The 48,737-nt window shown below is 70.5% G+C and carries 39 protein-coding genes and 2 pseudogenes; 19 read left to right on the forward strand and 22 right to left on the reverse strand.

Going from position 1 to position 48,737, the window contains the following annotated elements; all coding sequences use genetic code 11:
• The 3 genes from ABZ453_RS44340 to ABZ453_RS44350 form a co-directional block, all read left to right on the forward strand.
• Nucleotides 1–126 (forward strand): acetyl-CoA carboxylase biotin carboxyl carrier protein subunit (locus tag ABZ453_RS44340; RefSeq protein WP_359024758.1); only part of this gene is annotated, 126 nt, incomplete at its 5' end.
• A gap of 7 nt (nucleotides 127–133) precedes the next feature.
• On the forward strand, nucleotides 134–1,159 hold the full coding sequence (locus tag ABZ453_RS44345; RefSeq protein ID WP_359024687.1) for a DMT family transporter: 1,026 nt from the start codon (nucleotides 134–136) through the stop codon (nucleotides 1,157–1,159).
• Nucleotides 1,129–1,713 carry an NAD(P)H-dependent oxidoreductase gene (locus tag ABZ453_RS44350; RefSeq protein WP_359024689.1) on the forward strand — a complete coding sequence of 195 codons (585 nt, stop codon included), beginning with the start codon at nucleotides 1,129–1,131 and terminating at the stop codon, nucleotides 1,711–1,713. The genes ABZ453_RS44345 and ABZ453_RS44350 overlap by 31 nt, the downstream gene beginning before the upstream one ends.
• A 20-nt stretch (nucleotides 1,714–1,733) precedes the next feature.
• Here ABZ453_RS44350 and ABZ453_RS44355 read toward each other — a convergent pair.
• Nucleotides 1,734–2,303 (reverse strand): annotated as a pseudogene (locus ABZ453_RS44355) (zinc ribbon domain-containing protein); the annotation flags it as partial.
• 8 nt (nucleotides 2,304–2,311) lie between these two features.
• Between ABZ453_RS44355 and ABZ453_RS44360 the strand changes: the two are divergent.
• Nucleotides 2,312–3,256: an alpha/beta hydrolase gene (locus ABZ453_RS44360; RefSeq protein ID WP_359024691.1), complete on the forward strand. Its 945-nt coding sequence runs from the start codon at nucleotides 2,312–2,314 to the stop codon at nucleotides 3,254–3,256.
• Nucleotides 3,253–4,515, forward strand: a complete 1,263-nt coding sequence (locus tag ABZ453_RS44365; RefSeq protein WP_359024693.1) for an MFS transporter — start codon at nucleotides 3,253–3,255, stop codon at nucleotides 4,513–4,515. Before ABZ453_RS44360 ends, ABZ453_RS44365 begins: the two co-directional genes overlap by 4 nt.
• A 57-nt stretch (nucleotides 4,516–4,572) precedes the next feature.
• Here ABZ453_RS44365 and ABZ453_RS44370 read toward each other — a convergent pair whose 3' ends face one another.
• Entirely contained in the window at nucleotides 4,573–5,040 is a 468-nt protein-coding gene (locus ABZ453_RS44370) for a nuclear transport factor 2 family protein (RefSeq protein ID WP_359024695.1), read from the reverse strand.
• A 140-nt stretch (nucleotides 5,041–5,180) separates the two neighbouring features.
• Between ABZ453_RS44370 and ABZ453_RS44375 the strand changes: the two genes are divergently transcribed.
• Complete coding sequence (locus tag ABZ453_RS44375) at nucleotides 5,181–5,630, forward strand: Clp protease N-terminal domain-containing protein (RefSeq protein WP_359024697.1); 450 nt, start codon at nucleotides 5,181–5,183, stop codon at nucleotides 5,628–5,630.
• Nucleotides 5,631–5,839: 209 nt separating this feature from the next.
• Here the strand turns inward: ABZ453_RS44375 and ABZ453_RS44380 are convergent, their stop codons facing one another.
• The 4 genes from ABZ453_RS44380 to ABZ453_RS44395 form a co-directional block, all read right to left on the reverse strand.
• Nucleotides 5,840–6,646, reverse strand: coding sequence for a tetratricopeptide repeat protein (locus ABZ453_RS44380; RefSeq protein ID WP_359024699.1), 807 nt, complete (start codon nucleotides 6,644–6,646; stop codon nucleotides 5,840–5,842).
• Nucleotides 6,592–8,799, reverse strand: coding sequence for a BTAD domain-containing putative transcriptional regulator (locus ABZ453_RS44385; RefSeq protein ID WP_359024701.1), 2,208 nt, complete (start codon nucleotides 8,797–8,799; stop codon nucleotides 6,592–6,594). Before ABZ453_RS44385 ends, ABZ453_RS44380 begins: the two co-directional genes overlap by 55 nt.
• 61 nt (nucleotides 8,800–8,860) lie before the next feature.
• Complete coding sequence (locus ABZ453_RS44390; RefSeq protein WP_359024703.1) at nucleotides 8,861–9,697, reverse strand: alpha/beta hydrolase; 837 nt, start codon at nucleotides 9,695–9,697, stop codon at nucleotides 8,861–8,863.
• Nucleotides 9,698–10,216 (reverse strand): hypothetical protein, encoded by a 519-nt coding sequence (locus ABZ453_RS44395; RefSeq protein WP_359024705.1) that lies wholly within the window; start codon nucleotides 10,214–10,216, stop codon nucleotides 9,698–9,700.
• A 40-nt stretch (nucleotides 10,217–10,256) separates the two neighbouring features.
• On the opposite strand from ABZ453_RS44395, the gene ABZ453_RS44400 reads away from it, so the two are divergent.
• Nucleotides 10,257–10,400, forward strand: a complete 144-nt coding sequence (locus tag ABZ453_RS44400; protein WP_359024707.1) for a hypothetical protein — start codon at nucleotides 10,257–10,259, stop codon at nucleotides 10,398–10,400.
• 509 nt (nucleotides 10,401–10,909) lie between these two features.
• Here the strand turns inward: ABZ453_RS44400 and ABZ453_RS44405 are convergent.
• The 4 genes from ABZ453_RS44405 to ABZ453_RS44420 all read right to left on the reverse strand — a co-directional run bounded on the left by ABZ453_RS44405 (nucleotide 10,910) and on the right by ABZ453_RS44420 (nucleotide 14,532).
• On the reverse strand, nucleotides 10,910–12,208 hold the full coding sequence (locus tag ABZ453_RS44405; protein ID WP_359024709.1) for a glycosyltransferase: 1,299 nt from the start codon (nucleotides 12,206–12,208) through the stop codon (nucleotides 10,910–10,912).
• Nucleotides 12,209–12,505: 297 nt separating this feature from the next.
• Nucleotides 12,506–12,877: a hypothetical protein gene (locus ABZ453_RS44410; protein WP_359024711.1), complete on the reverse strand. Its 372-nt coding sequence runs from the start codon at nucleotides 12,875–12,877 to the stop codon at nucleotides 12,506–12,508.
• A gap of 105 nt (nucleotides 12,878–12,982) precedes the next feature.
• Nucleotides 12,983–13,390, reverse strand: a complete 408-nt coding sequence (locus ABZ453_RS44415) for a hypothetical protein (protein ID WP_359024713.1) — start codon at nucleotides 13,388–13,390, stop codon at nucleotides 12,983–12,985.
• Nucleotides 13,391–14,118: 728 nt separating this feature from the next.
• Nucleotides 14,119–14,532 (reverse strand): peptidase inhibitor family I36 protein, encoded by a 414-nt coding sequence (locus ABZ453_RS44420; RefSeq protein WP_359024715.1) that lies wholly within the window; start codon nucleotides 14,530–14,532, stop codon nucleotides 14,119–14,121.
• Between the two features lie 414 nt (nucleotides 14,533–14,946).
• On the opposite strand from ABZ453_RS44420, the gene ABZ453_RS44425 reads away from it, so the two are divergent.
• Nucleotides 14,947–15,759, forward strand: coding sequence for a maleylpyruvate isomerase family mycothiol-dependent enzyme (locus tag ABZ453_RS44425; RefSeq protein WP_359024717.1), 813 nt, complete (start codon nucleotides 14,947–14,949; stop codon nucleotides 15,757–15,759).
• A gap of 402 nt (nucleotides 15,760–16,161) precedes the next feature.
• Here ABZ453_RS44425 and ABZ453_RS44430 read toward each other — a convergent pair whose 3' ends face one another.
• The 6 genes from ABZ453_RS44430 to ABZ453_RS44455 form a co-directional block, all read right to left on the reverse strand.
• Nucleotides 16,162–18,090, reverse strand: a complete 1,929-nt coding sequence (locus tag ABZ453_RS44430) for a glycosyltransferase family 39 protein (RefSeq protein ID WP_359024719.1) — start codon at nucleotides 18,088–18,090, stop codon at nucleotides 16,162–16,164.
• 71 nt (nucleotides 18,091–18,161) lie between these two features.
• Nucleotides 18,162–19,247, reverse strand: a complete 1,086-nt coding sequence (locus tag ABZ453_RS44435; RefSeq protein WP_359024721.1) for an NlpC/P60 family protein — start codon at nucleotides 19,245–19,247, stop codon at nucleotides 18,162–18,164.
• A gap of 45 nt (nucleotides 19,248–19,292) precedes the next feature.
• Complete coding sequence (locus tag ABZ453_RS44440) at nucleotides 19,293–19,775, reverse strand: poly-gamma-glutamate biosynthesis protein PgsC/CapC (protein WP_133047809.1); 483 nt, start codon at nucleotides 19,773–19,775, stop codon at nucleotides 19,293–19,295.
• Complete coding sequence (gene pgsB / locus ABZ453_RS44445; RefSeq protein WP_359024723.1) at nucleotides 19,772–21,271, reverse strand: poly-gamma-glutamate synthase PgsB; 1,500 nt, start codon at nucleotides 21,269–21,271, stop codon at nucleotides 19,772–19,774. The genes ABZ453_RS44440 and pgsB overlap by 4 nt, the downstream gene beginning before the upstream one ends.
• A gap of 15 nt (nucleotides 21,272–21,286) precedes the next feature.
• A complete protein-coding gene (locus tag ABZ453_RS44450) occupies nucleotides 21,287–23,503 on the reverse strand; it encodes a HAMP domain-containing protein (protein ID WP_359024725.1) in 2,217 nt (738 codons plus the stop codon).
• A gap of 314 nt (nucleotides 23,504–23,817) precedes the next feature.
• A complete protein-coding gene (locus ABZ453_RS44455) occupies nucleotides 23,818–25,062 on the reverse strand; it encodes a hydrolase (RefSeq protein ID WP_359024727.1) in 1,245 nt (414 codons plus the stop codon).
• Nucleotides 25,063–25,364: 302 nt separating this feature from the next.
• On the opposite strand from ABZ453_RS44455, the pseudogene ABZ453_RS44460 reads away from it, so the two are divergent.
• Together ABZ453_RS44460 and ABZ453_RS44465 are read left to right on the forward strand one after the other, a co-directional pair.
• Nucleotides 25,365–25,517: pseudogene (locus tag ABZ453_RS44460) on the forward strand (winged helix-turn-helix transcriptional regulator); the annotation flags it as partial.
• A gap of 263 nt (nucleotides 25,518–25,780) precedes the next feature.
• Nucleotides 25,781–26,548, forward strand: a complete 768-nt coding sequence (locus ABZ453_RS44465) for a Stf0 family sulfotransferase (protein ID WP_359024729.1) — start codon at nucleotides 25,781–25,783, stop codon at nucleotides 26,546–26,548.
• Here the strand turns inward: ABZ453_RS44465 and ABZ453_RS44470 are convergent.
• The 6 genes from ABZ453_RS44470 to ABZ453_RS44495 all read right to left on the reverse strand — a co-directional run bounded on the left by ABZ453_RS44470 (nucleotide 26,513) and on the right by ABZ453_RS44495 (nucleotide 33,477).
• Nucleotides 26,513–27,160 carry a DUF5825 family protein gene (locus tag ABZ453_RS44470; protein WP_359024731.1) on the reverse strand — a complete coding sequence of 216 codons (648 nt, stop codon included), beginning with the start codon at nucleotides 27,158–27,160 and terminating at the stop codon, nucleotides 26,513–26,515. The two genes, ABZ453_RS44465 and ABZ453_RS44470, sit on opposite strands and share 36 nt — an antisense overlap.
• Entirely contained in the window at nucleotides 27,157–29,109 is a 1,953-nt protein-coding gene (locus ABZ453_RS44475) for a RiPP maturation radical SAM C-methyltransferase (protein ID WP_359024734.1), read from the reverse strand. The genes ABZ453_RS44470 and ABZ453_RS44475 overlap by 4 nt, the downstream gene beginning before the upstream one ends.
• Before the next feature lie 17 nt (nucleotides 29,110–29,126).
• Nucleotides 29,127–29,909 carry a hypothetical protein gene (locus ABZ453_RS44480; RefSeq protein ID WP_359024736.1) on the reverse strand — a complete coding sequence of 261 codons (783 nt, stop codon included), beginning with the start codon at nucleotides 29,907–29,909 and terminating at the stop codon, nucleotides 29,127–29,129.
• On the reverse strand, nucleotides 29,906–30,922 hold the full coding sequence (locus ABZ453_RS44485; RefSeq protein ID WP_359024738.1) for a DUF692 family multinuclear iron-containing protein: 1,017 nt from the start codon (nucleotides 30,920–30,922) through the stop codon (nucleotides 29,906–29,908). The genes ABZ453_RS44480 and ABZ453_RS44485 overlap by 4 nt, the downstream gene beginning before the upstream one ends.
• A 331-nt stretch (nucleotides 30,923–31,253) precedes the next feature.
• Entirely contained in the window at nucleotides 31,254–33,263 is a 2,010-nt protein-coding gene (locus ABZ453_RS44490) for a radical SAM protein (RefSeq protein ID WP_359024740.1), read from the reverse strand.
• A gap of 61 nt (nucleotides 33,264–33,324) precedes the next feature.
• Nucleotides 33,325–33,477 (reverse strand): hypothetical protein, encoded by a 153-nt coding sequence (locus ABZ453_RS44495; protein ID WP_165955061.1) that lies wholly within the window; start codon nucleotides 33,475–33,477, stop codon nucleotides 33,325–33,327.
• 225 nt (nucleotides 33,478–33,702) lie between these two features.
• Between ABZ453_RS44495 and ABZ453_RS44500 the strand changes: the two genes are divergently transcribed.
• The 9 genes from ABZ453_RS44500 to ABZ453_RS44540 all read left to right on the forward strand — a co-directional run bounded on the left by ABZ453_RS44500 (nucleotide 33,703) and on the right by ABZ453_RS44540 (nucleotide 48,688).
• A complete protein-coding gene (locus tag ABZ453_RS44500; protein WP_359024742.1) occupies nucleotides 33,703–36,798 on the forward strand; it encodes a lantibiotic dehydratase in 3,096 nt (1,031 codons plus the stop codon).
• Nucleotides 36,799–37,780: 982 nt separating this feature from the next.
• A complete protein-coding gene (locus ABZ453_RS44505) occupies nucleotides 37,781–39,283 on the forward strand; it encodes an acyl-CoA carboxylase subunit beta (RefSeq protein ID WP_359024761.1) in 1,503 nt (500 codons plus the stop codon).
• Nucleotides 39,284–39,348: 65 nt separating this feature from the next.
• The gene (locus ABZ453_RS44510; RefSeq protein ID WP_359024744.1) at nucleotides 39,349–41,178 is read left to right on the forward strand and encodes a fatty acyl-AMP ligase; all 1,830 of its coding nucleotides are present in this window, start codon (nucleotides 39,349–39,351) and stop codon (nucleotides 41,176–41,178) included.
• The gene (locus ABZ453_RS44515; RefSeq protein ID WP_359024746.1) at nucleotides 41,175–41,711 is read left to right on the forward strand and encodes a beta-ketoacyl synthase N-terminal-like domain-containing protein; all 537 of its coding nucleotides are present in this window, start codon (nucleotides 41,175–41,177) and stop codon (nucleotides 41,709–41,711) included. The genes ABZ453_RS44510 and ABZ453_RS44515 overlap by 4 nt, the downstream gene beginning before the upstream one ends.
• 29 nt (nucleotides 41,712–41,740) lie before the next feature.
• Nucleotides 41,741–43,942, forward strand: coding sequence for an acyltransferase domain-containing protein (locus ABZ453_RS44520; RefSeq protein ID WP_359024748.1), 2,202 nt, complete (start codon nucleotides 41,741–41,743; stop codon nucleotides 43,940–43,942).
• 62 nt (nucleotides 43,943–44,004) lie between these two features.
• Nucleotides 44,005–45,012: an alpha/beta hydrolase family protein gene (locus ABZ453_RS44525; protein WP_359024750.1), complete on the forward strand. Its 1,008-nt coding sequence runs from the start codon at nucleotides 44,005–44,007 to the stop codon at nucleotides 45,010–45,012.
• A gap of 49 nt (nucleotides 45,013–45,061) precedes the next feature.
• On the forward strand, nucleotides 45,062–46,417 hold the full coding sequence (locus ABZ453_RS44530; protein WP_359024752.1) for a helix-turn-helix domain-containing protein: 1,356 nt from the start codon (nucleotides 45,062–45,064) through the stop codon (nucleotides 46,415–46,417).
• 722 nt (nucleotides 46,418–47,139) lie between these two features.
• Nucleotides 47,140–47,802, forward strand: coding sequence for a Tat pathway signal sequence domain protein (locus ABZ453_RS44535; RefSeq protein ID WP_359024754.1), 663 nt, complete (start codon nucleotides 47,140–47,142; stop codon nucleotides 47,800–47,802).
• 67 nt (nucleotides 47,803–47,869) lie between these two features.
• Complete coding sequence (locus ABZ453_RS44540) at nucleotides 47,870–48,688, forward strand: dienelactone hydrolase family protein (protein ID WP_359024756.1); 819 nt, start codon at nucleotides 47,870–47,872, stop codon at nucleotides 48,686–48,688.
• Nucleotides 48,689–48,737 lie beyond the last annotated feature (49 nt).

Consider the following 48,737-nt stretch of genomic DNA (forward strand, 5'->3'; position numbering starts at 1 on the left):
GTCCTGGAGGCGATGAAGATGGAACAGCCCCTCAACGCCCACCGCTCCGGCACCATCAAGGGCCTGTCCGCGGAGATCGGCGCGTCCATCAGCTCCGGCGCCGCCATCTGCGAGATCAAGGACTGAACAGGCGATGAGTGCCATGGGGCTGTCCGTGCTGCTGTGCCTGGTGTCGGCGTTCTGCTATGCCGTGGGGGCGTTGCTCCAGGAGCGGGTCGCCGGTGCGGCACAGCAGGCGCCCGTGCGCGGAACACTCCACTCCGGGCTGTGGTGGGCCGCGCTCTCCCTGAACAGTGGAGGCGGCCTGCTCCATGTGCTCGCGCTGCGCTGGGGTCCACTCAGCCTCGTACAGCCGCTCGGTGCGCTCACCCTGGTCTTCGCCCTTCCGCTGGAGGCGCTGGGGCACGGTGGCCGGGCGGGGCGTGCGGCGTGGACCGGGGTCGGGCTCGTCACCGCGGGTCTGGCGGTGCTGACCGGTTTGGTCGACGCCGGTCCGCGGGTCCTTCTGTCCGCCGCGGACCAGTCGGTGATGGCCGGGCTGGGCCTCGGCGGCGTGGCGCTGCTGGCTGTTGCCGCGGCCGTGGTGCGACGGGCGGAGGTGCGTGGCGCGGTGCTCGCGGCGGCTGCCGGCGTGGCGTTCGGCGTGTCCTCCGTACACGTCAAAGTGGTCGTGGCCGGCTGGGGGGAGCTCGCAGTCGGCCCCGAGTCGGTAGGGGCGTGCCTCACGGCGGTGCTCGCCGTGGCCGGACTGGCCGCCTCCCAGGCCGCGTACCGGCGTGCCGGGCTCACGGTGCCCCTCGTGACCACGACGCTGGTCAACCCGCTCGTCGCGTCCCTGATCGGGGTGGCCGTCCTCGACGACGGCTTCCATCACGGTGCGGTCGGGCTCGCGCTGGTGGCGACGGCAGCCGCTGCGGCGGCCCTCGGGCTGCTCCTGCTGATGCGCGACCGGGCCGGCAGCGAGGGCACGGCCACGGTGAACGATCGCGTTCCGTCACCGTGGCCGTCGGACCGCCACGCATCCCTGCCCGGGCAGTCCGAAGATCACGTGGATTGCCCGTCGGGCCGCGCAACTGCCCTTGGAAGAACCCGAAATGGACCGATTCCCGATACCAGGGGAGGACAGTCATGCCGGAACAGTCCCTACGTCTCGCAGTGATCACCAGCAGTCCGCCGGAGAGCGGTTCGGGCCCCGTCGTCGCCCGATGGCTGACACGGCAGGCGGAGCAGTTCGGCGCGTTCAGCGTCGACGTGATCGATGCCGTCGAGGCCGATCTGCCGCCGGTGGTCTCCCCGGCCCGCGCCGCCACGGTCCGGCAGCGGCTGGAGGAGGTGGCGACGCGGATCGAGGCGGCCGACGCCTATGTGGTCGTCACGGCCGAGTACAACCACGGCTGCCCTGCCGTCCTGAAGAGCGTCATCGACTGGCACCCCACGCAGTGGCGCGGCAAGCCGGTCTCCTTCGTCTCGTACGGCGGCCGGTCCCGCGGGCTGCGGGCGGTCGAGCAACTGCGGCAGATCTTCGCCGAACTCCACGTCGCGACCCTGCGGGACGGTGTCAGCTTCGCCGACCCGCGCGGTCAGTTCGACGAGGACGGCAACCCACGGGACGCCCCGGGCCTCGACGCGGCGGTGAAGACCATGTTCGGCCAGCTGGTGTGGTGGGCCGCCGCGCTCCGGCAGGCGCGCGGACGACGCCCGTACGCGGCTTGACTTCCTCTCCCGCCCGAAGGGCGGGGGCTTCCAGCGGTCGCCCGCTGGGTTTCCTGCGTCACCGAGGACCGCCCGGTCCGGGAGGACTCCCGTTGAGGTCTTACACCGTCTCCACAGGCAGACGCCGCCGGCCCGGCGGCCCGGACGTTGCATGCCGCGATCACGTCACGGTCATGCACCGTGCCGCACTCACACGTCCCCCCACGGACGTCGAGCGGCAGCTTCACCGCGATCCGACCGTAGGTTCCGCACCGCCTCGAGCTGGGCGCGAAGCGGTCGACCACGACGATGTCGCGCCCGTACCAGGCGCACTCGTACGCCGGCGTGGAGCGGCGCGACGGCTCCCGCTGCGCGCGGGTCAGGCGGGCGCCGTCACGCCGCTCGTGCCGCGGGTCGGCGACCCTCTTCCGGCTGGAGGCGGTCACCGGGGAGGTGATCCCGGCGTCGATGCCCGGCCGTCCGTCGCGCCACGACGAGAGGCTGTGGGGGCACTCGGCCTGCGCGTCGCAGATCCGGCGCTGCTCGCCGTACCAGCCCCGGGTGCGCTCCTGCAACGCCTGGCCGTGCACGACCCGGACACACGCGAAGGACGGAACCGATGACCACGCAGGAGCTGAGGGAGAAGAGGGAGACGACCGTGAGAAGGCAGCAGACTCCGGCCCCGGAGCCGACGTCCGCGGCCAGGACGACGGGTGTCACCGACATCACGCTGGACGCGGGAGGCATCACCCTGTCCGGACTGCACATCGAGCCGACCGGCCCCGCGCCCAGGGCGGTCGTGGTCGCTGTGCACGGCGGGGGAATGACGGCCGGCTACTTCGACGGACAGGCCCATCCCAGCGTGTCGCTGCTGAGGCTCGGGGCAAGCCTCGGCTTCTCGGTGCTGAGCCTTGACCGGCCCGGTTACGGACGTTCGGCCGATGAGATTCCGCACGGGCAGAGCCTCGCCGAGCAGTCGGCCGCCCTGCACGCGGCGCTCGACGACTACGCGCGGCGCTTTCCGGTGGGCGAGGGCTTCCTGCTGGTCGCGCACTCCTTCGGTGGCAAGGTCGCGTTGACGGCCGCAGCCGACGACCGGCGCGGCCGGATCATCGGCCTCGACATCTCGGGCTGCGGGCACCGCTACGCCGTCGACTTCCGGGAGCCGCCCGGCGATCTCGCCCGCGAGTCCTGGAAGTGGCACTGGGGGCCCCTGCGGCTGTATCCACCCAACAGCTTCCGCTACAGCCGTCCTCTCGTGGCGCCCATGCCGCCGGCGGAGCTGCGGGAACTGCGCCAGTGGTCGCAGATCTTCCCCGGCGTCGCGGCCCGGGTCCGGGTGCCCGTCAGGTTCACGTTCGCCGAGTTCGAGAACTGGTGGCGGCACGACACCGACGCCCTGGAGGAGATGGTCGGCCATCTCCGGGCGGCCACGGTCACGGTGCACCGTCAGCCGGACGCGGGGCACAACATCAGCCTCGGCTGGGCGGCACGCTCCTATCATCTGCGCGTCCTGGCCTTCCTGGAGGAACTGCTCGCCCACCGCGAACAGGGCGGCGGATGAACCAGGAGGTGACTCGGCGACGCGCACCGGTTGCCGGCCCCCTGCCTCGGCTCAGAGGGATCGGCCGCTCCCTGTCCGTACGCAACTTCAGGCTGTTCTTCACGGGCCAGCTCGTCTCGGTCATCGGCACCTGGATGATGGTCGTCAATCAGGACTGGCTGGTGCTGTCCCTGACCGACGACTCCGCCACCGTCCTCGGCGTGGTCACCGCCCTCCAGTTCGCGCCCATGCTGTTCCTGTCCCTTTACGGGGGGCGGCTCGCCGACCGTGGCGACAAGCGTCTGATCCTCCTCGTGGCCAACCTCGCCGCGGCCGCGCTGTCGCTGGCCTTGGCGCCCCTGGTGTTCACCGGAGCCGTTCGCGTGTGGCACGTCTGCGCCCTTGCCCTCTGCCTGGGTGTCGTCAGCGCGATCGAGACACCGGCCCGGATGTCCTTCGTGCACGAGATGGTGGGCGGCGACCTCCTGCCCAATGCCTCGGCCCTGAGTGCCGCTTACTTCAATCTGGCGCGCGTCTTCGGGCCGGCACTGGGCGGTCTCGCGATCACCTGGTTCGGTGCGGGACCGGTGTCGCTGCTCAACTCGGCCAGCTATCTGGCCACGGTGACGGCGCTGCTGATGATGCGCCCCGAGGAACTGCTGCGGCGCCCGGGCACGGCCGGCGACGGTCGGTCCGTCGACACGCTGCGGTATGTCGCCTCACGCCCCGACCTGCTGCTGCCCCTGCTCACGGTCGCGGTCGTGGCTGTCTTCGGTCTGAACTTCCAGCTGACCCTGCCGCTGCTCGCCAGGACCGTCTTCCACGCGGACGCCGGGTCGTTCGGGCTGTTCACTTCGGCGATCGCCGCGGGATCGCTCATCGGCGCGCTGATCGGCTCGGGACGTGTGGGACGGCCCTCGGCGACGGTGGTGGCGGGTGCGGCCGTCGCCTTCGGCACGGCCGAGGCACTGACGGGGCTCGCTCCGGGGCCGGGCACCGCGCTGGTCCTGCTGGCGGTCACGGGCCTGACCGCCATCTTCTTCACGCAGGCCGTCAACCACCGCGTCCAACTGGGCTCGGATCCCGGCTACCGCGGCCGCATCCTGGCGCTCTACACCCTTGTGCTCCAGGGATCGACACCCCTCGGCGCGCTCCTGACCGGTTGGCTCGCCGCGCACCACGGTGCTCGCGCGGCCCTGGTCCTCGGCGGACTGATCTCGCTGGCCGCCGGGCTCGGTGCCCTCGGCCCGGGGCTTCGGCGCATCCGGGCGTCCCGGTGATGGGCCGGTCAGCGCGGGGCCGGCCCTTCCTCGTGGAGAACGCCGGCCCCGCTCGGGTCACTCGGCCGCAGCCGGGAGCTGCGGCGCCGTCCCGGACATCCAGATCGGGCGGACGGAGGTGCGGGAGAAGCGCCAGCCGTCGGCCGTGCGGCGCAGGTCGACGTCCCAGACGCCGCCTACGGTGAACAGCGGGTCGAGGCCCTGGCCCAGCTTCTCCAGCGTGGACTCGTGGTGGATGTGGGTCATCAAAGAGTTCCAGGAAGCGGTGGCACTGTCGGGACCGGCCGCGTCGGCCTCGATGAGGATGTCCGTGTTCATGTACTGGATGGCTGCCCAGTCCTCCACGGCCTGCTGCGACTGGCGTACGGCCGCCGCGCCGCGGGCGGCCCCGTGCGGGCTTTCCGCGATCACGTCGTCGGTGAAGAATTCCTTGCCCCAATCACCCTCGAAGCGTCGCTCATTGAGCGTCCGGAAAAACCGGCCGATGAGTACAGTTATTGCGGTGTTGTCCTCTTGGGTTGTCATGCTGTGTAGACTGCCATCACTGGCCGTTGTTCCGTCAAGTCACAATTGTGTGAGGTGACTTCAGGCAAGTCCCGGAAGTCGGCGGGCCAACTCGGACAAATGAAATCGGATCGAGTTCATCCGTAAGAGGGGAATCACTCATGCAGGTCCAGTACACCGACCGCATGGCGGCTGCCGTGCGGTCGGCGAGCGAACTCGCCGCCGCGCAGCGCAGTCCCGAATTATTCACCATTCATCTGCTCACCGTTCTCAGCGCGCAGGAAGATTCCACGTTCTCGGCCCTGCTGATCGCGAACGGAGTGGATCTGGCGGCTTTCCATGAATTCGCCGTCAACCGCAGCCGACAGATGATTCCGCCGGTGTCGCGTGTGTCGGCGGAGGACATCCGCCCGAGTCAGGAACACGCGGGCCTGCTGGAGGGCGCGGCCACGCAGATGGCGGAGATCGGCGACAGCCGGCTCGGCACCGAGCACTTGCTGTTGGCGGCGCTCAAGTACCGTCCGGGCAAAGGAGCCTGGGCCACTTTCGACCTTTCGTACGCACCGGTACGCAAGAGCCTGGACGCGCTGCGCAAGAACACGTCCGTGTGACGTCGTCAGGTGGATCAACGCCACCTGACGTCCCTCGGCCCGGCCGCCTGCCGGCCGCGGTAGTGCGGCCGGGTTCGTGGACCTCGCCGTCGACGACACCCTGGCGGACCTGTTGGCGAAGACCGTGGGGGACCAGGGGGAACAGGGCAGCCAGTTCCGGGGCCCGTCCACTGCGGCTGCGGCGCCTGGGGTCGCGAGGAGTGAGTCACTCATGTCCTGCCCCGGGTAGTCCGGGGCAGGTCCTCGGGGGGCGGGGAGACGACGGCGATCCGTGGCGCGGGCACCGCGTCCCCGAGGGCCAGCAGGCGCGTACGGGTCTCCTCGGCCGCCGTCGGGTCGGTGCGCATCAGGAGCCGCACCGCGCGCTCCCAGACCGTGCGGGCCGCGCCGGGGTCGCCGACGGCAAGGTAGGTGTCGCCGAGGTGACGCAGCGTCCCCGCCTCGCTGAACAGGTCGCCGACCTCCCGGTAGAGCCGTAGCGCGCACTGGTACGCGGCGATGGCCTGCCGGTGCTCGCCGAGGTGGTGGCGGGCGACGCCGAGACTGTCCCAGGCGCCGGCCTCGGCGTACCGGGTACCGGTGGGGAGGCCGACCAGGCCGTCGAGGGCCTCCTCGAAGTAGGCGGCGGCCGTGTGGTGTTCGCCCCGCAGGAGATGGCTCCAGCCCAGCGCGTGCAGGGCACTGGTCTTCGCGGCACGGTCGCCGAGGGCCCGGTAGAGGGCGAGGGCGCGGCCCGCCGCGTCGAGCGCTCCGTCATGATCGCCGAGGCGGTCCAGAAGCCAGCCGTGACTGCGATGGGCGTGGGCGAGGCCGAGCCGGTCGCCGAACTCGGCGAACAGGTCGAGGGAGTGGCGGATGTGGGTCCGGGCGTCGTCGTACCGTTCCAGGCGGGCCGAGGCGCGTGCCAGGCCGCGCTGCAGATGGGCTTCGGCCGTGCGGTGGCCGTCGCGGATGGCCGCGTTCAGGCCGAGACGCTGGAGCGCGGCCCCGTCGTGCCAGTGGCCCTGCCGGTCCATGAACCGCTCCAGCGCCCAGGCCAGGCCCCAGACATGTGCGTGGGCGCCGCGGGCGTCCGCCCGTTCGGCGACGGCGGCAAGTACCCGTGCCTCGGCGGTGTACCAGCGGAGTGCCAGCGCGTCGTCGGCGAAGGAGTCGGGGTTGGCCCCGGGGGCGGCGGCGGGCAGCGGGGGGAGTCTCCAGAAGGGCGAGTAGACACGGCCTGCGGCGTGCGCGGTGTGCAGATAGTGGTCCAGGAGACGGCGTACGGGGCTTCCCGCTCGCCCGCGCTCTCGTCCTTGGCCACGCGCTCGGCTGCGTAGGTACGCAGCAGATCGTGGCAGGCGTACCGGCCGGGTAGGTGCTCGGTGAGCAGGTGGGCACGGGTGAGCTCGGCCAGCAGCGAGCGGACGGCCGCCTGCTCGTCGCCCGTGACGGCCGCCGCGGCCGGCAAGGAGAGATCCGGGCCCGGATGCAGGGACAGCAGCCGCAGCAGGCGTGCCGCGCCGGGGCTGAGCGCACGGTAGGACCAGGAGAGCACCGCCCGTACGTCCCCGGCCGGGTCCGCGTCGGTGAAGGCGTCCAGGCTGCCGCGGGTCGCGCGTAGTTCGTGCGCGACCGCGGCCAGCGGGAAGTGCGGGTGGGTGGCGGCCCGGGTGGCGACGACGGCCAGGGCCAACGGCAGCCCCCCGCACCGGGTGACGATCTCGTCGACGGCCTCCGGGTCGGTCAGGACGCGGTCGGCGCCGAGGCGGCGGGTCAGTGTCTCGCGGGCCTCGGCGGTCGACAGCCGGTCCAGTGCCAGGGGGCGTGCGGCCTCGGCCGTGACCAGACCGAGGAGCCGGTCGCGGCTGGTGACGATCACGAGGCAGCCGGGGCTGCCCGGCAGCAGGGGCCGCACCTGTTCGGCGTCCAGCGCGTTGTCGAGCAGGATCAGCACCCGGCGCCGGGCCAGCAGGCTGCGGTAGAGGCCCGCCTGGACGTCCGCCCCGGCGGGTATGCGCTGCGGCGGCACGCCGAGGGCCTCCAGGAACCCGCGCAGCACCTGCGCCGGATCCGCCGGGACCCCGCCCGGATCGAAGCCGCGCAGATTGATGTACAGCTGCCCGTCGGAGAAGCGGTGGGCGGCGCGGTGCGCCCACCGCACGGCCAGCGTGGTCTTGCCGATCCCGCCCATCCCGCTGATCACGGCGATCCGGGCTCCCGCCGCGTCCTTCGCCGACAGCTGCGCCACGTGTGCGAGTTCGGACCGTCGGCCCGCGAACGCGGCAAGGTCGGCGGGTAGTTGGGCGGGGCGGACGAATGGGGCAGCCGGAGGGGTGGTTTCCGGAGGAGAGGTGACGGTGGCCGGAGGATCGGCAACCACGGTCAGCCGGACCGGCGCGCTGTGAACGCCGTGGTCCGGCTCGGACGGATTCCTGCCGACGTCCTCACGCAGCACCTCCTGTTGCGCTGCCCGCAGTGCGGAGCCGGGCTCGGCGCCCAGTTCGGTGGTGAGTCGGGCTCTTACGCGCTGCCACATCGCGAGCGCCGCCGCCCGTTGTCCGCCGGCCGCGAGCGCGCGCACGAGCAGGGCCTGCAGTGGTTCGTCGAGCGGGTGCTCGGCCGCGGCGCGGTGCAGCACGGCGAGCAACTGCCCGGCCTGGCCCGTGGTCAGTGCCGCGCTCGCGGCCTCCTTCACCACCGCCAGGTGCTCACGCTCCAGGGCGGTGAACGCGGGGTGGGAGCGCGCCTCCACGGGGACACCGGTGGCGACCGGCCCGGTGCGCAGGTTCAGCGCTTCCAGCAGCACCGGTAGGGCAGCCTGCGTGCCCCGGACACCGCGTTGCCGCGCCTGCCGCACCAGCTCCCTGAAGCGCAGCAGGTCGAGTGTCTCGGGCGTTGCGTGCAGCCGGTACCCGCCCGCGTCCCGTACCAGCCACCGGCCCGGCGAGCGGACCGGCAGACCGGGCTCCAGCAGCCGGCGCAGCACACCGATGTGCCGGTAGACCGCGTTGGCGGGCGAGCTGGGCGGCGACTCGCCCCACAGGGCGTCCTGCAACTCGTCCATGGCCACGGGCCCTCCCGCGTGGGCCATCAACTGGGCCAGTAGCAGGCGTTGCTGGGCCGCGCCGAGCGCCACCTCGTCACCGTCGCGCCAGACCCGTACCGGTCCCAAGACCTCAAACCGCATCGTCACCGTCGTCGTCCCCGATGTCCCCGTGATGTGTCCCCGTGCGCGTGCCCGCGTGCGGTCAGGTGGCCGGCAGCCCGTCGAGCCAGCCCATGACCAGCGAGTTGAACTCGGCCGGACGCTCCTGGAACAGCCAGTGCCCGACCCCTTCGAGGACCGCCGACGCGCTGTAGGGGTGCCGACTCAAAGCCTCCTCCCCGTCCCCGTCGATCCCCTTGGCCTTGAGGGATGCGGCCGCCGACAAGGACAGCACCGGGCAGGCGCGCCGCGAGAGGTAACTCTCCACGCCCGGCCGGACGGTGAGCGCGGCGGCCGCCTCGTCGAAGAGGCCGTGGAAGACGTCCCGTACGGTCATCGGGTCCATGCCGAGGATCCGCCGACGGTGCCAGACCCGCAGCGCGTCCGCGTCGGGGCCGTCCGCGGCGGGGTTCTCCAGCCCGCCCAGGACCGCCACCGCGCTGCCGACCGGGTCCGGGACGCTGAAGGCGGCGGCGAGCTGCGGCGCGAACTGCGCCTCGAAGCCGTAGCCGGGCTCGACCGCCACGACGGCCCGCACCAGGGACGGGTACTCGACCGCCAGGACGGAAGCGACCACGGCACCCATCGAGTGTCCTACGACGACCACCGGAGGGGCGTCGATGCCCTGAAGCAGCTCCGCGAGGTCCGCGGCGAAGTCGCGGGGGCGCATTCCGCCCGTCAGTCCTGATGACCGGCCATGACCGCGCAGATCCGGGGCAATCACCCGGTGCCGCGCCGAGAACGCCCCGATCTGCGCCGACCAGTCGTGCGAGTCGCAGGTTCCGCCATGCACCAGCAGCAGTGTCTCGCCACGGCGGCTTTGGGCCGGTCCCTCGTCGGTGTGGAACAGCCGGTTGCCGTTGATCATTGTGTAGGTCACTTAATTCGCTCCCGGTGAAAGGGTGTTGGTGGGTGGCGGGAGCGTAGGCAGAGAGCAGTGGACGAAGTGTGCCTGGCTTGTGACCGCGGCCCTGCCTTCCTCATGCCGGTCGATCTTGAGCTGTACCTCACCCGCCCCGACGGGATCGAATGCGTGGAGCACGGCCCGCGCGCTCTGCCAAACGCACAGAACCTTGGTGGGATCACCGGCCGAATGATGGTCGTCGCCGAGCCGGTCCAGTACGCGGGCCTCGTTGAACAGGTCGCCGGTCTCCCGGAACCGCAGGCGGTTGCGTTGCGGGTCCCGGCCGACGAAGACCGCCAGAGCGGTCGGCAGTTGGGCCGGTGGGACGCAATGCCGGGGCGGTGCGCCCGAGTGAACGGCCTCCGGCTGGGCCGGTGCGCTTTCCGAAGAGCCCTCGGGCCCCGGTTTCCCGGCCGCCAGCAGCCGCGCGGCGTTGAGCTCGGGGCCTGGATCGACATCCACCTCGTCCGCGAGCCGGTCGGCGACCGAACGCACCACGGGCGTCGTACTCACGATCCAGCTCTGTGAAGACCGGATGCGGGGGTGCCTGGGCGGGGCATCCGGCGGCCCGGCCGCGGCGCAGGGCGAGCGCGTCGGCGTACGCCGCGACGGCCTGCCGCACATCGCCGTGCGCCCTGGCCTGCGCCACGAGCCGGCGCAACAGCAGCAGGTCGACTGAGTCGGGCGGAGCCAGCAGCCGGTAGCCGCCACTGCCGCGCAACAGCCAACGGCCCTCGGCCCGCTGCGGCAGCCCCGGCTCCGACAGCCGCCGCAACTGCCCCACATGGCGGTGCGCCATGGTGGTCGCGTGAGCGGGAAGCCGGTCCCCCCACAGGGCGTCGACGATGTCCGGCAACGGCACCGGGGAGCCTGTTCGGGCCGGCAGCAGGGCGAGGAGGGTGCGGCGCAGCGGCGGCCCCAATTCCACCTCGGTCTCCTCCCGCCATACCCGTACCTCCCCCAGAACCGCGAACCGCAGTGGCACCGATGTCATTGCCCCGCCCTCCCTGATCCCCATGCTAGGCAGCGGCTGGACCGCTCTCACGAGGTCAGACATTCCGGACGTGGCACGAGGACGGTGACGGTAGGACAGCAGCCGCCGGGGCGGCTGCGAGGGCGGTGACGGAGGGCCGGGCCACGGGAATCCGCTGCGAGGGCGATGACGGCAGGCCCGGCCGCGGAAAGCGGCTACGAGGCTGTGGCGACCACCTCCGCGATGGCCTCCAGCGCGTCATGGTGTTCGAACCCGGCCCGCAGTGCCTGCGCACGCTCGCGGTACCCGGGCTCGGCAAGCACGCTCAGCACGGCGGCGCGGACCTCCTTCGGCGAGGGATCCCCGGTCCGCAGATCGACCCCGGCCCCGCTCCACTGGACGCGGGCCGCCACCTCGGGCTTGTCCTCTCCGTCGCCGCCCACGACGAGCGGTACCCCCTGCCGCAGGGCCTCGTGCACACCGCCGTACCCGCCGTTGGTGACCAGCACGGACGCGTGCGGAAGGAGCGCGTCGAAGGGGACGTACCCGCCGATGCGCGCGTTCGCCGGTACCGCTCCCGCGGCCTCGATCATCGCCGGGCCGTCCGCGCGCCCCGTCGCGGCCACCACCAGGACGTCCTCGTCGGCCAGGGCATCCAGGGCCGGGCGCACGAGCCTGCCGAGATCACGATTGTCGAACGACCCCTGGGTGACCACGACGACCGGCCGCTTTGTGTCCTCCACTTCCGCCCACCACTCGGGCAGCGGCCGTGGCGTGCGCGGCACGGCGGGCAGGGGACCCACGAACCGGAACGAGGACGGCAGGTCGCCGCGCGGATACTCGAACTCCGGGATGGTCAGCTGCAGATAGTGGTCCGGCGCGGTGACCATGCAGTCGAGGACGAACCCGGGCAACTCGGTGCCGCTCTCTCCGAAGTTCTCCTCGATGTGCCGCTGGGCACCGGAAAGAACCTCCCTGACCTGGTCGTTCATTTCCCGGTGCCGCTTCTTCGCCCCCTCTCCGGCCAGGGGCGGCACCGCGAGCCCGATGGGCGGCGCGTCCTCGCTGAGCAGCGTCGGCATGGTGATACCGAGGCCGATGGTGACCGGCCGGTGGCCGGGCGGAGCGGACAGGCTGAGGGCCGTCGCCCCCAGGAACTGCGGATCGCTGATGACCACGGATGCCGGGAACCGACGGGCCAGCAAGGTCCGCAGCGCGCGGTACTGGGCGGGGGTCGGATCACCGAAGACGTGCTTCAGGTCGTACTCCAACTGCGCCGGGCCCGGCGGGAAGGCGGCACGGTCGGGGAAGTACAGATCAAGCTGCCGGTCGTCGAAGTCCGCGGCCGGCGGCAACGACACATGGAGCACGCTGGCGGCCCGTACCTCATCGGCGAACCGGCTGCCGGTCAGCACGACGACCTCGTGCCCGCGCCGCACCAGGTCCGATGCGACGGTGAGGACGGGTTGGACATGGCCGTGAAACGGCGATGCGGCGGCGACGATCAGTGTCATGGTGGACTCCCTGTGCTCGGTGAACAGTGCCACGGGAGCCTAGGAACCCGTTGTGCAAAAGAAGTGCGGCAATGCCTAAGAAGCGGTTTCCGTACATGTGAGTCTTCGGAACCGTGCAGGTTGCCGTGTTCGCGGCACCTTCGCGGCGTGTCGGCCGGGGTCTGGCTTGGCACGACATCGTGCCTGTTGGGAGGCCCGGTTGCTGGCGGCACGGGCCGCGCAAGGTGCCCTGCCCTGGTCGCAGCCAGGGCAGGGCACCCTACGGCCTGCCAAGCCGACGCAGGCGAGAAGTGCTGGTCACAGCTTGACCGCGGCGGAGCAGTTCCCTATCCCGGTGCGGCAGATACGGACCGACCACGATGTGCGGGCTCCCGTCACGTACTGATCGGTCGAGGTGCAGACCATGTCGCCGTACCAGCGCCAGCTGGTGTCGTCGGTGTCCTTCACCTGATAGCGAGCGCAGTGTCCGTCGGTGAGAGTGTCGTGGGCGTGGAGCGACCAGTCACCGTTGCCGACATAGGTGACCCTGCCCGCCGCGCCGGTGGTGCTCAGGTCGTAGGACGCCGCCTGGGCAGGGACGGCCGAGAAGCCGACGAGGGCCGCGGCGGCCGATACGGCCACGACGGCCAGCCTCTTCGCCACCGAAGCCTGCTTTCTGTAAGTCATCATGCATCCCCCTTCGCTGTTTTCACCGGTTGGATCTCTTGGTGGGTACGATGTCGTGCCGGCGGCAACGGATGAGCGACCCGCACGGTGCGGCAGGTCTTGCCACTGTCAGCTCGACGGCCATGTCACGAAAATGCTGCTGCACGTCGCCGGGTTGGACCGGATACGGATGGCGGTCACCGTGACGGACGCGTCGTTGTGGACCGTACTGTTCGGGTCCAGGCAGAAGGCGGTGCTGGTACTGCCGATGCGCAGCAGGACGGTGTCGTCGTTGCGCGAGTTGTAGACCACGTCGGCCCCTTTACTCCTGGGACCGAGCGTCTGGTTGTAGTCCGGATCCTGGTAGGCGGCCGTGGGACTGCCGGCCGTGTACTGGCTTTCCGTCTGGTAGAAGCAGACCCGCGGATAGACACATCCGTGCAAGGTCGGTTCGGCGGACGCGGGTGGGGCACTCGCCACCAACGTGCCGACGGCAGCGAACGCCGCCCACCCCGCCCATGTCTTCTTCGTGATCATGCTGGCTCCCTCCGTCGCGGTGAATGTCGCTGAGGCACAGACGCGGGACTCCGTATGCCGTGAGGTGCCGTCCGTGCTGCGTGAGGCCCACGCTGAGGCAGTGACCTTGCGAAAACCTTGCCGCGCCGGCCCAAGGCTGGGCCTCCACGTCCCAAGTAGCAGCGAGAACCCCATCTGCTTCTCCGGGAGTTGACCGCGCCGGCGACACGAAGGCTCGCCCTGTGCACTCCGGTTGTGGCCAGGCGTCCAGGCCACATACACCCCCGGTCGCCGACACCGCCCCCATGACGTTCAGACGCTCACCCGGGTGCACCACCAGCTCGACCGCGCTGCATGCCCGACCGGATCGTCGCAGACAAGACCTGCAGCTCCTGCGGCTTCCGCGCCGACCTGGATAAACGGCATCGCGCACGTCATCCCCGACAGGACCGACCAGCGACGACACCGACACAAAGCGGCCGCCGCGGCGGCAGGCCGCCCGGAGCCGGGCGTCCAGCTCATCAGGGGTTGCCCCCGGCGGCGCTCCGTAATGGTTCTGGCCAAGGAGCTGTCAACCGAAACTGTTGGGCGTCACGGAGGAGGGCTTGGCAGACCACGTCAGACAGACGATGCCGGAGGGCGCGCACGGCGTCGGCCTCGTGATCCGCATCGGTGACGGTGGGGCCGCTCCCCTTCGGCCCCACCGGGCGCTCGGCCCGTACCGTGCCCACCCTCTCCGGCGTCCGGACTCAGCAGCTGGCGAGCCACTTGTGGGACAGCACCTTGAGGCCGGGGCCGCCGCTGACGCCAGGGCCCTTCACGCCCTGTCCTATGCAGCCGAGATACCCCGAGTAGCCCGTTCCGGAATAGAGGCCAACCCCCTCGTACGAGGAAGAAGTCCCGTGGTTGTAGACCGACTTGACGTTGCGGTCGTCGGCCCATGAACACTTCACGGTCCCGCTGGTCCAGTCACTGTCGGCGTTGCTCCAACTGCAGCGGTTTCCCGTGTAGTTGATTTGGTCCCAAACGCACAGGCTGCCGGAAGGGCAGTCACTCGCGGCGGCTTCGGCCGGACTCGGTGCCAACAGGCCCAGAGCCGCCACCGTGGCGGCGACGACGGTCGCGCTCAGAGTCCTGCGGGCTGTGCGTGTTGTGACGTTCATTCATGGTCCTTTCCCGTGAGTGATCCTTCCGGCGGAGAACACGTCTCGGGCCGGCCCCTCGGCGGTGCGTGCACGGATGGTGGAATACCGACCTTGTCGCGACCTTGTCGATACCTTGTCCGACCTGTACGCGCTTGCTGTGATGGATCCGCACCCCAGGTGATGAAGTGGACGGAGCAGACGGGTTGGATGACGGACTATCGACTGCCGGGCTCGCTGGAGTTGCGCGTGTCCGGACGCTCCGGAGCCCGGTCCGCCGCAGCGGCGGACCGTGGCTTGCCTTCCTCCCGGAACGGTGATCCCACCACGCCACCACGGCTCCTGCGCCGCGCCGACGTGTACCTGCTCGAGCACTCCCAGGCGTTGATCGGTGTATCTGGACAGATGGGAAGGGTTGGTCCACCCTTCCCATCTATGACTGCCCCTCATCGTGAGGCTGCCCCGCGATTGCGGCTGCCTGAAGCCATTTGTGTCGTAGCCGAGGAGATAGCCGGGTTGCTCCGGTCGTGTAAGGACGCCACGGTGCCCATTCCTGGGGCGGAGTGGACGGTTGGAGAGTCCGCGGCGCATCTGGTCCTGGCCAACAAGTTGATGGCTGATCTTGCCGCAGGGCATGAGCAGGTATACGGCGACGGCACACCAGGGGGACTTGCGGCGGCCAACGCCGCCTCGCTGGTTTCCTACCCCGAGCGAGACACATCCGTCCTCGCTGGACGCGTCGTACAGCATGCGCGGGCCTTCACAGAAGCGGCCGGGCTGCGGTCGGCGGACACCCCCACGGTGACGCCGCTGGGGCCCATGGACTTGGGGACTCTCAGCTCCTACCTCCTGACCCATATGCTTGGGCACGGCTATGACATCGCAGTAGCACTCGGTCGACCACACATGGTCGACCGTGGCAGGGTCGCTTTGGCGATGCCGTTTCTGATCACTGCGATGGACCGTGTCGTCGATGCACGAGCGGCTGCCGGTCACAGTGCCTGTTACGAGCTGAGGTTGCGCGGCCTCTCCCGGCTGACGGTGACGTTCACCAACGGCGCGTTGGCCGTACATGCCGAGCCCCTGCGGCGTCCCGACTGCACGATCCTGATCGACCCGGTCACGTTCTTCTTGCTCGCGTTGGGCAGGCGCAGTGCCATCGGTGCCATCGCTCGTGGCAAGGTCCTGGCCTGGGGGCGCAAGCCCTGGCTCGCGCCAGGGTTCCCCGCATTGTTCACCGCACCATGACGGATATGCGCCGGGGCCGCCGCCGAGTTTCATGCCCCGGAGTCGTGGGGCGCGGCGCGCAGGACGTAGTACTTGCCAGCCTGTCACCCATCCCCGCGCCATACGGCCGACCGCGTCGCAGCGGCGGGACTTCCGTGCCACAACGAAACCAAGTCCCGCATGCTCGCGCACTTACGCCTGTCAGGCACTCAACGTTGGGGTCTGATGCAGGTTCGGGTAACAGGCGCTGTCACGCGGCCTGGAGGGCCAGCGTGGTCATGACGGTTTCGAATTCGTCCTGACTCCTCACCCAGTTGGGCCCGTTTCTGGGGCCGGTCCTGATGGTCTCCGACCCCCCGGGTACGCCCGCCCGGAGCGCGCCGTCGCCGCGCGAGGTGGCGGAGACGATGTGACGGTGTCGGCTCACTTGTGCGGGGTGCAGTCGTAGAGGGCGAAGCTGCCGTCGGTGCGACGGCCATACGCGGCAGGCCTGATGTGGGTGCAGTGGGACTTCACCCAGGCGGTGGCCGGAGTGCTGGGGCGCTGGGTGGTGAGCAGCGCGTAGCGCACCTGGCGGGCGGTGACCAGGCCGCCGAGTTGCTGGGCGGTCGGGAAGGGGGTTTTGCCGGTGAAGCCACCCATGACGAGGATGGGCTCGGACTTCGCGCGCAGGAGGGGCTCGGCGGTGTACGCGGCCTGGGTGGCGAGCAGGAACTTCTCACCGTGGCGGTGCGTGGTGAGGTAGTCGAGCAGGGCCCTGTCGCGGGCGCTGGGCTGGCCCAGTCCCTTCCTCCGCGGGGCGTGGCGGGGATGTTCGAAGTACGACTTGCCGACCGGGCCGGCCATCGGCGATGTGGTGGCGCCCGCGTAGAGAGGGTTGAGGCTGGACAGGGCCCACCCCGCCGGCACGACCAGAGTGGCCGCGATCCCCGCGGCGAGGGCGGCGTTGATCCTCCGTCGGGAGGTGCGTGGCCCTCGGCTCCACAGTCCCACCACGCCGCACAGGGCGAGCATCACGGCGATCGGCAGCAGCCAGGACACGAACCGGGTGGGCCAGTCGATCACCAGCGCCCACGCGGCGGTCAGAGCGATCGCCGCCGGCAGTGCCGTGTGCCATCGGTCGGCCGCCTCGTGCTGCGCGTCGGGGTGGTGCTTCGCCTCGTACTCCGAGCGGAAGAGGGCGAGGCCGCCGCCGGCCAGCGCGGCCAGTGCCGGAGCGATGACGGCGGTGTAGTAGGCGTGGTTGCCGTTCGAGATGCTGAACACCACGGTGTGCATGGCCAGCCAGCCGCCCCACAGCAGAAATCCCGCGCGTTGCGGGTCGGTTCGCGGTCGTCCGGTCCGCCGGACGACGCCCAGGATCGCGGCGAGCACGGCGAGCGGCAGGAACCAGGCGATCTGCGGTCCCACCGTGTGGTTGAAGAGCATGTCCCAGCCGGTGTTGCCGGTGGTCCGGCTGGCGGCAGTGCCCGCGACGGCGCCGAACGCGGTGGGATCGCTGGTGAAGCGGCTCAGCCCGTTGTAGCCGAAGACCAGGGCGAACGGGTTGTTGTCGGACGTGCCGTCGAGGTAGGGGCGGCTGGTCAACGGTGTCACCGAGGCGATCAGCATCCACGAGCAGGAGACCGCCAGCGCGACGGCGGCGCCCACCAGGAGGCGCACGGCCCGGTGCAAGGGCCTGCCGAGAGAGGCGAGTTGGTACACGACGGCGAAGACCGGCAGCACCAGCCACGCCTGCAGCATCTTGGCCTGGAAGGCGAGCCCCACCCAGAGCCCGCAAGTGATCATCGGCAGCAGTCGCTCGGTGCGCAACGCCTTCTGCAGCGCCCCGGCAGCCGCCACCAGGAGCAGCGTGAGCGCGGTGTCCGGGATGGTGGCACGGGTGAGCGCCACGGTGACCGGGGTGAGGGTGAGCACCAGCGCGGCGATCAGCGCGGCGAACGGACCGGCCCAGGCCCGTACGATCCGGTGCAGCAGCCATACGGTGAGCACGCCTTCGACGACCTGCGGCAGCGCGGCCGCCCAGGTGTGCGGGCCGAAGAGCCAGACGGAGACGGCGTCGGGCCAGAAGGCGCCGGGCAGCTTGTCGATGCTGATCGAACCGCTGGCGTCGAGCCCGCCGAAGAAGAACGCGCGCCAGCCGTCGGCCATCGAGCGTATTGCCGCACCGTAGAAGGGGTGGAGCGCGGCGTGTCCGATGCCCCAGGAGTACAGCACCGCGGCGGCGGCCAGCACCGCGGCGAGCGCGGGACGCTCCCAGCGGGGGGTGCCTTCGGGCAGGCCGGAACGGCGGTTCGCCGCACGGCGGCCCCGGTGCGAGCCGGTGGGCTGGACGGCGGGGATGGCGGTCATGGCGGTGGTCCTCGGATCGGCAGGTCAGGTGGAGCGGCGGTGCACCAGCGGTGCAGTCACGGCCGACGGGATCACAGGCGGCGGGCCGCCCGGAAGCCGCGGGCGTAGAAGTCGGTGCCGTCCAGCAGCGCGTGGCCGGACAGGTCGCCCAGGGTTGGGCCGTTGGCGGCGGAGCGGCTGGAGTAGAAGCGGTGCCGGCCCTGGTCGTCGAGGCCCATGTACATGCCTACGTGGTCGATGAAGTCCGGCTTGTCCTTGATGATGGCGAAGAAGACCATATCGCCGGGTTGCAGGACGTCCAGGTCGGTGGCCTGCTTCGTGCCGGTGTGGGGGATCACCGTGTGGCCGGGACCGTAGGCGGCGATGGCGTAGGCGCGGCGCGGCAGACCGGCACCCGCGGTGTTGGTGTTGTGCATGGGGATGCCCATGCGGTACCCCCACACCAGACGCTGGAAGCCGGAGCAGTCGACATCGCCGTAGCGGGCCTGCTCCGGCTGCACGCGCGTGCCGTCCGGGAAGGTCCAGTCGATGCCCAGATAGTCGTAGAAATCCGACTTCTCGTCGTAGTAGGCGAAGTCCAGCGGGTTCTTGACCGTGGAATTGCGTGGGCCGAAGTGTGCGGTGCCCGCGTAGCGCACGCCCTTGGCGTTGCGCTTGTCGGGTGCGCCGGCGCTGCTGTACTGGAAGGCCACCGCGAAGACGTCGGGGCTGTCGTCGCCGAGCGTCTTGGCGAACCAGCTCTTGAACGACGCTGATTTCTCCATGCCCCGCTGCCACGGGTGCGGCAGTACGCGCACCCAGGCGTCCGTGGTCACCGTGGCCTCGGTGGTCCGTGGCTCGCTGAAGGTGCGGGTCGGCCCGGTGAGTACGGCCGTTCGGGCGCCGTCCGTGAAGGTGGCGAGGGTGCTGCCGTCGCTCGCGCGGACCACGGTGCGGCTGGGGGCGGACAGCCGCTCGAAGGTGTGGGGGCCGGTGGGCCGGGAGCTGGAACCGGAACCCGCGCCGTCGGCGACCGTGCCGCCGTCGTTGTCGCCGTCGTGTCCGAGGCGGTTCAAGGCGTACCCGCCGGCCGCACCGGCGACGGCTACGCCCGCGATGGTGCGGAACACGGCGCGGCGGGTCGGGTTGCTCCGTCTGCGGACGGGTTGGGAGTGCATGGCCGATCCTCCTGGAAGGGGTGCGGTGGGTGGGTGGTGGGCCGGTCAGCCCGTGGGGAGCGCGCCCATCAACAGGCCGGAGATCAGTACCACGTACGTGGCCAGCGTCACCGCGGTGGTCGAGATGACCGTGGCCGCGAGCGGCTGCCGGACCATCTGGTACGAGACCAGGCCGGGAACGATGAAGCCGAGGGTCTGTGAGGTGTAGAGCAGTGGGAACTCGTGGCTGAGGGCGAGCATCACGGTGGTCTGCATCAGCACGGCGCACAGCACCACAGCGGCGAACAGCCGTTTGCCGTAGAGGATCACCGTGCGCTGCAGCAGCTTGGTCATGAAGTACGTGAGCGCTGCCACGGCGACCATGAGCCCGGCCATCTCCACGTTGGTGACGAGCGTGAGGGCGATCCAGCCAGGGGTGATCATCCCTCCGGGAGAGAGGTTGGTGGTCAGATAGCAGACGAGCGAGAAGACCAGCCCGAGGGCGATCCCGAGTGCGGCGGTCTGTGCGTTGAGGTTGGCGGGGATCACGGGTTCCTCGTGGACTGGGGCGGATCGTAGGAGTGGTGCAGCTCGTCCGGGTGGTACGGGGCGTGCGAGGAGTACGGGTCGTCCTTGTGCGTCTGCTCGACAGGCTGGCCCTGGCGGGCGGCGGGACGGCGGGCGGGATCGCGTTGTTCCGGGATACGGATGGTCTGCGTCGGCGAGTCCAGCGGCGCGACCCAGCTGTACGGCTCCGGCTCGGGCGGCCTTGCCACGGAGATCCGTGGCCGGGGCAGGGCGATCTGCATGGTCTCCTGGTCCAGGCCGTCGCCGTCGGGAACGGCGTCGAACATGTCCTCCGAATCGTCCAGCGGCAGCTCGGCGAGGCATTCCAGGACCAGCTCGCCCTGGCCGTGGATGTTGCCGATCGCCACCAGTGAGGAGACCGGGGCGAGTTCGGCGAGGACAGCCGCGGTCAGTTCCTCGGGGTCTCGGCGGTCGCCGCCGAGATCCACCACCCGCCCGGTGAAGCCTGCCGGAATCGCGTCACGGGCGCTCTTGGTCGGGTGGCCGATGAGGAACACCGTCTCGGCGCCGAGATCCGGGATGATCGTGCCCATCTGTCCGTTGCGCTCGACCCGGTCCGGCCGGCAGTTGATGACCACGCTGAGAGGCCGTCTGATCGCGCCCAGGTCCTCGAGCTGCTGCACGTTCATCAGCGTCGACTCGGGGTCGTTCGCCGCGAACACGTTGGCGAACCGCAGCCGCTTGCCTTCGGGGGTGACGTAGCGCTCCACGGACAGCACGCCCGGGTCGGGCGGCGCGTCCCACATGCCCTGCATCGCGGTCTGCCGCTCCACGCCCAGCAGTTCGGCGACGGCGAGTGCGATCGCCACGTTCTCCTTGAAGGTGAACCAGCTGAAGCCGCGCAGTTCGGCGTCGGTCACCGTCTCGGGGTCGACCGCGATCAGCCGGCAGTTCCGCTTGTCGGCCTCCTCCTGGAGGATGTGCAGCCGGTCTTTCTCCGCCGTCACGCACACCCCGCCCACCGGCATCGAGCGCGAGAGCGAGCGGGCGACGTCGTCCAACGTCGGCCCCATCTCCTCCAGATGGTCCTCGCGGACGTTGCAGAGCACACCGATCGTGGAGCGGATCAGCTTCTCCTGATTGGTCTCCTGCAGCGCCGGCATCACCGCCATGCACTCGATCACCAGCGCGTCCGGCCGGTAGGTCGCCGCCCGCCGCACGATGCCGATCTGCTCGACGATGTTGGAGATGCCGAACTTGCGGTACACCGGCTCCTCGGTGGCATCCGGATGGATGAACCGGGCCGCGGTGCCGGTGGTCTTGGCCACCGTGACCAGGCCGCCGCCGCGCAGGGCGCCCGCACACAGCCGGGTGATCGAACTCTTGCCGCGGATGCCGTTGACCAGTACTCGCGTCGGAATCTGCTCCAGCGAGGCGAAGTGCCGCCGCTGCTCGAGGATTCCGGCGAGCCACAGCCCGGCACAGCACAGCAGAACGACGACATAGAGGAAGAGCACGCCTATTCCGTCCTTCTACCGTTGGAGAGTGGTCGCACGCAGGGGCCGGGAGGGCCAAGCGGTGTGGCCCGATCTGGCAGCCCGGTCGCGCTCGGCCAGGGTCTGGCGGATCAGTTCCAGGCTGCGGGTGACCGAGCCGATCTCGTCGTGGTTGACCGGGTGCAGCACGGTACGGCGGTCTCCGCCGGCGAGCCGCTCGACGAGCACGGCGACCGTGCGCAGCGGTCGGATCACCACGACATGGAGCCAGCCCAGACACGCCGCGCCCATAGTGAGGCCGAGGATCCCGGCGAGCATGGTGTGCTGCTGGGCCTGCACCGCAGGGATCTGGAGGGCGGCCGCCGGCTCCTCGGCGACCACGTGCCAGCCCAGACGAGCGGTCGGACCGCTCTGCGCCAGCGGCGCGGCCGCATCGAGCGACGGACCGGAGGAGGTGAGACGCACCGCCGAGGTCGCGCTGCCCGGCGTACCCGGAGCGCCCTGGGTGGCGCGCGCCAGACGGGTCAGTTCGGAGGCGGGCAATGACTGGAAGGCTTGGTAGCCCACGCTCGCCGCCAGCACCTTGTCGTCGCGGTCCGTCACCCAGACGCTGCCCAGCTTCGGCCTGGGCAGAAGGGAGTTGAGCGCCTTCACGTCGATTTCGCCGAACAGGACGACTCCGGTCCTGGGGGCCTTGGCCTTGCCGGCCGGGACCTGGGCGTAGGCGGCGATCACCGGGATCCGACCGGAGGTGTTGACGTTGGTGATCCCGCCGCCGGAAGGCACGTGGACGAGGGTGCGCAGCGGTGTCTCGCCGACCCGCAGCGTGATCCTGCCCGAGCGGTCCAGGATGTACAGCGAGCGGTACTGCTTGTGCTCGGCGAGGGACCGCCGCAGAACCTCGGTCTGGGCGGCCCGGCTTCGGCCAAGGCTCGCGGCGGCGTCACTCAGATCCGTGTAGGAATGATCGAGGGACTGCCGTATCCGGTTCGTGGCGATCTCGGTGCGGGCCTGATGGTCCGCGAGGACCCCGGCGGGAACCGCGGTCGCGGAGTCCGCGCGGTTCAGCAGGAAGATCATCGGGACCGACCAGCAGGCAACCACGAGCACGCCGACCACCGCCAGTGCCCGGTAGCCCGGTCCGCGCCGGGCCGGGAACTCCTGCGGGCCGCTCTCGCCGAGCAGTTGCCGGCGCAGTGACTCCAGTGCGCGCCCGATACGGGCCAGTTCTCCGAAGCCATGCACCGGGACCGGGCGGGACAGTTCCGACAACGCGGTCGGCCCGTCCCCGGTGGCGCCGCGGGCCAGACGCCCGGCGGAAAGATACAGCCGCAGGAGCGGCCGTTGCACGCAGAAGTGCAGGGCCAGCCCGAGCAGCAGCGCGACTCCGACCAGCGCCGCGGCCGCCCCGAACGCGAAGCGCGAGTAGTCGGCGGCCGGGGTCGGGGCCGGGGCCGGGCTGGCGGTGAGGACGAGCAGGCCCAGGCCGTCGGTGTCGCCCGGGCCCGTCACCGAGGCGACCTGGGCCCAGCCCGCCACGGTGCTCCGGCCGCCCGCAGTGGCACGCAGCAGGCTGCCCGAACCATCGGTGTCACGCCCCGATCCATGAGCCGCGTGAGTCACCGCTGCGAGCAGAGTGCTGTCGGCGGCAGCGGGCGACACCGTGCCTCGGGCCGTGCGCGCGATCGCCGTGCCACTGGCGTCCAGCACTTCGGCGGTGCGGCCGTGACCGTACGTCGTGGGGGTGGGTACGGGCTCGGACACCACCAGCAGCCACTGCCGCTCCGTTCCGTTCGGAGCCTGGTCCTGGTCGGGGTCCTGCGGTGCGGGCAGCGCGACTTTGGCGAAATACAGCAGTTGCCGTGTGCCCCCCGATGTCACCAGACGGGGCGGAACTGCTCCTTCCGTGGATGCCTTCCTGGCGTCGTCGAGTCCGGCCAGGGGCACCACCCTGCCGCTGGCCGCGAGCAGTTGGCCGGTCCGCCGGTCGAGCAGCACGCTGCCGAGGACGGTCTTCCGGGCGGAGGTGAGGGCCTTGAGCGTGGTCACGGGGGTCGACGTGCTGGTCGCCGGATACGCGTTGGCTCTACTGCGTACGGTGCTCGCCTCAGCATTGATCGCGGTGCGCGTAGCCAGGGCGGTGTCCGCGGCGATCTGCGCCTCCTCGTCCAGCACGGCCTGCGGGACACGTGCGCTGCGGACAGAGTCGAGGCTGATCACGGTCAGGGCGGCGACCGCCAGCAAAAGCGCCACAAACGCGGCTATCGGCGGGCGCACCCCGCCGAGAATCGGCATATCGGCGCGGCGACGTATGCGGTGCCGACGCGGCGCACGAGGTGCGGAGGACAGAGGAGTGGATCCTTCCTCAACTGGCGTCAAGCGCCCAGACGTTCGAGAGGGTAAACAACTTAGCGCCCTACGGTCACATAACCATCACACTTCCGCCCCGTATCGTCCAAGTTAACGGGGGCGAGGTGACGCGACACACACGGGGCCGCCGCCCCGACGCGTCGAAGGGCGGGCCTGCGGACAAGTCCGGCCCTTCGGCGTCCCGGGCGGCCGTCCGGTCAGCGGACGAAAGAAATCTCAGGGTACTTGCTGGAGGGCCCGTCGAGCAGCGTGCTGTGCTTGTGACGCAGCGTCTGGTCGAAGAAGGCGGCGAGGTAGGTGGACTGGACCAGGACTGACCGCTTCGGGTCGATCGTGCCGTACATCTGCTGCAGCTGAGCCTGGGAGAGCCTGAGCAGACCCGCCTCCTGGGGCACCATCCACGCGTTGTCGCTGAATGACTGGTGGGCGGCACCATGGAGCTTGATGTCGACCCGGTAACCCTTCAGATGCGACCACAGCGTGCGCCACGAGGCGTCATTGTTCCGGTTGTGGCTGCCGGAGCTGAAGAGCATGAAGGGCCGGTCCAGGTCCTTGCTCGGAGCCGTTCCGAAGAACTGGCCGTCCAAGTTGGCGCCGGCGGCGATGCGGTGGTCGAGTTGCATGGCGGTGTCGACCGCCGCGCCGCCCAGCGACCAGCCGAACATCCCGACACGGGACATGTCCACCGACTGCTTCAACCCGGTGGGGAGCGTCGCGTGGCCGGCGTCCGGGTTGCCACCCGTGCTGATCTTGCCGAGCTGGTTGATGACGAACTTGATGTCCGCCGCGCGCACCTTGAGCGTGTCGGAGGAGTGGGTGCCCGCCGGCATCCTGTTGAGCTCCAGCCGGTTGCCGGGGAACTGCACCTCGTTGGCGTCGTGGGTGTGGTCGACGGTGACGACGAGGTAGCCGCGGCTGGCCAGGTCCTGGGCGAGCGCGGTGCCCATCGCACGGTCCGAGTGCAGCCCGGTCGAGTACAGCAGGACGGGCAGCTTGCCGAGCGAGGTCTTCACCGGAGCCAGGACGTGACCCGCGGTTTTCGGCAGGGTCACCTGCTGCGGCGACAGACCGCGTGTCGCGAGGAAGTGGGCGCCGGAGATCGACGGCATCCACGGTGCCTGGTAGTGCCCGGACGTGGCGGTGGCCGGGTACCAGAGCGAGACCATCAACTCGCGCTTCGTGCCGGGCACGTACGGATCAGTACGGGAGTTGTCGACGAGATGCAGACCGACCATGCCGACGCTGTTCGGCCCCGTCGGCGTGGGCATGTTGAGCTGCAGAGCGGCCGCGGTCGTGCGGCTGGATGCGAGAGCCTGAGGGTGCGCGGTCTTGGCGGACAGCGCGGCCGCGTCGTTCTCGGGCGCCCAGGGCGTGTTCACGTCGGGCTCGTCGGGCGAGACCCCGGTGGCCGCAGGCTTGTCGGACGTCTTCTCGGCGGCCATGGCCGGTGATATGCCCACGCCCAGCGCGACGGCCAGCGCACCTGCTGAACCGACCGCTCTGGCGATCGTTCTACGAGGCGGGCGCGGACGACGGTGCTTCATTAAAACCCCCTTGATGGTCAGCGATCACAGAACACGCGATCGACTGCCGCATACCGTACCGCCACGGGGGGAGCGGTCTGCGAAGTGGTCGGGCGTAAGTCGGCCAACCGGCCTTCGCACAGCTGTTGGACTGGCCACAGCAACCGGAACAGGAGCAGATCGCCTCTGCCACAGCCGACCTGGGGAGCACGGCAAAGGACCTGGAAGCGGGCACGGTGTTCCTCGCCGACTGCCCCGCACGGTTGGCGGTCGAGATCATCGCCAACAAGTGGTCCGTGGTTGTCCTGTTCGCTCTGACCGGCGGACCCAGGAGACACAGCGAACTCGTCACGCTGTCTGGCGGGATCTCGCGCTCCAGACACTCCAGGAGCCGATCGTGATGCTGACCGAGTGGGGGCGAACCCAGCTTCCCCGTGAAACGGAGTCCGCCCAGAGTGGCGGGGCCAGCGGGCCGCCGAACGCCGGCTCCGAAACGGGCACTGAGGGTCTGGTTCGATGATCATCGCATGGCCGGCGGCCACGTCCCGGAGGCCGTTCGCCCGACGCGTTGCCGTGCCGCGCGCCCGAAGGGGCCCAGTTGGTGACAAGCATGGGTGCCGGGCGCGAAGGTGTTGTCATGGTGCTGCGTTATCGGACCAACGGTCCGGAGTTCGACTTCCCGCCCTTCACCGGGGTGCCGCCGGTCCGTTACGTGCTCGCGTCCACCCCCCGGTGCGGCAGCAACATGCTCGCCCGCGCCCTGTGGCACACCGGGCTGGTCGGGTTCGCCGAGGACTACTTCGCCGACGCCTTCGTGCTGGACTACTTCGAGCGGTGGGGGTTCGACTCCGATGATCCACAGGAGTTGGCGGCGGGCTACGTGAGACGGCTGATGGCGTGTCGGACCAGCCCCAACGGCGTGTTCGGGCTGCGGATCCACGCGGGGCACCTCGGGAGGCTGGAGGCCGACCCGTACGACATCCTCCAGGCACCCCGGTACATCTGGATCCAGCGCAGGGACCGGTTACGGCAGGCGGTGTCGTACGCCATGGCCGAGCAGACCGGTGTCTGGATCCTGGACGGGACCTATCTGCCGGAGGGGAGTTCGCGCGTCACTCCCCGGTACGGCTATGACGACATTCGCCGGCATCTGAGGATGCTCGATCGCGACGCGGCCGTCTGGGAGAACTACTTCGGCCGGCACGGGGTCGTCCCCCATGTCGTCGTCTACGAGGACCTGGTCGCCCACTACGAAGCGGGTCTGCGGGGCTGCCTGGACTTCCTCGGCGTCGGTGCGCCCGCGTCGGTGCCGGCTCCGGGGATCAGGCGTCAGGCTGATGAGCTGACGCAGCAGTGGGTCGAGAGGTTCTTACGGGATCGTCGTGCTGAGCGGCCAGCGTCGTAGGCGGTACGGAGTCCACCACAGATAGCGCCCGGCGCGATGGAGCAGGTGCTCGTGCAGGTGACGCCGCAGGACCCGCTCGGTCGAAGCCGACACCACCGCCGGGACGCCGTCCAGCAGCCCCTGGAATGCGCCGCTGCCGGGCTCTTGGACGACAAGGCGGCGGAAGGAGCCCCAGCGGTGGTCACGGATCTCCAGGAACCCCGGGCCGCGGCGATAGCCGCACTTCGCTATGTGGAATGAGCCGCGCCACGCGGCGACCACGCCTTCCTCGCTCTCCCCTCCCGTGGAGCCGTACAGGACAGCTGCCGGGGGGTACAGATGGCTCAACTCCCGCCACTGGGCCGGGTCGTTCATCCGCAGCGTCCAGTCCACCGCGATGCCGTGGCTGGTGAGTTCCCGGACGAGGAGAAGGACGGCGACCGCGGACGTGCCGTCCGCGTCGGTCAGGTCCACGGGCTCGTGCACCTGGACGAACTGGACGCCTTCGGAGGCGAGTTGTCCGACGGCGTGCACGGGGTTGTCCGGCGGCCCGTCGAGAGTGCCGCAGCGGACGCCGGGCAGGCACCTGGCCGCCGGATCCCGGTCCTTCCACAGCGTCAGCCCCGGCTTCATCGGGCGCCTTCGCCGGCCGGGGCCACCAGGGCGGGAACCAGCGCCGTGTCATGACCGTGCAGTCCGGCGCCGTCGAGCCGCAGCAGGTCCTGATTGGCCACGGCGGGCGCGACGTGCACGTATTGGCCGCCCTCGGCGAAGACCAGGCCGAGCGCGCGCCAGCGCGCCAGCAGTCCCGTGATGCGCTCTGGTGTCACCTCTTCGGCCGGCCCCCTTGCGTCCCTCAATCGGGCCGCGGTCTTGCGCAGCAGCGCCGCCGGGCTGTGGGGATTGTCGAGCAGCCGGAACACCGTGATGTCGAGCGGGTCGGTGAGGTCGAGAAGGTGCCAGGAGAAATCCGGCCGGGTGTCGACCAGGACGATGTGTCCGCCGAGGTCGCAGTGGGTCAGGCGGCTGCGCGGGTACGACCGCGTCCAGTCGGCGACGGCCGTGCGCAGCCGGTTGAGGCAGCCGTCGGCGATGCCCTGGTGCGGTGCGTCGAAGATGTACACCAGGTCGGCGAGTTCGTCCTCCGGCAGGTCGTAGATGTGCTGGTAGTGGGAGGCGGGGCGCAGTTCGCCGAAGCCGAGTTCCGGCCGGTCGAAGTAGGGGCTGAACCGCTCGACCTTCAGGCGGGTGGAGTTGGCCGGCGGGGCGAGATGGTGCAGCGCGGGCAGCTGGTCGATGATCTCGTCGTAGTCCTGATCGCTCTCGCCGGGGAAGCCGTAGAGGTAGTTCCAGCTGAGGTTGATGCCGACGGTCTCGGCGTCTCGTAGCAGCCGTACGTTCTGGCAGCCGCTCACTCCCTTGTCCATCAGCTTCAGCACCCGGCTGCTGAGGTTCTCCACGCCGGGCTGTACGTAGCTGATGCCCGCCGCGTACAGGGTCACCAGCTGCTCGCGCCGCAGGTTCGACTTGATCTCGTAGCACAGCCGCAGGTCGTAGCCGCTCTCTTCGAGGAGAGGGGCCATGGAGGTGAGGTAGGCCATGTCGAGGATGTTGTCGGTGACCCAGACGTCGAGTACGCGGTGGCGTCGGACCAGGCCGAGGATCTCCTCCACGAACCGCCTGGGGTCCTTGCTGCGGAACTCCATGAAGGAGCCGTTGAGGCCGCAGAACGTGCAGTGGTGTTTCTCGCCCCACCAGCAGCCGCGTGAGGCCTCCACCACCAGCCGCGGCTCCACCCAGCCGCCCGCGGTGGACTGGGCGTGCCGTTCGAAGTAGTCGCCGTAGTCCGGGGTGACGAGTGCTCCTGGGGGCAGTGGGGCGGCGTCCAGGGGATGTGCCACGGACCGGCCGTGCTGGTCGCGGCGGCACAGGCCGGGGATGGCGGCCAGGGCGTCGGTGTCACCGTCTCGGAGTGCGGCGAGCAGTCGCGGGAACGCGAGCTCGCCCTCGCCGCGCACCACGAAGTCGACCTGGGGAAAGTTGCGGTGCAGCGCTGCGCCCTGCGCGCCGTCGCAGTTGGCGCCGCCGAAGACGGTGGTGGTGTCGGGTGCCAGTTCCTTGACCACGCGGGCCGCCGCGAGCGCCGCCGCGTTCTGCGCGAACGTCGTGGTGAAGCCGACCACGTCCGGCGCCGTCGCGGCGATCTTGGCGGCGGTCTCCCGGACGAACAGCGGCGCGAGTTCGTGCAGTTCGCGCGCCTTGGCCAGCATGCGCCGGGGCAACTTCTGGCCGAAGTGCTCGGTGAACTCCGCCACCCGCCAACGGGGTCGGTCGTTGAGCGCGGCTGAGAAGATCCACTCGCTGTGTCCGGAGAAGTACGAGCTCGCGCAGAAGTCGTACTCCTCGAACCCGTACTCCGTACGGGCGGCCACCCAGTCCGCGAAGTCGAGGTTGGCGTGGACCACTTCGACGTCCGCGGCACCCTCGGGAAAGACGTCGAGGATCCGGCGTTTGAGAATGCCGAGCGCGAGGGACGGCGCGTCGAGCGACGACCACGGCATGTCCACCAACACGATGTGCACGGCGCATCCTCTCCCCGTCACCACAGTCCACGGCGTGCCAGCGCCCGGCGTGCCGTCTCGCGCCGGGGCGTCGCTTCCGCCTCGAAGGCAGCCGCCACCCGCCCGGACACCACGCCGTGAGCCAGCCCGGCGGGCGTGGCGAAGTACGCGTACTGCAGTGCTTCCACCTTGGCTGTGCGTTCGGTGTCACCGGCGCCGGGCCGCCCGCCCGGGGCGGTGCCCCAGGTGGCCACGGACGCCATCTCATACGTGCGCACGGCGGAGTGGCCGCGGTCGGTGCGGACGATTCCCTCGGCCTCGATCACGAACGACAACGGCTGCTCGCAGGTCAGTGCGGTGAACAGGGCGATCATCAGCTCGTGGGTCACGGTGTCGCGCAGCACCGCGTTCTGGGCGCCGTCCAGCAGGTGGCACGCGAAGGCCTCCTCCACCGACAACCCGGGGCCGGTGTAGGGGATCAGCCGGAACTTGGCGAAGTGCGGCGAGCCGAGGAAGCCGGTGAGCAGGCCGGACTCCGTGGCGCCCGCGTCCTGGAGCAGCCGCAGGCTGCGCGGGAACGTGGTCGCGAGGCTGCCGCCGCTGCCGGGCCGCCAGACCTGCGAGCGCAGCCTGCGCGCGGTGGTGTCGAGCTCGGCCGGGTCGACCGAGGCCAGGCACTCCACCTCACCTGGATCCGTCGCCACGGCTTCGGCGCCCTCGTCGGCGAGGCGGGCCCGCAGGTCAGCGTCCAGCAGAAGCCGCATCAGCAGGTCTGTCAGCCGCTCGCCGTCCAGCGACGCGCCCGGCTCCACCGTGTTCACACCGCCTCCCCGCGCTGCCAGGCGCCGACCAGCTCCCGCAGCCGTGCGTAGTTGCGCCGGGACTTCTCGACCAGCTGTCCGTCCTCGCGGTACATCGGGTCCTCGTAGGACACCCCGAGCAGGTTCGGGCAGCGCGGCAGCAGATACTCGGCGAGCTCCAGCTGCTCGTCCAGCAGGACGCCGTGATGCAGGTCGCGGAACTTGCCGCCCACGATCTGGCAGCCCGACAGGTGCAGTTCCCGGCAGCGGGTCAGGGGAAGCGATTCGATCCCGTCGTACATGCTGTCTCCGGTACGTCCCCTCAGCCACTGGTAGCTGAGCAGATGGCCGACGTCGAGCGTCACCCACACGTCGGCGTCCTCGGCCAGGCGGCAGAAGTAGGCGAAGGCGTCCATGTGTCCCAGGACGAAAGAGCCGCCCTCGGTGAATCCGGGGAACTCGACGTGCAGCGGCGGGTCGAGCAGCCGGGCCGCCTCCGCCACGTTCCGGGTGGCGATCTCCAGACCCGGCTCGGTCAGCGGCGGCGGGAGCGGATAGGGCATCGGTATGCCGCGCAGGCTCCATATGCCCAGGTCCTCCACCACCCAGGAGAAGCCGTAGCGGGCGGACAGTTCGTTGGTGAACTCGGCGGCCGGGCGGCGGTCGTAGGGCTCGGGTGCGCCCATGTTCAGCTCGGTCTGGTGGAAGGCGCGGGCGGTCCCGGCGGGCAGCGCCTCGAAGAAGCGGTCGTACGCGTGCAGGTAGTCGGCCGTGCGGACGCGGGCGCGTGAGCGCGGCTGGAAGGCGAGGGCCGCGTAGGCGAAGTCGCCGCCGTGGCGGTACAGGAAGGCGCGGACCCGGTCGGTGATGTCTCCGCCGCCGTCGTCGCTCTCCACGAATCCGATGCCGCGCCTGCCGAGGCGTCCGCCGCCCCACGGCATGTCCATCAACAGCCCCAGTCCCATCCTGTGCGGAGCTTCGGGGATGGAGACGGCAGGGGCGCCGCCGGGTGCGGTGCGCGGCGGTTGCGTCATCGGGATTCCTCCGTGGATACCCCCGCCTTCAGGCGGGGGAGGAAACGGACTCCTGCGGAGCAGGGCAGGGACAGCCGATGCGCCGCCCGGGCGGATCGGCGTTCACCGCCAACCACCCGCAGGCAAGGGGTAGTTTGTATGGCGCCCGGTCGGCGACAACCAAGCCGGCCGGGCCTACCGCCGGGCTGGCGGGATGTCAGGTCTGTGGAGCCGGCGTAAGACTGCTGGGCGTACCCACGTCCCTTGCCGTTAGTTCGGGGCAGCTGCTGTCCGAGAAGCAGAAAACTCAACCCGCGAGGGAAGAATCTCCCTGCTTCAGCTGGGGGAGAAGTCAAGTCGAGCTCCTGGCTGGAAGTGCTGGTGCGGCTGATGGGGCCGGGTGGGGGGTGCCGGCCGCCGCGTCGGCCAGGCGGGCCAGCAGTCGGCGGCCACGGTCGGTGCGGGCCGTGAGCAGGCCGTCGGAGCGCTGTTCCACGTCGGCGCGGGGGAGTGCGTAGAACCGTTCCCGGACGATGTCGGCGACGGTGAGGTGGTCCGCCGTGCGGTCGTCGGCGTCCGCGGGCACGGTGCGTACCCATGGGTGCGGGCGCAGGGCCGCGACGGCCGGCGAGCGATGACGGTCGGCTGCGGGGCGCGAGGGTGCTGAGGGGCTCGTCCGGCCCGGTCGGACGGTGCGGAAGATCCGCACCAGCCGGTCCAGGGCCTCGGTGCGCGTCGGGCCGCCGCGGACCGCCAGCGGGTGGCCGAGGCGGCCGGCCAGGTAGCTCAGCTCGGGGTTGCCCGCGAGGCGGTCAGAGGTGTCGAGGGCGAGCCCGTACTCCTCGGGGCTGTTCACGAGCCTGCTGCCGGGTTCCGCCACCATCAGTTCCAGCGCGTCGATGCCGATGTGCCGCTCGTTGTCGACGAGGAAGCGCAAGGATGCCTCGAACTCGGCCGGCGTCTCGTCCAGGACCTGTCCCATCACGGTGAACCGGACGGTGATGCCCGCCGCGGCGAGGTTGTCGAGGACGCTCTGGTAGTCGGCCGCGCGAACGCCCCGGTGCATCCGGTCCAGCAGGCGCTGAGAGGTGCCCTCGTAGCCGACTGAGATCATCGCGCAGCCGGCCGTGGCAAGGGCGTGGCAGAACTCCGGGTCGGTCAGGGCGGCCTCCAGCCGGCTGCGCACGCCGAACCGGACGCGTATGCCGCGTTCGCGCACCGCGCGCATCGCGTTCAGGATCAGCCGCAGATTGGTGTTCTCGTCCGCGACCGACACGTACCGGGTGCCCGTGGCGCGGACCACGGCTTCTACGGCGTCGGCGATCTGGGCCGCGGTGCCCTGCTGGTACCCGCCGTGCGGCAGCGACCGGTTGCCGTACGAGCAGAACGCGCAGCGCCCCCAGTAGCAGCCGACGCAGGAGACGATCGCGAGTTCCAGGGCGTTGTTGAGGTAGGAGCGGAACGGCAGTCCGGTGAAGTCGGGCGGTCCCAGGTCACGGAAGCGCAGGGTCACCGCGGGACCCGTGCGCGGTGCGGCCCCGGACCGCGACAGCCAGGTCATGCCGGGCACGGCGGCGAGCGGGATCGTTCCGTCCAGCGCATCCAGCCAGCGTTCGAGTGGTTCCTCCCCGGCGGTCGGGCACAGCGCGTCGATCGTTTCCCGGACTCCGGGCAGTCGGGCGAGGCTGTCGTGGCGGAGCATCACCTGCTGACCGCCCAGACATATCCGGGTATCCGGTGCCAGCCGCCGGACCCAGGCGGCGATCAGCAGCGCGGACGCGAGCTGGCTGAAGAACGCCACCGACAGGCCGACGACCCGGGGGCGGTGACGAGTGAGCAACCCGGTCACCAGACGGTGCAGCGAGACGACCGGTACGCCCGACGCGTCGGGCGGCCGGTCTGCGGCCCGGCGTACGGCGTCGTCGAGCCGGCCGAGGTCCTCCCAGGTCCGTGTCAGGAAGCTGTCGCGGGCCAGTAGTTCCAGAGCCAGGGTGGCGAGCCGGACCGCACGGTCGGGGCCCAGCTCGCCGGCTGACTCCTTGTGCAGAACGTGCGCACGCACCCCGTCGATGTGCGTGGTGAAGACGTCGGCCACCGCTCGGCGGTACCAGTCGCTCACGGCCGTACCGCCGTCGCCCGTTTCCTGGGCGCGGACCGCGCCGTCCAGCAGCGCAGGACGTCGCAGCAGCTCGTGGAGCACGCCGATGTTGAGGTCGGCCTGATGAACCCGCCTACCCCGGCGCCGCAGATGGCCCGTGAGATAGGGCAGGCTCAGATACGGGAAGAACCTGGCCTCGGTCTGCGGAGGGAAGATCAACAGGACGTCGGTGCGAGTGCGGTCCGCCGACTGGCTGGACGGCACGACCCACCTCCTCGTCTGACCGGTCCCACCCGTTCGAGCATGGCCTCGGCTCTCGGGTCCTCTAGCCGGGGATGTCCTCCGTGCTCTCCGCCGCGATGTAGGTGTACGTGTGGTAGGCCGCGCCGAGCTTCAGCTCACTGGAATCGATCACCTGGAGTTCTTCGAGCTCACCGAATTCCTCATCGGCGAGGTTCTCGGGAAATACAGCGGTCATGAATTCTTCCCCTTCGCAAACAGGATGGGAATGTGCCGCGTGCCGTGTATCGCGCCCACGCTAGCCAGGGCGCCCGTGTCTCAACAGCCCATACGTCGTCGTTTTCGCGGGACGGAATTCGGCCAGGTCAGCGGCTCATGCAGACTTAACGGCATCGGTGCGGCGCAGCAGCCGCCACAATGACCATGACTCATAATCGCCTCTGCGCCTGGGCGTTCGGGAAAAATGGCGGATGACATCGTTGTGCTGCTGGAGGGCCGTTTGGACCGCCTGTACCGTCATGTCGATGCGGCCGTGGTCCGGGCGGCGGCCCGACGCCCCGACGACTCGCCGGTCTGGCCGGACCTGACCGACCCTTCCGCGCCCCAGGAGTCGTGGCGGGCGTGGCTTCAACAGATGTGGCAGGCGGCCGACTTCGCCATCGCGGTCGAGTTCTCCAGCCCCGACCTGGCCAGACGGGTGCACCAGATACGTGCCGGCGAGCCGGTGGAGGAGCACGCCCTGCGGCGCGCGGTGCTGTCGGTGCTGCGCTACCTGCTGCGCTCCCGCTCCCGCGCCACCCCGTTCGGTCTGTTCGCCGGCGTCGAGGCCGCGCATATCGGGGCCGCTCCCGCGCTGCGTGCGGGCACCGGGCACCGGGCGGTCACCCGACCGGACGCCGTATGGACCGCTGCACTCGTCGACCGGCTGGAGCAACACCCCCGGCTGCGACCCCATTTGACGCTTCTCGCATCAAGCCTCGCCCTCGAACGCGATGGACGACTGACCATCGAGCACCGCCCCAGCAACGAGGAAGGCGCCGCCCCCGCACATGTGCGGATACGCGCGACCGGGCCCGTCCGCATGGCTGTGGACGGCGCGCGGACGCCCGTCTTGTGGGCGGAACTCGTCGAAGCCCTCTCCACCGGATTCCCGGCCGCTTCGCCCGCCGCGATCGACAAGCTCCTCGTCAACCTGGTACGACAGCGATTCCTGATCACCAGCCTGCGTCCTGCGGTCACCGCATCCGACCCGATCGCCGTCCTGCTCGGACAGGCACAGCACCTGCCGGCGTCCGACGTCGACGAGTTGCAGGAGATCGCGGCGGCACTGGCCCGGCACGACGACGCAGCCACCGCCGGCGCCGCCACCGCGCGCGCCCACGCCGAACGCGAACGCGTGATGGCCGCGATGACACGCCTGTGCCCCGCCGTGAAACCGATGCTCGCCCTCGACCTGCGGCTGGACTGGGATCTGGTGATCCCGGAGGCGGTGGCCGAGGAGGCGGCGTCGGCCGCCGGGGTCCTCACCCGCCTGGCGCCGCGGGCAGCGCTGAGCCCCGGATGGGCCGACTGGCACGACCGCTTCCTCGAACGCTACGGCCCAGCCGCGGTGGTGCCCGTCCTGGACGCCATCGACCTCCTCGGTTACCCGCCGGGCTACCTCGGCTCCACACCGGCGTCGACCGGGTCGCGGCTGACCGCCCGTGACAGCCGGCTGCTGGGACTCGCTCACACCGCCGCGATGAGGCGCCGCCGCGACGTCCGGCTCGATGACGCCGTGATCGAGGAACTGGGGGTCACGGATCACGCTCGGCCCGTGCAGCCGAGCACGGAGGTGACGGTCCGGATCCACGCCGCGAGCGTATCCGCCCTGGACGCAGGCGAGTTCACCCTGCACGTCGTCGGGGTGTCCCGTGCGGCCGCAACGGCCACCGGGCGCTTCCTCCACCTGTTCGACGCCGACGACCGCCGCCGGATGACCGACACGTACGCCGGCCTGCCCGGCGCCCACCAGGACGCCCTGCTCGCACAGATCAGCACCGCCCCGCTGTACATACGCTCCGTGAACGTCGCGCACGCCCCACCAGTGGCGCACTTGATGATCCCCCTCGGGGATTACTACGGACCCGTCACGCACCAGCTACCCGTGACCGACCTGGCGGTGACCGCCGATGCCGAGCGGTTGCACCTGGTCTCACTCTCCCGCCGCCGCCCGGTGCACACGATGCTGCCCAACGCTGTGGACCTGACCCACCACACCCATCCGCTGGCACGCTTCCTGCTCGAGGCACCGGTGGCACTGGCCGTCCCCTGCACCGGCTTCTCATGGGGCGCCGCCGTCGCCGGCCTGCCGTTCCTGCCCGCACTGCGCTACGGGCGCACCGTACTGTCCCCGGCCCGCTGGATCCTCGCCGCCGTCGACCTGCCCGACGCGCGGACACCGTGGCCGCAGTGGGACAAGGCCCTGGCCGAATGGCGTGGCGACGTGCTCCTGCCCGAGCACGTGTACCTGGGCGACGGAGACCGGCGCATCCACCTGGACCTGACGGAGCCCTCGCACCGGGTCCTGCTGCGCACCCACGTGGAACGTGACGGCAAGGCACTGCTCCGCGCCGCGCCAGAGCCCGGAGACCTCGGCTGGGCCGGCGGTCGCGTCCACGAGATCGTCATCCCCTTGGCCGCCGTGGACCAGGCCGTCACACCGGTACGCCTGTCAGGCGATGTCGTCGACCGTGAACACGGCCACCTGCCGGGCTGCGGCAACGTGCTCTCCATCAGGCTGCACGGGCACCGCGACCACCAGGACGCGCTCCTGACCGGCCATCTGCCCTCCCTGATCGACGAGTTGGGCGGACCCCGCTGGTGGTTCGAGCGCCACCGCGATCCCGAGGACCATCTACGCGTGCGGCTGACCTGCCCGCCCGGCTCACTCGGCGCCGCCGTCGAGCAGACCGGCAAGTGGACCCGACGACTTCGCCATGCGGGCCTGATCACGCACACGAGCCTGGAGACCTACCACCCGCAGACCGCGCGCTTCGGCGGCCCCGCCGCGATGGCCGCGGCCGAGGAGTACTTCGCCGCCGACTCCGCCGCCGTCCTCGCCCAGCTGACCGCACAGACCGCCCGGGATGCTCCCGACGCTCGAGCGGTGACCGCCGCGAGCATGGTGGCCGTCGCCGTCGGCCTGCTCGGGGACCCCGCCGAAGCGATGCGCTGGCTGATCGCGCACACCCACACCGACACAAGCGCCCCACCCCGCGCGGTCTACGACCAGACCATCGCCCTGACGGCCGCCGCCGTCAGACCTGAGGCCCCCGGAACGCGGGTGCTCGACGCGAGCGTCAGCGCGAGTTGGTCCGCACGCCGTACCGCGCTGGCCGCCTACCGCAGCGCGCTCGAGGACGCGGGGACCCTGCCCCCGCAGGACCTGCTCCCGGACCTGCTGCACCTCCACCACGTCCGCATGCGCGGACCAGACCTTCCAGCGGAACGGGCACACCTGCACCTGGCCAGAGCCGCCGCACTGAGCTGGACGGCACGAACGAGCAGAGCGACATGACCACGACGTCCCCGGCGCCACCGAGCAACCGCTCGATGCATGCGCCATGTCGCTCGGCCCGTCCACGCCCGGCGACGTCGAGGGTGGCGAACGGTCCGGGCGTACTGGTGATCACGAGAGCAGGTTGTTTCGGTTGTGAGGGTTCCCGTCCGTGCAGCTCGGTGATGCCGGCGCTCGGGATCGCATGACGCGAGAGGAGGATTGACGTATGAGGCGCGAAGGCGACGGCCGAGGTGATAGTGCGGACTCCGGTCCTGCGTCACCGGGTGAGCCGCGCCCGCGGCGGATACCCACGGTGGCGGCGGCTCGAACTCAGAACCTGCGCGTACTCGATGGCCGCTTCGTCCTCGGGCGGGGGTCCGACGTCCGCACGATTGTCCGAGTACTGCGCCAGGCCGGCCACAGGTGACCGTATGACCGAGTCGCGCGTTGCAGCCCTTGCGCAGTGGGCGCCTGCTCAAGCTGTGCGGCGGTGGTGATGCGACCACGGCAAGGTCGCGGGCAGGGGTTCCGGCCGCCCGGATGGTGATTCTGCGACGCCATACGTCGGCATTCTCTGACAGTCAGCCGCGCCTGTACCGATGGGGAGTGCGTTTTGTGGAGCTCATCGACGTCATTGCCCGGACGGGCCGTGGAAGAAGCCGTGTCTCCTTGGCAGCCCCCGGGGCCGCGCCAGTTGTGCGTCCCCCTCTGCCCGAACCGGGACGTCCGACGCGACTCCCACCAGTTCGGGTCCGCCGCCGTGTCGGGCGGCGTTCGGGCGTTTGCGCTTGTAGTCCGTCTATGAATGCGCGCCGCAGATCGCTCAATAACTTCACATTGCGTGCGAAAAAGAGGACCGCCGCTTGCGTCACTGCCATGCTCACAACCGCCGAAGGAGGTGGCTGTGACCTCGATCGCGGAGACACGGGAATCGCCCGCTCTTGCCGTGGGTACGACTGCGCAACGGATCACGGACCTCGCTGCTCGACAGCGACGGGCCCTGGCCGGCGGATCCGCGCAGGCCGTGGCCCGGCAGGCCGCGCGCGGCCGCCTCACCGCTCGCGAGCGCCTGGCTCGGTTGCTGGATGCGGATTCCTTCGTCGAGACCGGTGCACTGGTGTGCGGCCGCAACGGCAGCGGCGACACGGCGTACGGCGACGGCGTGATCACCGGCTTCGGCACCGTCGACGGACGCCAGGTGTGCGTCTTCGCGCAGGACGCCACCGTCCATGGCGGCAGTATGGGCGAGGCGTTCGGGGAGAAGGTCGTCAGGACGATGGACCTGGCGATGGAGACGGGCTGCCCGGTCATCGGTCTCAACGACTCCGGCGGTGCACGCATCCAGGAGGGCGTGGCCGCTCTGGCCCTCTACGCCGAACTGGCCTATCGCAACGTCCATGCCTCCGGCGTCATCCCGCAGATCTCCGTGATCATGGGCCCGTGCGCGGGCGGCGCCGCATACTCGCCCGCCCTCACCGACTTCACCGTCATGGTCGACGGCACGTCGCACATGTTCGTCACCGGCCCGGACGTCATCGAGTCGGCCACCGGGGAACGGACGACGGCCGAGCAACTCGGCGGAGCCCGCGCCAGCAACTCGGTCAACGGAAACGCCCATTTCCTCGCCGAGGACGAGGACGACGCCCTCGACCTGGTCCGGGTCCTGCTCTCCTACCTTCCCGCGAACAACCGCTCCGGCTGCCCCGAGTACGCTGTCGCGCCGGCGGCCTCCTTCGACGATCCGCGCCTGGACGCCATCGTGCCCGATCGGCCCGAGGCGGTGTACGACATGCGGGAGATCCTCGTCTCGGTCGTCGACGACGGTGAACTGCTCGAAGTGCACGAGCTGTTCGCACCCAACATCCTCTGCGCCCTGGCCCGGGTGGAGGGCCGCTCCGTCGGCGTCGTCGCGAACCAGCCGTTGCACAGCGCCGGTGTGCTCGATATCGACGCCTCTGAGAAGGCTGCCCGGTTCGTCCGCTTCTGTGATGCGTTTGGTGTACCGCTGCTGACCTTCACCGATGTCCCCGGCTACCTCTCGGGCACCCACCAGGAACAGGCCGGGATCATTCGGCGCGGCGCAAAGCTGCTGTATGCCTACGCCGAGGCCACCGTGCCGAAGATCACCGTGGTGGTCCGCAAGGCCTACGGTGGCGGATACGCCGTCATGGGCTCCAAGCACCTGGGCGCCGACGTCAACTTCGCCTGGCCCACCGCCAGCATCGCCGTGATGGGCGCTCAGGGGGCGGTCGGCGTGCTGCATCGCCGTGAGCTCGCCGCGGCCGCGGCGGTCGGCGAGCGGTCGGCGGCGGATCTGCGGGCGAAGTTGGTGGAGCAGTACGAAACCGTCTGCGGCACCCCCTACGCGGCTGCCGCGCGCGGCTACATCGACGCGGTCATCGAGCCCCGCAGCACCCGCTCGCACATCGTTCGCGCCCTGCGTGCGCTGCGCACCAAACGTGCCACCGTCCCCGACCGGCGGCACGGCAACATTCCGCTGTGAGTGCAGCGCAGCCCTGATCGCAGTTCCCGGTCCGGGAGACGACCAGTGACGTGAGGAGTACCCCCATGCCCGCGCACGCCTTGCCGCACACCTCCGACACATCGAGCGCAGCGCCGGACGACTCGAGCAGTCTCTCCGCTCACCTTGTCCACTGGGCGCAACACATCCCCGGCCGTCCCGCGTTCACCTTCGCCGAGTACCAGGCGCCGGGCCTCCGGGCCAGGCAGCGCACGCTCACCTGGCACCGCGCCGACGTACGCACGCGCGCGGTCGCCGCCCGCCTGAGGGAAACCGTGGCTCCCGGCGAACGCGTCGCCCTGCTCTGCGGCCAAGGCCTCGACTACGTCGTCGGTTTCCTCGCCGCGCTCACCTCCGGCGCCGTCGCTGTCCCGCTGTTCACCCCCGACCTACCGGGTCACGCCGACCGTCTGGCCGGAATCCTCGCCGACTCCCGGCCCACCGCCGTGCTCACCACCAGCGCCGATGCCGACACCGTGAGCGCCTTCCTCGCCGCGCAGGGTCTGCGGCCCCGGCTGATCGTCACCGACCTCGTCCCCGACGACCGGGCGGACGGCCCGCGGGTCCCCGCGCCGGACGGGCAGGCGACCGCCTACCTGCAGTACAGCTCCGGCTCCACCCGAACCCCGACCGCCGTTGAGATCTCGCACGCGAACGTCGTCGCCAACGCCCGTCAGGCGCTGACCGCGTACGGCGCCGACGAGCGGCCACCCACCATGGTCGGCTGGCTACCGCTCTACCACGACATGGGGCTCGTACTCAGTGTCGCCGCCCCCGTCGTACGTGGACTGCGGTCGGTCGTCATGGACCCGCTGGCCTTCCTGCGGCGGCCCGCACGCTGGCTGCGCCTGCTGTCCGACTTTCCGAACGCTCTCAGCGCCGCGCCGAACTTCGCCTACGACTACTGCGCGACCGTCATCTCCGACGAGGACAAGGCCGGCCTCCGGCTGGACCGGGTCGCCGTGCTCGTCAACGGCAGCGAACCCGTGCGGCCCGAAACCGCCGACCACTTCCACGCGGCCTTCGCCGGCCAGGGGCTGCCGGCAGAGGTGCACTGCCCGTCCTACGGGCTCGCCGAGGCCACCGTCTTCGTCAGTGCGCACCGGCCCGGACAGCCGTTGCGCCGATACTCCCTGGACCGCGAGACCCTGGCGGCCGGCAGAGCCGTGCCCGTTTCCCCGGATGATCCGGCCGCGGTCCTGCTCGCCGCCTGCGGCGAACCCGTCGGGCAGACGATTCGTATCGTCGACCCCGTCACCACCGCCGTCCTGCCGCAGGGGGAGGTGGGCGAGATCTGGGTCCAGGGACCCAACATCGGGCGCGGCTACCAGGATCGCGGTCCGCGGACCCGTGAGACCTTCCAGGCCCGCTTGACGCACGAACCCGGCCACTGGCTGCGGACAGGCGATCTCGGCACGGTACTCGACGGACAACTCCTGGTCACCGGCCGCCTCAAGGACCTGATCATCGTGGACGGGCGCAACCACTATCCGCAGGACGTCGAAGGCACCGCGCAGGCGGCCCACCGGGCGATACGCCCCGACCGTCTCGCGGCCTTCGCCGTCCCGGCCGGACAACTCCCCGCCGGCCGGGACCCTGACGGCGGCACCGACACCCGTGCCGCGATCGCCGCGGAGTCCGTGGTGATCGTCGCCGAACACGTTCGTGGCCTGCCCGCCCCTGCCCGCGATCCCCAGGAGGTCGCTGCCGCCGTGCGCGCGGCCGTCTCCGCCCGGCACGGCCTGCGGCTGGCCGAGGTGCTCCTCGTCCCGCCCGGCAGCGTGCCGCGCACCTCCAGCGGCAAGATCTCCCGCACGCTGACCCGTGCCCGCTATCTCGACGGTTCCTACGAGCGTCCGCAACGGGGCACGGTATGAGCGCGATCGCGGACGGCCCGATCGATCCGCGGCGGCTGGTCGTCGAACGGATCGCTCACTGGGCGGGGCTGCCGGAGGAGGACGTCACCGGAGACCTGCCGTGGGCGGCGTTCGGTCTGTCCTCGCGCGACGCGGTCGCCATCACCGGAGAACTGGCACACGCGGTCGGCCGGGAGCTGCCCACGACCCTGCTGTGGGAGGCGCCCACCGTCGACGCGTTGGTCACCCTCCTCGGCGGCGCGGCACCCGGCTCGCAGGCCCAGCACACCCCCGACTGCGCGCTCGCCCGGCAACCGATCGCCGTGGTCGGAGTCGGCTGCCGACTGCCCGGAGGCGTGCACGGTCCCGATGACTACTGGCGGCTGCTCGTCGAGGGCACCGACGCCGTCACCGAGCTGTCCCCGAGCCGTCGGCGTGACTTCGTGTCCCCGGGTCCGCCGGACACCAACCCGTGGGGCGGCTGTCTCCACGACGCCACCCTGACCGGCTTCGACTCCTCCTCCTTCAGGATTTCCCGGGTGAGGCCGACGTGATGGATCCTCAGCAGCGCATGGTCTTGGAGGTGACGCAGGAGGGGGCGACCACCGGGGCCGCTTCCTCGGTCGCCGCCGGCAGGCTCAGTGGCATCGCCCTGCACGAACTGCTCGACGGCTGCACACCGGACGACCTACGACGTGTGGAGATCGCACAGCCCCTCCTGTACGGCACTCAGCCGGCGCTGGCCGAACTCTGGTGGTTGTACGGCGTCGAACCCGCCGCGGTCGTCCGGCACTCGACGGGAGAAGTCGCGGCAGCAGTCGTTGCCGTGGCGCTCGACCCCGCCGACGGTGCCCGCGTCATCGCCGTACGGTCCCGGCTGCTCGCCACCCTGCGCGGCGGGGCGACGGCGGTGGTGGACCTCACCGACGACGAACTCGACGACATCGCACCGCGGTTCCCGGGCGCCCACCTCACCGTGCACACCTCACCCAGGCAGAAGACCGTGACCGGTGAGGCACCGGCCGTCTCCCGGCTAGTCGAACACCTCACAGCCCGGGGGCGTACCGCCCGATCCATGCTCGTCCAGGGCGCCGGGCACTCGCCCCGGGTCGAGCTCCTGATGCCCGAACTGGTCGCCCGTCTCAGCGACGTCCGGGGCTGCTCCGACACCGCCGTACGCGTCTACTCGACCGTCCACGACGACCCCACCGGCCCCTGCGACTTCGACGCCGCGTACGCCGCGTACCGGGCGGCCAATCTCCGCTCGCCGGTCCGGCTCGCCGGCGCGCCGGCCGCCGCGGCGGCGGACGGGCACAGCGCGCTCATCGAGATCTCCCCGCACCCGTTGCTCCTGCACCCGCTCGCCGAGAACCTGCCCGACGCCCTCCACCGGCCCACACCGCGCAGAGGCGAGGACCCCGCCCTCACCGTCCGCGGCCAACTGGCCGCCCTGCACACCGCGGGCCATCGCCTCCCGGCCCGCCTCCTCGACCCGGGCGGCGAGGTCGTCGACGTCCCCCTCCCAGCCCGGCGCCACACCCGCCACTGGTGGACGGCCGTACGCAGCGGCCCGGTCGGCGGACCGCCCGCCGCCGTCCCGCCCCCCGTACCTGTCCCCGTGCCCGTCAACGTGCATCCTGTGCCGGATCCGGGTGCAGGTGATGGTGAAAGTGAAGGTGATGGCAGGGTTACGGAGCGGCTGATCCGCCATCTCGCCGCCATCACCGGCCACCGCCCCGAGCACATCAGTCCCGACATTCCGCTCGCCGCACTCGGCCTGGACTTGCTCATGGCCGTCCGGCTCCGCGAGGCCGCCGTCCGTGAGTTCGGCGTTCCGCTGGCACTGAGCGAGTTGCTGCGGGCCGGTACCGTACAGGCCGCCGCGGACATGATCACTCTCGCTCCGCACGACGAACGAGGGATACGCCTGCCGGACCGCATGGCCGCTCCTCGACCGGTCGGCCGAGCTCTGCCGTACCCCCTCCGAGCGCTCCAACCGGTCGGCGACAACCCGCCATTGATCCTGGTCCATGCGGCCGGTGCCGCTCCCGACGTCTACCGGCCCCTGGCCGGACTTCTGGCTCCAGGGCAGCCGGTGTACGGGCTGGACCGGGCGGAGGAGGCGGAGACGGTCGCGTCAAAGGCGCGGCTGTGCGCGGAGGTGATCCGCGAGGCGTGGCCCGACGGCCGCTACCGGATCGGCGGCTGGTCGTTCGGTGGGTTCGTGGCCCAGGAGGCAGCCCGGCTGCTGGCCGCCGAGCTCGCACCGCCCGACGCGGTGGTGCTCATCGACGCGGTACGTCCGCTGCCCCGGGCGCCCGGGCGGACTGCCTGGGAGGTGGCACGCGAGCACTTCGAGGGATTCACCGCGTACGTCGCCCGTACCTATGGTGCGTGGCTGGACCTGCCGTACGAGGAGCTCGCCGGACTCGACGACCGGGGCCGCATCGGATGTGTACTGCAGGCGCTGAGCGCGGTCGCGGACGTCCCACCCGCCGCACTGCGGCACCAGCGTGACTCCTACCTGGACCTGCGGGCCGGTGAGGCGCACACGCCCGGTTCCTACGCCGGCCGCGTGATCCTCTACCGGGCCACCGAACGCGCGCCGCACACGGTGCACGCCCCGGCCTACGAGCGCGCCGACGACGACCTCGGCTGGGCGGAGCTGTGCCCGGACCTGGAGGTCGTGCCCATACCGGGACACCATCTGTCGCTGCTCGACCCGCCGCATGCCCAGACCATCGCCGATCACTTGAACCGAGTACTCGGTCAACGGCCGGTCTGAGGATCGGGCGCACCGGAATCTCCGTCCTCGTCTCCTCCCCACCCCGCCAGGAGCCGCCTGCCATGTCCGACCGCCCGTCCGCTCACCACCTCGGTCCGTCCCGCCGTACCGTCGCCAAGGCCGCCGTCCTCGGAGTCGCGGGGGTACTGGCCGGGGCCTGGAAGGCTTCGGCCGCCGATGTCACCGTCACTCGACTGGACGCCCGCACCTACGACCTCGGCGTTCCCTCCGCCGCGCTGGGCCGCACCGCACCCGTGCGGATCATCCTGCCGACCTCCTACGCCGACCAGCCGGGCCGGACCTGGCCGGTGCTCTACCTCCTGCACGGCGCGCACGACGACTACACCTCGTGGACCCGGGAAACCGACATCGAGGCGTTCACGGCGAACCGGAACCTCATCGTCGCTATGCCCGACGGCGGTCCCACCGCCATCCCCACGCACTGGCGGACCGGCCCCGACTACGAGACCTTCCAGCTCCAGGAGGTTCCGGCGGTGCTGAGCGCCAACTACCGGGCCTCGGGCGTCCGGGCCGTCGCCGGGGTGTCGACGGGAGGGTACGGGGCGATGGCGCACGCCGCCCGCCATCCGGGAGCGTTCGTGGCCGCCGCGGCGTACAGCGGTATTCCCGACACCATGGTGACGAGGATGCCGTCGATCATCGAGGCGATCGTGGCGCGCGAGAACATCGACCCCCTGACACTGTGGGGCGATCCGACCCGCGACCTGGCCACGTGGCAGGACTTCAACCCCCTGGCCCGGGCGAGCGCCCTGCGGGGCACCACGCTCTACGTCTCCGTGGGAAGCGGCAGCCTCAACGACCCCGTCTCCATCATCCTCGCGCTTATCCAGCTCATCAACGGCAACTTCGACTTCAACGGCGCTCTGCCCGGAGTCCTGGAGAGCCTCGTGGCCCCGTCCACCCAGAGCTTCGTCACCGAGCTCGGCCGCCTGGGCGTCCCGGTCACCCAGCACATCTATCAGGGCGGTGGTCACCAATGGAGCGACTGGAAGCGGGAGTTCGTCACCTCCTGGCCGCTGCTCGCCGCGGCGCTCGGTGTGCCGGCCTGATCCGTGTGTGTTTGTCATGAACGGACAACTTCCCAGCCTGCCTTGTCACTTGAAGAACGGTTCGGCGGGATCCGGCGGGGGATATCGTCTTCGGTTGTGCCGCCATGACCGAGCGGTAGGAGCAGACACAATGGATCCTTTCGCCGTCGTCCCCCTGCGATTGGCGGACTTTCTGCGTCCCCATCTCGACGAGATCACCCAGGAAGTCGAACGCGAGGTACAGCTTCAGGTACCCGAATACGCGCGGCCCGCCGACGACGCGTATGTGCGAACCATCAGAGCCGGAGTCAGACGGGCTCTGACGCTCTTCGTGGACCGCATCGCCGACGTCGACCAGGATCAGGAGCGTGTCGCTCGCACCTACCAGGAGATCGGGCGAGGCGAAGCCGGTGAAGGACGTGGCCTGGAAGTGCTGCAGGCGGCGCTCCGGCTCGGTGGGCGGGCCGCATGGCGGCGCCTGACGAAGGCGGCCGACGAACTCGGGCTGGATTCCAGCGAGGTGGCCGCGCTGGCGGAGGCGGCCTTCACCCACATGCACGAGATGATGCAGGCGGCCACCGAAGGCCACGGCGAGGCCCTGCTGCACAGCACCGGCGAGTTGCAGCGCCGCCGCAAACGCCTGACGGACCTGCTGTTCGCCGATCCGCCGGCCTCCGCCGAAGCGGTCGAGGAACTTGCCCGCGCCGCACGTTGGGCCATTCCGCGGCGTGTTGCGGTCATGGCTGTGGACGGAATGGAGCAGGAGGACGACGAACGGCTGCTGCCCGCCGGAGTGCTGGCCGACATGAGCGCACGCCCCGCACTTCTGGTCATCCCGGACCCGGACAGGCCTGGCGGGCCACGAAGACCCGCCCTCGCACCCGTGCTGCGCGGTCGGCCCACCGCGGTCGGGCCGACCGTGCCGCTGTCCCAGATCGCCGACTCGCTGCGCTGTGCGGCACGGGCTCTGTCGCTGATGCGTCGTGGAATGCTGCCCGGTGAGGGCGTGCTCCGGTGCGCCGACCACCTCTCGACGCTGGTTCTCTACGCGGACGAGCCGCTGATACGGGCACTGTCGTCGCGGGCTCTGGCACCGCTGGCCGGAATTCCCGGACCGCAGCGTGACCGGCTGGCGGAGACGTTGCTGGCCTGGTTACAGAGCGAGAGCAGTGTGGGGGTGACCGCCGCGCGGCTGCATGTCCATCCGCAGACCGTGCGGTACAGGATGAGGCAGCTGGATAAGTTGTTCGGCGAGGCGCTGCGGGATGCGGAGGCCCGTTTCGAGTTGGAGATGGCCCTGCGGGCGAACGTGGCCTTCGGCCCGTCCCGTGAACGGGCCCGGTCGAGCCCTGACCGTGAGCATTCCCGGCCGGCACCGGAACACGTCCGGCCCGCGGCGTCCCCCCTGCGCTCGACGGGCACTTGAGTGTCGCGCCACAGCCTGTTCCAGACCTGAGGCGGGCGTCCTCCCGCGAAGCCCGAGTGTGTCGATCAACTCATCCACAGATAAGGGAAGTTGGGCGTCGGCAAGATCTGTGGAGAGGTCCCGGAAGCGGGCCGGCAGGATTTCGCGCGCCACTCGTCCCGTGGGCCCGACCGCATCGATCTCCAGGATGGCCATCGTCGTGAACGCGGGAGCTTCGGCCAGAATGCCGAGCGGAGCGCCGAGCCCCGTGATGAAGGCGTCTTCCTTGCCGTCGAAGATCTCGTAGAAGACCGGTCGGGTCACGTGACCGCCTCGGGTGAGGTACGGCGTGGGCCGCGTCGCAGCGAGCGCTCGGGGTCGCGCCCGGCACGGGTGCCGGGCAGCACCAGCTGAGGCGACATCGATGTCCCTGTGGCCAGGGCTCGTCCTCTTTCGTCGCGAACTCATGCGCAGTGTATTGACTTGAATACCCGTCAGGTTTACAACTCTCACAGGTTTTCAATTTGCGCGGACCTGCGGCCGTAGAGCCGCCGGAACCAACAGGGTCACGCACGCGCAAGACCGCCAGCACGTGACACCGCCCCTGGCCTCGGGCCAGGGACGCACATCGGACCAGCAGTTCCCGCAGTCCGGGAACCGCCTTGCCCGGGTCACCGCGTTCACCCCGAGTCGGGGCCGGCGAACCCGCCCTCGCCACCTGCACTCACAGCAGAGGACGCCGTATGCCCAGGTTCGCAGTCCCCGCCCTCGCCGTCACGGTTGCCCTGACGGCCCTCGCCCTGCTCCCGGCCGCTGCCGCCTCGGCGGACAGCGCCGTGCTCACCTACGGAAGCGCCGCCGGAAACGCGGTCTCCGTCGGCGACGTACTCACCGCCTCGCTGGCGAACGGCACCACAGCCACCCTCGCCACCACCAGCGACGGCACCTCCCGCATCGCCTGCACCGGCTCGACGCTCTCCGCCACGGTGACATCGAACCCCGCCGCCCCGGGCACCGCCACCGAGTCCGCGACCTCCCAGACCTTCAGCGGCTGCACCAGCAACATCTTCGGCGTCACCGGAGTGCGCAGCATCACCGTCAACGCCCTGCCCTACACCACCTCCGCCGCCTCCGACGGCACGGTCACGGTGACCCCGGCCACGGGTGGCAGCATCCAGACCACGGTGGTGCTCTCCACCCTGCTGGGCTCCGCCACCTGCGTCTACCAGGCCCCCAGCCTCTCCGCGACGAGCTCCAACGGTGACAACGGCCTGACCTTCACCAACCAGGTCTTCAAGAAGGTCTCCGGCTCGCTGCTGTGCGCGGGCAACGGCTACTTCACAGCCAGCTACGCGCCCGTGGTCGACAGCAGTGTCGCCGATGCCCCCACCGTCTACACCAACTGACAGCACGGCCGAGAGGACTACCGTGAAACTGCTCCGCCCCCGAGCGCTCATGGCGTTTCTTGCGGTCGTGACCTCGATCGCACTCGCCACCCCCGTCCACGCGGTCTCCGGTAACCCCTACCAGCGAGGCCCGGCCCCCACCGAGTCGTCCGTAACCGCCGTCACCGGCCCGTTCGCCGTCTCCTCCGTCACCGTGCCGGCCGGAAGCGGCCCCGGTTTCAACGACGGCACCATCTACTACCCGACCGACACGAGCCAGGGCACCTTCGGCGCCGTCGTCATCATGCCGGGCTTCGTCGCCGTACAAGGCCAGATCGCCTGGTACGGGCCACGGCTGGCTTCCCAGGGCTTCGTGGTGATGACCATGGACAGCAACGCGTTGTGGGACTTCCCGTCCGACCGCAGCAGGCAGCAACTCGCCGCGCTCAACTACCTGACCACGAAGAGCCCGGTCAAAGACAGGATCGACCCCAACAGGCTGGCCCTGATGGGGTGGTCGATGGGCGGCGGGGGCACCCTGGAGAGTGCGGCGGCCAACCCGTCGCTCAAGGCGGCGATCCCCCTGGCCCCCTGGGACATCACGAACCCCGGCGACCAGATCAGCGTGCCCACCATGATCTTCGGAGCCGATGGCGACACCGTCGCCCCCGTCTCCACCTTCACCCGGCCCGCCTACGATGCGCTGACCAACGTCCACGACAAGGCTTTCGTGGAACTCAAGGGCGCCGATCACTTCACCTTCGCGAGCCCCAACACCACGGTCGCCAAGTACAGCATCTCCTGGCTCAAACGCTTCGTCGACAACGACACCCGCTACGACCAGTTCCTCTGCCCGATCCCGAACGACCCCAATACTGTCGCCTTCGAGGGCACTTGCCCCCTGTGACCTGATCGGGAGCGCGGCAGGCGCGGACCGTCCACGTGGGACGGTCCGC

It is taken from the genome of Streptomyces sp. NPDC005799 (assembly GCF_040630525.1).
GTDB lineage: Bacteria > Actinomycetota > Actinomycetes > Streptomycetales > Streptomycetaceae > Streptomyces > Streptomyces griseorubiginosus_B.

Bases quoted from the DNA above. Each gene is read 5' to 3' on its own strand.
- ABZ453_RS44465 (WP_359024729.1), top strand. From the start codon at position 25,781: ATGGTGCTGCGTTATCGGACCAACGGTCCGGAGTTCGACTTCCCGCCC.
- ABZ453_RS44535 (WP_359024754.1), top strand. From the start codon at position 47,140: ATGCCCAGGTTCGCAGTCCCCGCCCTCGCCGTCACGGTTGCCCTGACG.
- ABZ453_RS44375 (WP_359024697.1), top strand. From the start codon at position 5,181: ATGCAGGTCCAGTACACCGACCGCATGGCGGCTGCCGTGCGGTCGGCG.
- ABZ453_RS44350 (WP_359024689.1), top strand. From the start codon at position 1,129: ATGCCGGAACAGTCCCTACGTCTCGCAGTGATCACCAGCAGTCCGCCG.
- ABZ453_RS44425 (WP_359024717.1), top strand. From the start codon at position 14,947: ATGACTGCCCCTCATCGTGAGGCTGCCCCGCGATTGCGGCTGCCTGAA.
- ABZ453_RS44420 (WP_359024715.1), bottom strand. From the start codon at position 14,532: ATGAACGTCACAACACGCACAGCCCGCAGGACTCTGAGCGCGACCGTC.
- ABZ453_RS44410 (WP_359024711.1), bottom strand. From the start codon at position 12,877: ATGATGACTTACAGAAAGCAGGCTTCGGTGGCGAAGAGGCTGGCCGTC.
- ABZ453_RS44435 (WP_359024721.1), bottom strand. From the start codon at position 19,247: ATGCACTCCCAACCCGTCCGCAGACGGAGCAACCCGACCCGCCGCGCC.
- ABZ453_RS44360 (WP_359024691.1), top strand. From the start codon at position 2,312: ATGACCACGCAGGAGCTGAGGGAGAAGAGGGAGACGACCGTGAGAAGG.
- ABZ453_RS44455 (WP_359024727.1), bottom strand. From the start codon at position 25,062: ATGGCCGCCGAGAAGACGTCCGACAAGCCTGCGGCCACCGGGGTCTCG.
- ABZ453_RS44510 (WP_359024744.1), top strand. From the start codon at position 39,349: ATGCCCGCGCACGCCTTGCCGCACACCTCCGACACATCGAGCGCAGCG.
- ABZ453_RS44405 (WP_359024709.1), bottom strand. From the start codon at position 12,208: ATGACACTGATCGTCGCCGCCGCATCGCCGTTTCACGGCCATGTCCAA.
- ABZ453_RS44415 (WP_359024713.1), bottom strand. From the start codon at position 13,390: ATGATCACGAAGAAGACATGGGCGGGGTGGGCGGCGTTCGCTGCCGTC.
- ABZ453_RS44400 (WP_359024707.1), top strand. From the start codon at position 10,257: ATGCGGGGGTGCCTGGGCGGGGCATCCGGCGGCCCGGCCGCGGCGCAG.
- ABZ453_RS44515 (WP_359024746.1), top strand. From the start codon at position 41,175: ATGAGCGCGATCGCGGACGGCCCGATCGATCCGCGGCGGCTGGTCGTC.
- ABZ453_RS44345 (WP_359024687.1), top strand. From the start codon at position 134: ATGAGTGCCATGGGGCTGTCCGTGCTGCTGTGCCTGGTGTCGGCGTTC.
- ABZ453_RS44380 (WP_359024699.1), bottom strand. From the start codon at position 6,646: ATGGACCGGCAGGGCCACTGGCACGACGGGGCCGCGCTCCAGCGTCTC.
- ABZ453_RS44365 (WP_359024693.1), top strand. From the start codon at position 3,253: ATGAACCAGGAGGTGACTCGGCGACGCGCACCGGTTGCCGGCCCCCTG.
- ABZ453_RS44495 (WP_165955061.1), bottom strand. From the start codon at position 33,477: ATGACCGCTGTATTTCCCGAGAACCTCGCCGATGAGGAATTCGGTGAG.
- ABZ453_RS44370 (WP_359024695.1), bottom strand. From the start codon at position 5,040: ATGACAACCCAAGAGGACAACACCGCAATAACTGTACTCATCGGCCGG.
- ABZ453_RS44485 (WP_359024738.1), bottom strand. From the start codon at position 30,922: ATGACGCAACCGCCGCGCACCGCACCCGGCGGCGCCCCTGCCGTCTCC.
- ABZ453_RS44500 (WP_359024742.1), top strand. From the start codon at position 33,703: ATGGCGGATGACATCGTTGTGCTGCTGGAGGGCCGTTTGGACCGCCTG.
- ABZ453_RS44470 (WP_359024731.1), bottom strand. From the start codon at position 27,160: ATGAAGCCGGGGCTGACGCTGTGGAAGGACCGGGATCCGGCGGCCAGG.
- ABZ453_RS44525 (WP_359024750.1), top strand. From the start codon at position 44,005: ATGTCCGACCGCCCGTCCGCTCACCACCTCGGTCCGTCCCGCCGTACC.
- ABZ453_RS44385 (WP_359024701.1), bottom strand. From the start codon at position 8,799: ATGCGGTTTGAGGTCTTGGGACCGGTACGGGTCTGGCGCGACGGTGAC.
- ABZ453_RS44430 (WP_359024719.1), bottom strand. From the start codon at position 18,090: ATGACCGCCATCCCCGCCGTCCAGCCCACCGGCTCGCACCGGGGCCGC.